Here is a 57,671-nt window from a genome sequence, read left to right on the forward strand (position 1 = left end):
CTCCCCGCCAACACCGGGGTGTTCATCGGCGTCACCGGCAACGACTACGCGACGCTGCTCACCACCGGCGGGGTGCAGCCGGACGCCTTCACCGCGACCGGCAACACCCACTCGATCCTGGCCAACCGGATCTCCTACCTGCTCGACGTGCGCGGCCCGAGCGAGCCCATCGACACCGCCTGCTCCAGCTCGCTGGTGGCGGTGCACCGCGCCATGGAGGCCATCAGGTCCGGCGCGTGCGACCTGGCGATCGCGGGCGGGGTGAACGTCCTGCTCGACGCCGGCACCTTCGTCAGCGCCCACCGCGCCGGGATGCTCAGCCCGGACGGCCTGTGCCGCACCTTCGACGCCGACGCCGACGGCTACGTGCGCGGCGAGGGCGTCGGGGCCGTGATCCTCAAGCCGCTGGCGGCGGCCGAGCGGGACGGCGACGCGATCCTCGGCGTGCTCCGGGGCAGCGCCTACAACCACGGCGGCCGGGCCAACTCGCTCACCGCGCCGAACGCCGACGCCCAGGCCGAGCTGGTGACCGCCGCGGTCGGCGGCCTCGACCCGGACACCATCGGCTACATCGAGACCCACGGCACCGGCACCGCCCTCGGCGACCCGGTCGAGGTCCGCGCGCTGCGCACGGCGTTCCGCCGGCTCGGCCGCAGCGACGACGGCGCCTGCGGGCTCGGCTCGGTCAAGACCAACATCGGGCACCTGGAGTCCGCGGCGGGCATCGCGGGGCTGCTGAAGGTGCTGCTCGCGCTCCGGCACGGGGTGCTGCCCGCCAACCGGCACCTGCGGCGGGTCAACCCGTTCGTGGAGCTCGCCGACGGGCCCTTCCACCTCGTCAGGGAGAACGAGCCGTGGCCGCGCCCGCGCGACCGCGACGGCCGTGAGGCGCCGAGGCGCGCCGGGGTGAGCAGCTTCGGCTTCGGCGGCGTCAACGCCCACGTCGTGGTCGAGGAGTACGTCCGGGACGGTGCGGAGCGGGGCGGGCCCTCCGGGGACGTCGCGGTGCCGCTGTCGGCCCGTACGGCCCGGCAGCTGACCGACCGGGCCCGGGACCTGCTGGCCTTCCTGGAGTCCCCGGACGGGGACGGGGTGTCGCTGCGCTCCGTCGCCCGGACCCTCACGGCCGGCCGCGAGGAGATGGCCGAGCGGATCGGCTGGACGGTGTCCTCCCCGGCCGAACTCGCCGACCGCCTGCGGGCGTTCGTGACCACCGGCGAGCGCGGCGAGGCCTCCGGCGCGCTGGCGCGCTGGATCGCCGGTGAGGCCGTCGACCCGTCGGTCCCGGCCGACGGCCCCCCGCCCGGGCGGGTGCACCTGCCCGGGTACCCCTTCGCCCGGGACCGGTTCTGGTTTCCCCGGACCGGGCCGGTCCCGGGACCGGCCGGCCGGCCCGTGGCCCGGCCCCTCGCCGAGCCCGCCGCTGATCCGACCGCCGAGCCGGTCACCGAGCGCGCCGAGGCACCCGTCACCACCCTGTCGGTCCCGCAGTGGGCCCCGGCTCCCGCCGCGCCCGGGCGCCGCCACGACCGCCGCGCGGTCGTGCTGTGCGGCATCGCCGGGGACGTCCCCGGGGCGATCCGGCTGGAGACCGCCAAGCGGCGGCCCGAGAGCCGGTTCCGCGACCTGTCCTGGAAGCTGCTGGAGACCGTCCGGGGCCTGACGGCCGAGGACGGCACGGTGCTGGTCCAGGTGGTCACCGACACCCCCGCCCTGGCCGGACTGCTGCGCTCGGTGGCCAAGGAGGACCCGCGGGTCCTCGGTCAGGTGATCGTCGTGGACGGCGCCGCGGCCGCCGACCCGGCCGCGGTGGTCGCGGAGAACGCCGACGGGGCGGACGACCTCGTCCGCTACCACGACGGCGTCCGGCAGACCCGCATCTGGACCCAGGCCGGCCCCGCCGCCGGCCACCCCGCCCCGCCGTGGCGGGACGGCGGCGTCTACCTCGTCACCGGCGGGGCCGGGGGCATCGGCGCCGCGACGGCCCGCCGGATCGCCGCCGACGTCCGGCGGCCCACCCTCGTCCTCGCGGGCCGGTCCCCGGCCGACGAGCGGGTGACGGCGCTGCTCGCCGAGCTGCGCCTGGCCGGCGCGCTGGCCCGCTACGTCCGGGCCGACGTCTCGCGCTGGGAGGAGGTCCGCCACCTGGTCGCCGAGGCGGGCGAGGTCACCGGAGTGGTGCACGCCGCGGGCGTGGTCCGCGACGCGCCGCTCGCGGACAAGACCCCGGAACAGTGGGAGGAGGTCCTCGGGGCGAAGGCGGACGGGCTCGTCCACCTCGACCGGGCCACCGAGCACTGCCCGCTGGAGTTCCTGCTCGCCTACTCCTCCGGCGCCGGGATCACCGGCAACCCGGGGCAGTGCGACTACGCGGCCGCCAACGCCTTCCTGGACGAGTTCGCCGCCGCGCGGAACGCCTCGGTCGCCCGTGGACAGCGGCGCGGCCGGACGCTCTCCGTCGCCTGGCCGCTGTGGCAGGACGGCGGCATGGCCGTCGACGAGCGCACCCTGGCCTACCTGCGGGAGGACCGCGGGCTGGTGCCGATGCCGACCGGCACCGGCCTCACCGCCCTGGTCGACTCCTGGCACACCGGGGCGGACCAGGTGTGGGTGCACCACGGCGTGCCGGCCGTCCCGGTGGCACCGCCCGTGGCCACGCCCGCGACCGCGCCGTCCGAGCGCGCCGTGCTGGACCACCTGCGGGAGGTCCTCGCGGAGGTCAGCGGGCTCGCCCCCGCCGAGGTGGACCCGGACCGGTCGTTCGTCGAGACGGGCCTGAACTCGGTGATGGTGCTCCAGCTCAACCGCGCCCTCACCCCGTTCTACCCGGAGGTCTCCTCGACCCTGTTCTACGAGCACCCGACCCTGCGGGCGGTGGCCGCCAGGCTCGCCGCCGGCCGGCGGCCGGAGCCCGCGCCTCAGCGGCCGGCCGGCGTTCCCGCCTCCGTCTCCACCGCCGTCTCCACCGCACAGCCCGTCGGGGGCCGACCCGTCGCCCCCGACGAGCCCATCGCCGTCATCGGGCTGAGCGGCCGCTACCCGGGCGCCGCCGACCTGGACGGCTTCTGGGAGAACCTCAGGGCCGGCCGCGACAGCATCCGCGAACTGGACCGCTGGCCGCTGGACGGCTTCTTCGAGGCCGACCGCGGCACCGCGGCCGCCACCGGGCGCAGCTACAGCAAGTGGGGCGGCTTCCTGGACGGCTTCGCGGACTTCGACCCGCGGTTCTTCGGCATCGCCCCGCGCGACGCGTACGCGATGGACCCGCAGGAGCGGCTGTTCGTCCAGGCCTCCTGGGAGGTGCTGGAGGACGCCGGGTACACCAGGGCGCGCCTCGCCGAGCAGCACGACCACCGGGTCGGGGTGTTCGCCGGCGTCACCAAGGTCGGGCACGCCCGGCACCAGGCAGGTCTGCTGCCCTCGGGCGAACTCGTCGTCCCCGGGCTGTCGTTCGCCTCGCTGAGTGCCAGGGTCTCCTACCTGCTGGACCTGCGCGGACCGAGCCTGACCGTGGACACCATGTGCTCGGCTTCGCTGACCGCGATCCACGAGGCCTGCGAGCAGCTGCGCAGCGGCGCCTGCGAGGTCGCCATCGCCGGTGGGGCGAACGTCTACTCCCACCCGCTGGACTACGTCGAGCTGTGCCGCTCCGGCATGCTCTCCTCCGACCGGCACTGCCGCAGCTTCGGCTCCGGCGGCCACGGGTTCGTCCCCGGCGAGGGCGTCGGCTGCGTGCTGCTCAAGCCGCTGTCCCGGGCGCTCGCCGACGGGGACCGGGTGCTGGGGCTGATCCGCGCCACCGGCGTCAACCACGGCGGGCGCAGCACCGGTTACACCGTGCCGAGCCCGACCGCCCAGGGCGCGCTGATCCGCCGGGTGCTCGACCGCGCCGGCGTCTCCGCCCGGCAGGTCGGGTACGTGGAGGCGCACGGCACCGGCACCGAGCTGGGCGACCCGATCGAGGTCGCCGGGCTGGCCGGGGCGTTCCGGCAGGACACCGACGACCGGCAGTACTGCGCGCTCGGCTCGGTGAAGTCCGGCATCGGGCACCTGGAGGCCGCGGCCGGCGTGGCCGGCCTCACCAAGGTGCTGCTCCAGCTCAGGCACCGGGAGCTGGTGCCCACCCTGCACGCCGAACAGCCCAACCCGAACATCGACTTCGCATCGTCCCCCTTCCGGCTCCAGCGCGAACTGGCGCCCTGGCACAGCGAGGGCCCGCGGATCGCCGCGGTGTCCTCCTTCGGTGCCGGCGGCTCCAACGCGCACGTGATCGTCGAGGAGTATCCCGTGCAACCCGCAGACGGCACCGAGGACGGCGCCGAGCAGGTCGTCGTCCTGTCCGCCCGGACACCCGAACAACTCACCGCCTCCGTCGACCGGTTGGCCGCGTTCCTCGACCGGGAGCCGCGGACGCCGCTGGCCGGGGTCGCGTACACGCTCCAGGTCGGGCGGGAGGCGCTGGCCGAGCGGTACGCGGTCGTGGTCTCCTCCACCGGGGAACTGCGGGACGCGCTGCGTTCCGGCCGGGGACACCGGGGCACCGCGGGGGCCTCCGGCGGGCTGCTCGCCGAACTCACCGCGGACGGCGAGCTCCAGGAGCTGCTCGTGCGGCGGTGGAGCGCCGCCGGGGAGCTGACCAAGATCGCGGCCCTGTGGGCGTCCGGCGTCGCGGTCGACTGGCGGCGGCTGCACCCGGGGGCGCGGCGGACGGTCTCGCTGCCCACCTACCCGTTCGCGGCGGACCGGTTCTGGGTCGGCGACCTGGCCCCGGCCGGGGCGGCGCCCGCACCTACGGCCGTACCCGCTCCGGTGGCCGCTCCGGTGGCCGTCGCGGCGCCGGAGCCGGTGCAGGCCGTCGAACCGGTCAGCGAACCGGCCGACCTGGACGAGCTGGTGCCCGTGCTGGTGCGGCAGAAGGTCGCCGCGGCCCTCGCGCTGGACCCGGGCGAGGTCCTCGGCGGGCTCGCCTTCGCCGACCTGGGCCTGGACTCCATCCTCGGGGTCAGGGTGGTCCACGAGCTCAACACCGCGCTCGCGCTGGACCTTTCGACCACGGTGGTGTTCGACCACAGCACGGTCGACCGGCTGGCCGCGCACCTGCTCGCCGAGTACCGGGACGTCATCGCGCCCGCCCGCGCCGAGGCCCCCGTCCCCGAGCCCGCTCCGGCTCCTGCCCCTCAGGCCCCTGTCGCTCCGGCCCCCGTCCGTCAGGAGCCCCGCCCCGTACGGGCGGAACGCGCCCCGGAGAGCACCGACCGCGGGCCGATCGCGGTGGTCGGCATGAGCGGCCGGTTCGCCGGCACCGGCTCGCTCGACGAGCTGTGGACCCGGCTGGAGCACGGGGACGACCTGGTCACCGGCACCACCCGGTTCCGCCTCGACGGCGTGAGCCCGTGCACCCGGGGCGGCTTCCTCGACCGGATCGACGAGTTCGACGCGCTCTTCTTCAACATCTCCGGCACCGAGGCCGCCGCGATGGACCCCCAGCAGCGGCTGCTGCTGGAGGAGTCGTGGAAGGCCCTGGAGGACGCCGGGTACGCCGGCCGGATGGAGCACCGCCCCTGCGGGGTGTACGTCGGCGCCTGGGCCGGGGACTACCTGGAACTGCTCGACGAGGACGCCCCGGCCCAGGCCCTGTGGGGCAACATGGCCTCGGTGATCCCGAGCCGGGTCAGCTACGCCCTCGATCTCAAGGGCCCGGCGATCGCCGTCGACACCTCCTGCTCCAGCTCGCTGGTGGCGATCGACCTGGCCTGCAAGGACCTCTGGTCCGGCGAGACCTCGATGGCCCTGGCCGGCGGGGTGTTCGTCCAGTCCACGCCGCGGCTGTACGGGCTGGCGGGCCGCGCCGGGATGCTGTCCCCGACCGGCCGCTGCCACAGCTTCGACCACCGCGCGGACGGCTTCGTCCCCGGTGAGGGCGTCGGGGTCGTGGTACTCAAGCGGCTCTCCGACGCGCTGGCGGACGGCGACCACGTGCACGGCGTGATCACGGCCGTCGGGGTCAACCAGGACGGCGCCACCAACGGGATCACCGCCCCGAGTTCGGTCTCCCAGGAGAACCTGATCGGCTCGCTGTACGAGCGGTCCGGCGTCGACGTGGAGCGGATCGGACTGGTCGAGGCGCACGGCACCGGCACTCCGCTGGGCGACCCGATCGAGTTCCGCGCCCTGGACCGGGTCTTCCGCGCCCGCACCGACCGCACCGAGTTCTGCGCGCTGGGTTCGGTGAAGACGAACATCGGGCACGCCCAGTTCGCCGCCGGCATCGCGGGCGTGCTGAAGGTCCTGCTGGCGCTGCGGCACCGGCGGATCCCCGGCTCGCTGAACTTCGAGACCGCGAACGAGGCGGTCCCGCTGGCCGGCAGCCCGTTCTACGTCAACTCCCTGGCCCGGGAGTGGGCCGCGCCCGAGGGCGGCCCGCGCTGCGGGGTGGTGAGCTCCTTCGGCGCCAGCGGCACCAACGCCCACGTCGTCATCGAGGAGGCGCCGCCGGTCGTCCGGCCCCCGGCGCCGCGCACGGACCACCCGGTGGTGCTGTCGGCGCAGACCGAACCGCAGCTCGCCGAGCAGCGGCGCCGGCTCGCGGCGCACCTGCGGGCCCACCCCTCGGTGGACCTGGGCGACCTCGCCCACACCCTGTGGGCCGGCCGCAGGCGCTTCGAGCACCGCTTCGCGTGCCTGGTGAGCGACACCGCCGAACTGCTCGCGGTGCTCGACGGCGACGCGCCCGCCCGTCCGGCGGGCGACGCCCCGGCGCCGTCGCGCGGCCGGATCGTCCCGCTGCCGACCTACCCGTTCGCCCCGGACCGGCACGGGCCCTCGGCGGGCCGCGACCGCGTCACGCTCGCCCGGACGGACGGCCTGCTGCGCGACCACGTCGTGCAGGGGCGGCACATCCTGCCCGCCGTCGCCCATCTGGAGCTGGCCCGCCGGGCCCTCGGCGGCACCCGGCTGCGGATGACCAACGTGACGTGGGTGCAGCCGCTGGAGGTCGGGGCGGAGCCCGTCGAGGTGCTGGTCGGCCTGCGGGCAGCCGCCCGTGGCGGCCACCGCTTCGAGATCTCCACCGGCGGGACGGTCCGCTGCGAGGGCACGGTGGCGCACTCCGACGCCCCGCGCCCGGCCAGGGTGGACCTCGCCGCCCTGCGCGCCGACTGCCGGGAGACGGTGACCGGCGAACGGATCCACCAGGCGCTGCGGTCGAAGGGCATCGAGCACGGCCCGAGCCTGCGGGCGATCCGGCAGGCGCACATGGGCTCCGACACGGTGCTCGCCGAACTGGTCCTGCCCGGCTCGGCCGAGCCCGGGGCACTCGCCCCCGCCCTGCTCGACTCGGCGATCCAGGCCACCGTCGCGGCGCACCTGACGCGACTGCACGACACCGCGGTGCCGTTCGCGCTGGAGCGGCTCGACCTGTTCGCCCCCTGCACCCCGGCGATGACGGCCGTGGTGCGGGGCATCGGGGCCGGGCCGCTCGGCCGGCTCGACATCGACCTGGTGGACGGGGACGGCGAGGTCCGGGTCCGGCTGACCGGCTACAGCTCCCGCCGGACGGCGCCGTCGGCCGTCGCGCCGTCGGCCACCGCACCGTCGTCCGTCGTGCCGTCGGCCACCGCACCGTCGTCCGTCGTGCCGTCGGTCACCGCGCCGCGCACCGGAGCACCCGTCACGACCGGCGCACCCGCGGAACCGCACACCGGCGCGCCCGTCGAACCGGCCCTCTACGCCCCGGTCTGGGACCCGATCGCCGCGACCGACCCCCGGGTGCCCGCCGCCGCGGACCGGGTCCTGGTCGTCGGCGGTCCGTCCCCGCTCGAAGGCGCGCTCGGCTGGCCGCTGCCCGCCACCGCGACCGTCGAGGAGGCCACCGCCGCGCTGCGCGGCCTCGGCCCGATCGACCACCTGGTGTGGACGGCGCCCGAGACCAAGCTCGCGCCCACCGACGCCGCCGGGTACACCGGCGCGCAGAACGACGGCGTGGTGGCGGCGTTCCGGCTGGTGAAGGCGCTGATCGCGGCCGGCTACGACGCCAGGCCGCTCGGCATCACCCTGGTGACGACCCGGGCCCTGGCCACCCACCCGGACGACGCGGTCCAGCCCGCCCACGCCGGGCTGCACGGCCTGTTCGGCTCGCTGGGCCGGGAGTACCGCAACTGGACCGTCCGCCGGGTCGACCTGGACGGCTCCGGCTGGCCCGCCGACCTCACCGCACTGCCCGCCCACTCCCCCGACGACTCCTGGGTCCGGCGGACCGGTCAGTGGCTGGCCCGCCGCTGGGCCCCGTGCGAGGCCCCCGAGCGGCCGGTGTACCGCGACGGCGGCGTGTACGTCGTCATCGGCGGCGCCGGCGGGCTGGGCGCGGCGTGGACCGGCCACGTGGTCGGGAACCACGGCGCCCACGTCACCTGGATCGGCCGCCGGGCGCAGGACGCCGCGATCACCGAGCGGATCCACGCCGCCGGAGGCCCCGGGCACGTCCGCTACCTCCAGGCCGACGCCGGGGACCCGGCCGCGCTGCGCCGGGCGCTGGCGGAGGTCCGACGCGAGCACCCCCGGGTGCACGGCGTCGTCCAGGCCACCCTGGTGCTGCGGGACGCCACCTTCGCCCGGATGGACGAGGCCGACCTGCGGGCCGCCCTGGCCGCCAAGGTCGACGTGACGGCCGCGATGGCCGAGGTGTTCGACGGCGAACCGCTGGACTTCGCCGTCCTGATGTCCTCGATGCAGTCCTTCACGACCGCCGCCGGCCAGGGCAACTACGCGGCCGGCTGCACCTTCAGCGACGCCTACGCCCACGCCCTGGGGCAGCACTGGGACACCCCGGTGCGGGTGATGAACTGGGGCTGGTGGGGCGGACTCGGGAGCGTGACCTCCGAGTTCTACCGGGAGCGGATGACCAGGGTCGGCCTGGTGTCGATCGAACCGCCGGAGGGGCTCGCCGCCCTGGACGCCCTGCTCGGCGGCGCGCAGCGGCAGCTCGCCTACGTGCGGACCGACCGGCGCAACACCCTGGCCAACTTCGACCGCGCCACCAGGGTCTCCGCGCCCGCCCCGGCCGGCCCTCCGCACACCGGCGCGCTGCCGGCCGGCCCCGGCTCCGGCTCCGGACTCGACTCCGGCCTCGGTTCCGGCCTCCACGAGGCGACGGCGGAGGCGGACCCCGACCTGGACGAGGTCGTCCGCTGGCGGCGGGCCGAACGGGACCCGTGGCTGGCCAAGGTCCTCGCCGCGCAGCTGGCCGACGTCGACCGCACGGCGGTGCTGCCGCAGTACGCCCAGTGGTGGGAGCACGCCCAGCGGGTCCTGGTGCCCGCCGAGCCCGCCGACCTCGTGCTGGCCCGCTGGGAGCGGCAGTGCGAGCGGTGGTCCACGGACCCCGACCGGGCGGCGGAGCTGCGGCTGGCCTCGGCCATGCTCGGCGCCCTGCCCGAGATCCTGACCGGCCGCACCCGCCCGACCGACGTGATGTTCCCGCGCGGCTCGATGGAGCTGGTGGAGGGCTGCTACCGCGACAACCACGTCGCCGACCTGTTCAACCGCACCATGGCCGGGAGCGCCGCCGCGCTGGTCGCCGACCGGCTGCGCCGGGAGCCGGGCGCCCGGCTGCGGATCCTGGAGATCGGCGCCGGCACCGGCGGCACCAGCGTGGGGATGTTCGCGGCCCTCCAGCCGTACCGGGAGAGCATCGAGCGCTATGTCTACACGGACGTGTCCAAGGCCTTCCTGAACCACGCCCGGGCCTCCTACGGCCCCGAAGTGCCGTACCTGGACTGCCGGTTGCTGAACATCGAGCAGCCGCTGTCCGGACAGGAGGTGCCCGAGGGCGTCTTCGACCTGGTCATCGCCGCGAACGTGCTGCACGCGACCAGGGACACCCGCAACACCCTGCGCAACGCCAAGGCGGCCCTGCGGCCGGGCGGGTGGCTGCTGCTGAACGAGCTCTCCGCGTTCGACCTGTTCAGCCATGTGACCTTCGGTCTGCTCGAAGGCTGGTGGCTGTTCGACGACCGGTCGCTGCGGATTCCCGGCTCGCCGGCGCTGTCGCCCGAGAGCTGGCGGGACGTGCTGGCCGGTGAGGGCTTCCGCACCGTGGTGTTCCCGCTGTCCCGGGCGCTGCCGCTCGGACAGCAGGTCATCGCGGCGGAGAGCGACGGGGTGTCCCGGCAGCTGGTGCCGGAGGGAAGCCGGCCGCAGGCCGCCCCGGCCCCGACCCCGACCCGGCCCGTCAAGGCCCGTACCGCCGAGGCACCGCCCGCACCTGCGCCGGCACCCGCCCCCGCCCCTGCCCCTGCCCCTGCACCCGCCGCGCAGGCCGCCCCCGTCGCCGCACCGGTCCTGGTGGCGCCGGCCGATCCTGCCGCGCTGATCCTGGCGAAGGCCGCGACCGTCCTCGGCATCCCCGCCGAGCGGATCGACACCTCCGCCCCGCTCACCGACTACGGGCTGGACTCGATCCTCGTCCTCCAGCTCACCAACGCCCTGCGCGAGCACTTCGGCGAGGACGTCTCCCCGACCCTGCTGTTCGAGGCCGAGAGCGTCGACGCGCTCTGCGCCCACCTGGCCGGTGCCCCCGGGCGGCGCTGGGCCCTGTCCAGCGGGCAGCTGACCATGTACCGGGACCAGCTGCGCTGCCCGGACTCCGTCGCCTACCACCTGCCGCTCCTCTTCGAGGTCCACGGCGACCCGGACGAGGCGGCGCTGGAGCGCGCGGTCCTGGAGCAGTCCGCGATCCACCCGCTGCTGGGCGCGGTGATCGCCGAACGGGACGGCGTGCCGTACCTGGAGGTCGATCCGGCCCGGGGCCCGTCCTTCGAGCGGGTCGCTCTCACGGCCACCACCAGGGCCGGCCGGCAGGCCGCGCTGCGCGAACTGGTCGGCGCTCCCTTCGACCTGGCCGCGGGGCCGCTGGTCCGGGCGCACCTGGTCGCGCTCCCCGACGGCCGCCGCCTGCTGCTGGTCACCGCCCACCACATCCTGCTGGACGGCACCTCCACGGCCCTGCTGGTCCGCACGCTGGGCGACGCCTACCGGGGTCGGGCGCGGCTGCGCGGCGCCGAGTTCGGCGAGTTCACCGCCTGGGAGGAGGAGCTGCTGGCCGGCCCGCGAGGGCGGCGCCACCGGGACCACTGGCTGACGGAACTGGCCGGCGCCGACCGGCGGCTCGCCCTGCCGTACGACCGTCCGCCGGTGCCGGGGCGGCTGCCCGACGCCGACGTGGTGGTGGCCCGGGTGCCGGGTGAGCTGGCCGCCGAGGTCGCCGGTACGGCGCGCCGGCACCGGGTCAGCGTCTCGACCGTGCTGTTCGCGGCCTACGCCCGGTGCCTGCACCGGTGGACAGGACAGGACGACCTGATCGCCGGGGTCACCACGGTGGCGCGCTACGAAGAGCGGTTCCAGGACGTGGTCGGCCAGTTCGCGAACTGCCTGCCGATCCGGTCCACGGCCACTGCCCCGGCCGGCGCCCCGGAGGACGTCGCCGGGCAGCTCAGGTCGCTCCACCGCCGGGTGGTGGCCGGGATCGAGCACGGCGCCTACCCGCTGGCGGAGATCGGCCGGGCCCTGGGCGGCGGTGACGAGCCGCTGGTGCGGGCCAACTTCCTGTTCCAGAACTTCGACGGCGCCGAGCTGCTCACCGGCGGCTCGCCCGCCGGGCCCGGCGAGTTGGACCTCGGGACCTTCGAGGACCTGCCCTACCCGGGCGAGTACCCGCTCGCCCTGGAGGTCTACCGGGAGGGCGACGGCTACAAGGCCTTCCTCAAGTACGACACCAGGGCCTTCGAGCAGGCCACGGCCCGGCGGATGGCGGACGAGTGGCTGGCGGCCGTCCGCGCGGTGTCGGCCGCCGGGTAGCGCCGGACGCGCGAGGAGGCCGGGCCCGCAGCGAGTGCTGCGGGCCCGGCCTCGTCGGTACCTGCGGTCAGTTGAGGGCCGCCAGCACCGACGGGTCGTACGGCACCGCCCCGTCCAGCCCGCCGTTCAGCGCCCGCTCCGCCCAGTCGGGGTTGGCCAGCAGCGCCCGGCCGACGGCGACCAGGTCGAACTCGTCGCGCTCCAACCGGTCGAGCAGGCCCTCCACGCCGGTCAGCCCGGACGGCTTGGTGAAGCCCTCGCTGAACACGCCCTCGCCGTACTGGCGGTCGAGCCCGACCGAGCCGACCGTCACCGCCGGACGGCCGGTGAGCTTGCGCGCCCAGCCCGCCAGGTTGAGCTCACAGCCCTCGAACTCGGGCTGCCAGTAGCGCCGGGTGGAGGCGTGGAAGACGTCCACACCCGCCTCGGCCAGCGGGGTCAGCAGCTGCTCCAGCTCCTCCGGGCTCTCCGCGGTCCGCGCGTCGTAGTGGTCGACCTTCCACTGGGAGAGCCGGAAGAAGACCGGGAACCGCGGGCCGACCGCCGCGCGGACGGCCCGCACGATCTCGGCCGCGAACCGGGCCCTGGAGGCCGGGTCGCCACCGTAGCCGTCGGTGCGGCGGTTGGTGCCGCTCCACAGGAAGTCGTCGATCAGGTAGCCGTGCGCGCCGTGCACCTCGACGCCGTCGAAGCCGAGCCGCTGGGCGTCCGCGGCGGCGCGGGCGAAGGAGGCCACCGTCTCGTCGATGTCCCGACAGGTCATGGCCCGCCCCGTCGGGCTGCCGTCCAGTCCGATCCCGGACGGCCCCTCGGCGGGCGGCTCGGTGCCCGGCCGCTGGACGCCGGTGTGCCACAGCTGCGGGATGATCCGGCCGCCGGCCGCGTGCACCCCGGCCACCACCCGGGACCAGCCCGCCAGCGCCTGCTCGCCGTGGAAGTCCGGCACCCCGTCGTAGGCCCGCGCGGCGGGGCGGTCGACGTAGGTGCCCTCGGTGACGATCAGCCCCACCTGGTGCGCGGCCCGGCGGGCGTAGTACTCCGCGACGTCCGGGCCGGGCACCCCTCCGGGGGACTTCATCCTGGTCATCGGCGCCATCACGATCCGGTTCCGGACCGTCAGGCCACCCACGGTGAACGGCTCTCCCAAACCCGCCATTGTTCCTCCCACTTTCGTTTGAATTCAGGATTCCCCCGTCGATTTCCTGCGAACCACGCCGCCAGTTCCTTCGGACGAATATTCCGCGCCCGTACCGTCGACAATCGGGGATTATATCGGCGCCGCCGATCCGGGAGTCCAGTGGGACGCGCACGCGAACCCGCACCGCCTGGTGCACCGCTCAAGGCGATGCACTGCATCGACACAATCGTCTTGACCATGTCCGAGGTGGTCGCGGATAGTGGTCCGCAGTGGTTCCGCGCCGCCCTTTCGAATCGACACCGGACCATGCACCCCCGTTGCCGGAAAGCGTCGCGGACAGGATTTCCGACCAGGGGAAGGCGACGCACCGGAATGGACCGCGAATTGACGGGGAAGCGCGCGGTGGTCACCGGCGGAAGCCGCGGCATCGGCGCCGCCATCGCACGGAAGCTGCTGGCGGACGGCGCCACCGTCGTCACCACCGCCCGCAAGCCGACCGAGGACACCCCGTCCGGCTCCACCTTCGTGCCGTCCGACCTGAGCACCGCGGACGGCGTCCGCGAATTCGCCGGCACCGCGCTGGAAATCCTCGGCGGCGTGGACATCGTGGTCAACAACGCCGGCGGCTGCCGGACGTTCCAGAGCGCGCTGGACATCGAGCACGACTGGCAGTTCACCATGGACATCAATTTCCTCGCCGCGGTCCGGCTCAATTCCGCGCTGGTGCCCGCGATGCGTTCCGGCGGGAGCGGCGGCGTCATCGTCCACATGTCCTCGATCGCCACCACCTCGTCCTATCCGGTGATCCTGCACTACGCCGCCGCGAAAGCCGCCCTGGAGGTCTACCACAAGGGGCTGTCGGCCGAACTGGCGGCGGACGGCATCCGGGTCGTCGCGCTCTCCCCGGGGAACGTCATGACGCCGGGCGCGGACGAGGCCAGGGACGGGATCGCCGACTACCTCGGGACGACCGGGGAGGCGGACTGGGCCGAGGGCATCCCGCTCGGCCGGATCGGGCGGACCGAGGACATCGCCGAGGCGGTGGGGTTCCTGGTGTCCCCGCGCGCCTCCTGGATCACCGGCAGCAACCTCGTCATCGACGGCGGGCGGCTCGCGGCACTGTGAGCGCCCCCGGGACCGGAAGGACAGACAACATGAGCGCGACGGACGACGGGCCCCGCGCCTATCCGTTCGGCCCGACCCACCGGCTCGACATCGACCCGGAGCTGGCGGAGGTCTGCGACGAACAGCCCGTGCTGAGGGTGCGTCTGCCGTTCGGCGGCGACGGCTGGCTGGTCAGCCGCTACGCCGACGTCCGCACCGTGCTGGCCGACCCGAGGTTCAGCCGGGCCGAGGCGGTGGGCGACCACGTGCCCCGCACCGTCTCGGCCGGCCTCCCCCGCACGTCGATGCTGAGCATGGACCCGCCCGAGCACACCAGGCTCCGGCGCCGGGTGGCCAACCCGTTCACCCTCCGCCGGGTCGAGACGATGCGCCCGCGCGCCCAGGAGATCGTCGACGAGCTGCTGGACGCCATGATCGCCTCGGGCTCGCCGGCCGACCTGACCACGGCGCTGACCTGGCCGCTCCCGGTCACCATGATCTGCGAACTGCTCGGCGTGCCGGTCGCCGACCGCGTCCGGTTCAACTCCTGGGTCGACGGCCTGCTGACGCTCTCCGACCCCGAGCTGTCCAACCGCGACCGCGGGCACCTCAACGACTACCTGGGCGCCCTGGTCGCCGAGCGCAGGACCGAGCCCACCCCCGACCTGCTCGGCGAACTCGCCGCCGTCGAGGGCGAGGAGAGCCGGCTCACCGAGGAGGAGCTGGTCGGCCTCGGGGTCAGCCTGCTCTCCGCCGGCCAGGAGGCCACCGCCAACCAGATCGGCAACTTCGTCTACACCCTGCTGAGCCGCCCCGAGTTGTGGCGCTCCCTGGTGGCCGACCCCGGCCTGATCCCCGCCGCCGTGGAGGAGCTCTCCCGCGTCGTCCCGATCAGCGCCACCGCCGGCTTCACCCGGATCGCCCTGGAGGACCTGGAGCTGAGCGGGCAGAAGATCCGCGCCGGCGACGCGGTGGTCGCCGAACTCGGCCTGGCCAACCGGGATCCCGAGGTCTTCGAGGAGCCGGACCGGATCGACTTCCACCGCGCCCCGGCCCCGCACGTCACCTTCGGGCACGGCGTGCACCACTGCCTCGGGGCCCAGCTCGCCAGGATGGAGCTGCGCACCGCGATCGAATCGCTGGTCCGCCGGCTGCCCGGCCTGCACCTGGCGGTGCCGGCGGAGGAGATCAGCTGGCGGACCGAGCGTCTGATCCGCGGGGCGGAAACCCTGCCGGTCGCCTGGTGAGCCCGGCCACGACCGGTCCCGACACGACGGGCCAGGACGCGGTGGGCGGTACCGGCCAGTCGGAGGCCGTCCGGGCCGCGCTCGCCGATCCGGCCACCAGCCCGGCCGAGATCATGGCGACCGTCATGGCCGCCTACGGCGACCGGCCCGCCCTCGGCGAACGCGCCCGCGACACGGCGACCGGGCGGCTCCTCCCGCGCTACGACACCATCAGCTACCGGGAGTTGTGGGCACGTGTGCGGGCCCTCGCCGGGGCCTGGGCCCACGAGCCCGGGTACCGGCTGCCCCCCGGCGAGCGGATCTGCGTGCTCGGCTTCAGCAGCACCGACTACGCCACCGTCGACCTCGCCTGCGTCCACCTGGGCCTGGTCGCGGTGCCGCTGCACGCCAGCGCGCCGCTCTCGCAGCTGGCCCCGATCGTCGCGGAGACCGAGCCGGTGGTCCTCGCCAGCAGCGTCGAACGGCTGGACACCGCCGTGGCCGCGCTGCTCGGGCAGCCGTCCGTCCGCCGCCTCGTCGTCTTCGACCGCCACCCCGAACTGCCCGCCCACCGCGAGGCCCTGGAGGCCGCGGGCCGCCGGCTGGCCGAGGCCGGCAGCGCCGCCGTCCTGGACCTGCTCACCGAGCTGACCGGGCGCGGCGCGCTGCTGCCGGACCCCCCGCTGCGCGTCCCCGACCCCGGCGAGGACACGCTGGCCCTGCTCCTCTACACCTCCGGCAGCACCGGTGCCCCGAAGGGCGCGATGTACCCGCAGCGGCTGACCCGCAACGCCTGGTGGGGGTTCGTCTACGGGCCCGCCGACGTGCCGTCGGTCGTCGTCCACTACATGCCGCAGAGCCACCAGGCCGGCCGGATGTCGGTGCTGGGCACCCTCGCCAGGGGCGGCCTGGGCTGCTTCACCGCCAGGAGCGACCTGTCCTGCCTGTTCGAGGACATCGCGCTGGTCCGGCCCACCGAGCTGACCATGGTGCCGCGGGTGTGCGACATGCTCTTCCAGCAGTACCGCGGCGAACTCGACCGGCGGGCCCACGAGTCGGGCGAGCCGGGTGAGCCCGGCGCCCTCGACGCGGCCGGTGACCTGGACGCGGCCGTGAAGCAGCACCTGCGGGAGACCGTCCTGGGCGGGCGGGTGGCGAAGGCCTTCTGCGGGACGGCGCCGCTGTCCGCCGAGGTCGCGGAGTTCGTCGAGTCCTGTCTGGGCCTGCACCTGTACACCGGCTACGGCTCCACCGAGGCCGGCGGCGTGCTGCTCGACACCGTGGTGCAGCACCCGCCCGTCCTCGACTACAAGCTGGTCGACGTCCCCGAACTGGGCTGCTACCGCACCGACCTGCCGCACCCGCGCGGCGAACTGCTGCTCAGGACGAGCGCCGCCATCCCCGGCTACTACCGCCGCCCCGAGCTCACCGCCGGCGTCTTCGACCAGGACGGCTACTACCACACCGGCGACATCTTCGCCGAACCCGCCCCCGACCGGCTGGTCTACGTCGGCCGCACCAAGGACGTACTCAAGCTGTCCCAGGGCGAGTTCGTCACCGTCTCCCGGCTGGAGGGCGTCTTCCTGGGCAGCCCGCTGGTCCGGCAGGTCTTCGTGTACGGCAACAGCGAGCGCTCCCACCTGCTCGCCGTGGTCGTGCCCACCCCGGAGGCGGTCGCCCACAGCCAGGGCGACCAGGGCGCGCTCAAGCGGCTGCTCGACGGCGAACTGCGGCGCACGGCCAGGGAGAGCCGGCTCCACCCGTACGAGGTGCCCCGGGACTTCCTGGTCGAGACCGAACCCTTCGGCACGGCGAACGGCCTGCTCTCCGACAGCCACAAGCTGATGCGCCCCAAGCTCGTGGAGCGCTACGGCGAGGCCCTGGAGCGCCGCTACGCCGAACTCGCCGAGGAGCAGGCCCGGCAGCTGCGCGAACTGCGCCGCACCGGCGGCGCGTTGCCGGTCCGGGAGACCGTCGCCCTGGCGGTGCGCGCCGTCCTCGGCCGGGCCGACGCCGGCACCGACCCGGGCGCCCGGTTCACCGACCTGGGCGGCGACTCGCTGTCCGCGCTGTCCTTCAGCACGCTGCTCCGGGAGGTGCTGGACGTCGAGGTGCCGGTCGGCGTCGTCATCGGCCCGGCCACCGACCTGGCCGGGGTGGCGGCCTACGTCGAGGCCCGGCGCGCCGACGCCGCTCCGGCCCGGCCCACCGCCGCCTCCGTGCACGGCGCGGGCGCGACGGAGGTCCGGGCCCGCGACCTCACCCCGGACCGGTTCATCGACGCCCCGGCCCTGGCCGCCGTACCGGGGCCGCCCACTCCGGCGGCGTCGCCCGGGACCGTGCTGCTCACCGGCGCCAACGGGTTCCTCGGGCGCTTCCTCTGCCTGGAGTGGCTGCGCCGGCTCGGGCCCTCAGGGGGTCGGCTGGTCTGCCTCGTCCGGGGCCGCACCGACTCGGACGCGGCCGACCGGCTCGCCCGCGCCTTCGGCGACGACGGGGGCGAGGCGTCGAAGGCGTACCGGGAGGCGGCCGACGGGACGCTGACCGTCCTCGCCGGGGACCTCGCCGAACCGCGTCTGGGCCTGGAGCCCGCGGTGTGGGGCGAGTTGGCCGAGTCGGTGGACCTGATCGTCCACCCGGCCGCCCTGGTCAACCACGTGCTGCCGTACGCCGAGCTGTTCGGCCCCAACGTCGCGGGCACCGCCGAACTGATCCGGCTGGCTCTCACCGGACGGATCAAGCCGGTCGACTACCTGTCCACGGTGGCGGTGCGCGGCACGGCCGGGCCGTCCGCCCTGGACGAGGACGCCGACGTGCGGGAAGCCATCCCGCGCTGGGGCCTCGACGGCAACTACGCCGACGGGTACGCGGCCGGCAAGTGGGCGGGCGAGGTGCTGCTGCGGGAGGCGCACGAGCGGTACGGCCTGCCGGTCACCACGTTCCGGTCGGGCATGATCCTCCCGCACAGCACCTACCCGGGGCAGCTGAACGTGCCCGACGTGCTCACCCGGCTGCTGCTGAGCATCGTGGCCACCGGGATCGCGCCGCGCTCGTTCCACGGCGGCACTCCTGTGCACCTCGACGGGCTGCCGGTCGACTTCCTCGCCGAGGCGGTCGCTTCGCTCGGTGCCGGGAACGGCTACCGGACGTACAACGCGTCGAACCCGCACCAGGACGGCGCCTCGCTGGACACCTTCGTGGACTGGCTGATCGAGGCGGGCCACCCGATCCGGCGCGTGGACAACTACCGCGACTGGTTCGCCCGCTTCACCACGGCGGTGCGCGGCCTGCCGGAACGGCAGCGCGCCCACTCGGTGCTGCCACTGCTGCACGCCTTCGAGCGTCCGGGCCGGGACCGGCCCGTGCCGGCCCCGAGGTTTCGGGAGGCCGTACGGGCGGCAGAAATCGGGCCGGACAAGGACGTACCGAGGCTGACGGCCGAGGTGGCCGACAAGTACATCACCGACCTGCGCGGCCTCGGCCTGCTCTGAACCCCCTATCGGACGGAGACACCCATGGGACACGACCTCGGCGCGACGGTGGACGCCAGCCTGCGGCTCCTGGAGACACGCGACCTGGAGAGCTTCCGGAAGCTCTGCACGCCGGACGCCACGGTGTGGCAGAACGACGGAATCGGCGTGCGGACGATAGACGCCCGGGTGGAGCACATCGCGACGTTCCTGGCCGCCCTCGACTCGCTGCGCTTCGAGGTCGTGCGCCGGTTCGACAAGCCGGGAGAGGTGCTCCAGCAGCACATCCTGCACCTGGTCGCCAAGGACGGCACCGAGAGCCGGGTCCACGCCAGCGTGTACTTCCGCTTCGAAGACGGCCTGATCGCCGAGGTCGAGGAGTACCTCTACGAGGTGTGACGGTCGCTCAAATTGCCGCTGTCAAGGCTCTCCGAGTACACCAAGCGAAGAGCACACGTCGGCCCCGGGAGGTCGATGACGGCCTGTGGGAGCACATTGGTCCGCTGTTGCCGCAGGGGTAGGGGTACGCTCGCCCGCAGCAGTGATTCCGGCGTCAGACGCGCACTTTCCGAACACTGGAGGTTCTCATGGCCAAGGGCTACTGGGTCAGCGCCTACCGCACCATATCCGACCCCGAGAAGCTGGCCGCCTACAACGAGCTGGCCGCTACGGCCGTCAAGGCGGGAGGCGGACGGGTGTTTGTCCGCGGCGGGCAGACCGTCGCCCACGACGACGGCGTCGCCGAGCGCGTCGTCCTGATCGAGTTCGACAGCTTCGAGCAGGCCGTCGCAACCCACGCGAGCGAGGCCTACCAGCAGGCGCTGCTCGTCCTGTCCGACGGCGTCGAGCGCGACTTCCGCATCGTCGAAGGCGTTTAGGGATCACCGTCCGGTCGAGGTCGAGCAGCCTGTCCCAGTCCTCCTGTGGGTAGCCCGCCCCCTCCCGCGCGGCCCCGATCCTCCGCCCCACCGTGCGCCGGCCGAGGGATCGGGGCCGCGAGCCGATAGCCCCTGCCAACCCGCCCAACGTCGCGTTGATGCTGACGTCCTGCACCTGTCGTTCCTTCTTCTCCCCTGCCTTCGATGGGCTGCGGTCACCGTCACACGGCATGCCATCGTGCCGTCGTCCGATTCCCCCACACCGGAAGTCGACCCCGCCGACTTCCCGCGCACCACCCGCTCATCGCCCACGCCTTCGCCGGCCGTCACGCCCGAACCACTCACCTCCCGGCCCGCCCCGGAGCGCTCCCCCAACGGCACGGCCGGCCTGTCGGCGGCGACCGTGACCCGGCCTGACGGTTCTCCCGGACCTCGGGCACGGTGACCCCGCAGGGCCCACGGGGACGTCAATCGGGTGGCATCCGGTTGTCGGCACCCGCCATCCTGGCCGGATGGCCGATCGTGCGAACTTCGTCGTTGTCCGCGAAAGCGGGGAGTACGAGCTGTACCTCTCCCGCTGGGGTGCGGTGGGCCTCGACCTCGACCTGCTGGCGGGGCCTGTCGACACGCTCTCGATGGTCCAAGGCCTGGGGGTGGACGACTGGTGGCTGGACGACGTGCACTGCCAGGGGGCGGCGCTGCTCGACCTCGGCCGGAAGGTGCTGCTGCTGTTCGCCTGGGAGGGGCCGAGCACCGTGATGCGGTACCGGGCCGCGACCCTGGACCTGCTGCGGGAGGCGTGGCCGGGGTGGGACGTGCGGTGGGCCTACGACGGCCCCGCCGAACTGCGGACCTACCTGGGACTGGACCCGGAGTACGTGCGTGACCGCGTGCGCGGCACCTGCCGCGGACCGTTGCTGGAACCGGAGGACGAGGAACTGGCCGACCCCGAGCCGATGGCTGCGGTGGTGACCGTCGGATCGGACCACTGCCACGTGGTGGCGAACGTCGCCGACCACCCGGTCCGGGAGGGCGCCGCACTGCTCGACCGGCTGTCGGGCGGCCCCGACCACGGCATGTGCCGGGTGTCCGCCGATGCCGGCATGCACATCGATCCGCTGCGGCGCCGGGTCGGCTGGTGGGTGCTCGGGGCGGTGGCCGAAGCGTACGAAATGCCGGAGCGATGGCCCGGCTGGACCGTGGAGTTCTGGCAGGACTCCTGGCAGGAGCACGTCCGGCTGGCCCCGGTCCGGTTCCGACCCCCACCGGTCGACCGTGAGCGCGCCCGGGCGGAAGTCCGGACGGCTGCCGGCCGACACCGGTCGTCGACTACGCGGTGAGGTCCTGGCCGATCGCCCGCAGGACGTCGGCGAGCCACACCAGGTGGTATCCCAGGGCGCGGTCCTCGTCGGCGAGCAGGTCCTGGAGATGCTGCCAGGACTCGGTGAGCCGCCCGATCGTCAGCTCGCCCGGCGCCTTCAGGACGTCGTACTGCTCGTCGGACGGGATCGACCAGAAGTAGTCCTTGTCCAGGGGCACGGCACCGCCCGCCGTGGCGCCTTCGACGTGCCGGATCAGCACGTCGAAGGCTCTGCGCAGCTCATCGAGGGACACCTGCAAGGGTTCACCGGTCATGGGCACCATCCTGACGCCTGACGCCATCGAGATCCACAGCCGGAGCACCGTGGAGCCGTCCCGCCCACTTACCCGAAAGCCTCCGGAGCGGACCACCTAGGGGGCAACCCCGACAACACCCTTGCCAGGAGGCATGGTTGACCAGAGGTGCCGCCAGGGTCGGCGCCCTCCCGGGCGGTGATCCGGGGCGTCCGCGCGGTCGGCAGGACGGGCTCCGCAAGAACAAGCCCGCCCCTACCGACGGAGTGCCCGTGAAGATCCGCCGACGTACCGCCCTGGCCGCCGTCCTCGCGCTGGGCCTCGGTGCCGGCCCGCCGGCCGCATCGCCCGCCCTGGCCGCGACGCCCGGTGCGCAGACGACGGCGGGCCAGTTACCCGCCCCGGACGTGAAGGCACTGGAGGCGGCTCTCCGCGGGCTGCCCGACGCGGACGCGACGGCGGCCCTCGTCCGGGTCGGCGGCCACGGGATCTGGCACGCGAGCGCGGGGGTGCACGACCTGGGCAGCGGCCGCCAGGCCCTGGAAGAGGCCCGGTTCCGGGCGGGGTCCACCACCGAGGTGGTCACCTCGGCCATCGTGCTGCAACTCGCCGCGGAGGGCCGGGTGGATCTGGACGGCACCGTCCAGAGGTACCTGCCGGGCCTGCTGAGCGACGCCTTCGAGCCGGTCACCGTACGGCAGTTGCTGACGTTCACCAGCGGTCTCCAGCCGGGCTCCTCCCTCGGCCCGGAGAACGCCGAGGGGTACGAGAACCGCTTCAGGACCCTGACTCCCGGGGAGGTCGTCGCGGCCTCGGTCGCCCAGGGCCCCTACCGGGGGCCGGGGGAAGGCCCGGGCCGGAAGCAGCGGTACGCCAACATCGACTACACCGTCCTCGGCATGCTGATCGAGAGGATCACCGGCGACTCCTACGCCCACCAGGCGCAGGCACGCGTCTTCCGCCCGGCCGGCATGCGGCACACCTCGTTCCCCGAGGGGCCCGACCCGCGCATCCACGGCGCCCACAACCGGGGCTACCAGAAGCTGGCGGACGGCACGGTCGTGGACGCGACCGAGTGGAACATGTCGGACCGGTGGGCGGCGGGTGACATGATCTCCACCACCGCCGACCTGGAGAAGTTCCTCTTCGCGCTGTTCCGGGGCGAACTCGTGCCCCAACCCCTCCTGGAGAAGGAGATGTTCACCGCTCCGGACGTCGAGGGCGCGGTGATGAGTGCGGGGCTGCAACGCTTCGACACGGGTGGCGGCCGGGTCCTCTGGCTCAAGACCGGAGAACGGCCCGGGTACAGCACGCTCATCGCGGCGACCAGGGACCTGTCCCGCACCCTCGTCTACTCGGTCAACGCGACCGACGCCAAGGCCGCGACCATGAACCCGGTCTGCGAGCGCATCGTGCGGGCCGCCTTCGCCCCCTCGACCGCCGGGAGCGGGAAGAACCTCCCGGCCGGATCAGCCCGCTGAACCCGGCCGGTCAAGCCGGGAGGCGGCCGGCCGCCCCACCTCGGCGTACGCCTCCGGCGGCACCGGGAAGTGCCTCAGCAACTCCTCCATCCAGGCCATCGGATGGGTGGCCGTCGCCGCCCCGCCGGGGAGAGCGCGGGCCTTGCGGATGCCCTCGATCAGTGCCTGGACGGCGGCCTCGGCGGTGTACCGCTCGGCGACCCACCGGCGGCCCGCCCGCCGTACCTCCTCGTGGCCGGGCAGGTCGAGCAGGTCGAGGGCCCGGTCCGCCAGCCGGTCCGTCTCCAGTTCCGGGATCCGCCACGCGGACGGCGAGTCGAACAACTCCGCTCCGCCGCCACCGGCGTATCCGGTCACCAGGCAGCCGCTGGCCATCGCCTCGGCCGGCGGCAGCCCGAAGCCCTCGCCCTCGGGCGCTCCCAGCGCGATGAACACCGACGTCTCCGACAGGACGCGCGCGACCTCCTCGTGGGGAACCGAGTGGATGTCGTACAGGTCGACGTCCCTGGACCGCGGGTCGGCGTGCAGCAGGCGGCGCAGCAGCGTGCTCTCGATCGGACGCTTGCGGGACATCCACGCGATGCGCCGGACCCGCCCGGTCGTGGCCGGCCGGAACGAATCGGTGTCGATGACGTTCGGTACCAGGTGCGGTTCGTACCCGGGCAGGGCCCGGCGGAGCATGTCGACGCCCGCCTTCGAGACCGTCCACAGCGCCGGCTCGGACGACCAGCCCGGGTACGGTCCGGGCTCGGGGCAGGTCAGGAAGTGGACGTAGTGGCCCTGCGAGTAGACGACCTTGCGGCCGCCCGGCGCCGGGTCGTGCCCCGGGAGCACGCTGACCTCGTGCAGCACGAGCACGTCATCGGGCCCCAGGTCCAGCGTCATCCCGGACAGCGTCGGCACGTCGTCGTCGAACCACGTGTAGCGGAACCCCGGCGTCGGCGTCCAGCGGAACGCCTCGACGCCGGCCGCCCGCAGCAGCGAGACCTGCTGGTTCAGCACGCGCACACCGCCCAGCGGGAACTGGAACTCGAACGACGCGTAGACCACTCGGCCGGTCATCGGACCTCCCTGGGGACACGACCCGCCTCCTACCCGCTCCGCTCGGGCGCAAGCTCCGCGCCCGTACCTTGGACAATCCGGCACACGCGGGCCCCGGGCCACGAACGGGGCCCGGCCCCCGCAGGTACCGTGCACCGGACGTCGGACCGGCCGACTTCCCCCGTGCTCCCCCGTCCTCACCGCCGGCGCGTCAGCGCCCGCCATCGCCACGGCGTCAGCCACCAGGCCGGCCACCCGCACCCTCGGCTCCACGCCGCACCCCTCCCCCTGGTCACCGGACGGACTGATGGACCAAAAGTCCTTCGGTCAACCCCAGTTGACCATTGTCGAGCACTCGGCAACGAAGATCCACCCGGGCGCCCCACCACGACGGTGGCAAGGGGGCCCTACGTCACGGTGCCGGACCTGCCCCGTGGGTTTCGCCCGGGGCGACGAATCCCGACGGAGGCGGTTCACCCACCCGACTCCCCGCGTTTCCCCCCTCCTCTCCGCCCTCCTCCTCGGGATCTCCCCGTGCCGGGCAGGGAAATCCGCCCGGCGACAACCGGGCGATGTCCAGAGTTTTGACATTTTGCTTAACGTCATACAGTCTTCTCGGCATGTCTGACCGTCACCCGATCGAGTGCGCCGCCATCGAGCTGGCGCTGATCGGCGTGGCCGCGCACTGCGTTTCCGACAATCTCTGTCGCTGAATCCGCCTGTCCCGAAGCGTTGCGGTGATCGCCGCCTCGGGGCGTCGCCCCTTCCGCGGGCGCGGTGCCGCTCACTCCCCTCAAAGCCTCACTGCCGCCCGCCTTCCTCCGTACACCATCGGTAGCGAAAGGCTCCCTTTCCGATGTCTCGAACCACCACCCTCACCCCTCGCCGCCTCGCCCTGGCGACCGTCACCGTCGCACTCGTCGTCGGACTGGCGGCGTGCGGGCCGAAGGCCGACGGCGGTGGTGGCACCGGCAAGGACGCCGCACCGCAGCAGGGCGGCACCCTCACCGTCCTCAACCAGCTCCCGCAGGAGCAGTTCGACCCCGCACGGCTCTACACCTCCGGCGGCGGCAACGTGCCCTCCCTGGTCTTCCGCACCCTCACCACCCGCAACCGGGTCGACGGCGCGGCCGGCACCAAGGTCGTCCCGGACCTCGCCACCGACACCGGCACCCCCTCCGAGGGCGCCACCGTGTGGACGTACCGCCTCAAGGACGGCCTGAAGTTCGAGGACGGCTCGCCGATCACCACCGCCGATATCAAGTACGGCATCGAAAGGTCATTCGCCCCCGAACTCTCCGGCGGAGCGCCGTTCCTGAGGGACTGGCTGGTCGGCGCCGCCGACTACCAGGGCCCGTACAAGGAAGGCCGCACCCTGGACGCCATCGAGACGCCGGACGAGAAGACCATCGTCTTCCGCCTCAACAAGCCCGAGGGTGACTTCCCGTACCTCGCGACCCAGACCCAGTTCGCACCCGTCCCGAAGGCCAAGGACACCGGGGCGAAGTACCAGGACCACCCCGTCTCCTCCGGCCCGTACCAGGTGGAGAAGAACGAGAACGACGGCGCCCACATCGTCCTCAAGCGCAATCCCAACTGGTCCTCGGCGACGGACGACCAGCGCAAGGCGTACCCCGACACCGTCGACGTGCAGTCCGGTCTCGACCCGGCCGTGATCAACCAGCGGCTGACCACCGGCACCGGGGCCGACGCCGCCGCCGTCACCACCGACACCAACCTCGGCCCCTCCGAACTCGCCCAGGTGAAGGACGACAAGGCGCTCGCCGCCCGCGTCGGCACCGGCCACTTCGGCTTCACCAACTACCTGGCGTTCAACCCCAAGGTGAAGCCCTTCGACAACCCCAAGGTGCGCCAGGCCGTCTCCTACGCGATCAACCGCACCTCGGTCGTCAACGCCGCCGGCGGCTCCTCGCTCGCCGAGGCCGCCACCACCTACCTGCCCAGCCAGGAGACCTTCGGGTACACGCCGTACGACCCGTTCCCGGCCGGCGCCACCGGCAACCCGGACAAGGCCAGGGAGCTGCTGAAGGAGGCCGGCTACCCGGACGGCCTGACCATCACGCTCACCCACTCCACCGCCGCGGGCAAGGGCTACGGCCCGGACCTGGCCACCGCCGTCCAGGACGGCCTGAAGGCGGCCGGGATCACCGTCCAGCTGGAGGCCCTGGACTCCACCCGGTACTCCAAGACCGTCCACGAGGTCGCCACCGAGCCCGGCCTCTTCCTCAGCGGCTGGGGCGCCGACTGGCCGTCCGGCGGTCCGTTCCTCGCGCCGATCTTCGACGGCCGGCAGATCGTCACCGACGGCTACAACTTCAACTCCGCACAGCTGAACGACCCTTCGGTGAACGACGAGATCGACCAGATCAACAAGATCACCGACCACGCCGAGGCCGCCAAGCGCTGGGGCGCCCTGGACAAGCGCATCGGTGAGCAGGCCCTCACCGTCCCGCTGTACCACCCCGTCTACAAGCGGCTGTCCGGCAAGGACGTCCGCAACATCGTGATCAGCGACTGGACCGGCGTGCTCGACATCTCCCAGGTCGCGGTCAAGTAGCGGACGGGACCGGACGGATCGGTCGGACAACCATGGCTCCACAGAAGCCCGGCGCCGGGGAGGCCCTCACCTCCTCCCCGGCGCCCGGGGGACGGCAGGTGTGGCGGCGGCTGCTCGCGCGGCGCGCCGCCCTCGCCGCCACCCTCGTCATCGTCCTGCTCGCCCTCGTCGCGGCGGCGGCACCGCTGCTCAGCGCGCTCGAAGGCCAGGACCCCACCAGCTACCACAACGACCTGCTCGACTCCGCGGCCGGCGGAGTGCCCACCGGCTCCTTCGGCGGCGTCAGCGCCGACCACTGGCTGGGCGTCGAACCGGGCACCGGGCGCGACGTGTTCGCCCGGCTCGTCCACGGCGCCCGGATCTCGCTGCTCGTCGCCGTCGGCGCCACCCTCGTCCAGGTCACCCTCGGCGTCCTGATCGGCCTCGCCGCCGGCCTCGGCAACCGGCTGGTCGACCAGCTGATCGGCAACACCACCGAGGTGATGCTCGCGCTGCCCTCGCTCGTCTTCGCCATCTCGCTGATGGCGGTCGTGCCGCCCGGCTTCCCCCGCCCGCTCCTGCTGACCCTGGTCATCGGACTGCTGGGCTGGGCCGGCACCTCCCGGGTGGTCCGGGCGCAGACGCTCAGCCTCCGGCAGCTCGACTACGTGTCCGCGGCCCGGCTCGCCGGCGCGAGCCGCTGGCGGATCGCCCGCCGGGAGCTGCTGCCCTCGCTGGCCGCACCGGTCATCACCTACGCGGCGGTGCTGCTGCCCTCCAACATCATCGCCGAGGCCGGGCTCTCCTTCCTCGGCGTGGGCGTCAAGCCGCCGACCTCCTCGTGGGGCCAGATGCTCTCCGGCGCGACCACCTGGTTCCGCGCCGACCCGATGTACGTCCTGCTGCCGTCCGCGCTGCTGTTCGTCACCGTGCTCGCCTTCACCGTGCTCGGCGACGCCGTCCGCACCGAACTCGACCCGCGCGCGGCCTCCCGGCTGCGGGTCGGCACCGCGCGCGGCACCGCCAAGGACGCCACGGCAGGCACCACCGCGGACGCCACCGCCGGGCAGGCCGCCACCGCGGACGGCACCGCCGGGCAGGCCGCCGCCGGGGACAGCGCCGCCAAGGGGACCGCCTCCGAGCAGACCACCGCCGAGGAGGCCACCGCATGACCCGCTTCCTGCTCCGCAAGGCCGCCGGCATGCTCGGCGTCCTGCTCGCCCTCTCCCTGATCGTCTACGCGGTCTTCTACATCGCCCCCGGCGACCCCGCCCAGCTGGCCTGCGGCGAGAAGTGCAGCCCCGCCCAGGTCGCCCAGGTCCGCGAACGGCTGGGCCTCGACGCGCCGGTCTACCTCCAGTACGCCCACTTCCTCCAGGGCATCGTCGCCGGCCGCGACTTCAGCGCCGGGACGGGCCTGCTGCACTGCCCAGCGCCCTGCCTGGGCGTCTCCTACCGCAGCGGCGAGCAGGTCACCGACATGATCACCGCCCGCCTCCCGGTGACGGCCTCACTGGCGCTCGGCGCGATGGTGCTCTGGCTGATCCTCGGCGTCGGCACCGGGCTGCTCTCCGCACTGCGCCGGGGCCGGCTCAGCGAGCGCCTGCTGACCGCGCTGACGCTGGCCGGCGGCTCCGTCCCGGTCTTCGTCATCGGCCTGGTGCTGCTCATCGTCCTCTGCGCCCAGCTCCAGTGGCTGCCGTTCCCGAGCTACGTGCCGCTCACCGAGGACCCCCAGCAGTGGTTCTGGGGCCTGCTGCTGCCCTGGGTCTCGCTCGCCCTGATCGAGTCCGCCAAGTACGCCCGGCTGACCCGCTCCTCCATGCTGGAGACCCTCGCCGACGACCACATCCGGACCTTCCGGGCGTACGGCGTCAGCGAGCGGCACCTGGTGACCAGGCACGCGCTGCGCGGCGCGCTCACCCCGGTGATCGCGCTCACCGCCATCGACCTGGGGACGATGTTCGGGTCCGCGGTGCTGACCGAGTCGCTCTTCGGCCTCCCGGGGCTCGGCAAGCTGCTGGTCACCTCGGTCGGCCTGATCGACCTGCCGACGGTCGTCGGCCTCACCCTCGTCACCGGGTTCTGCGTGGTCCTCGCCAACGTCATCGCGGACGTGCTCTACGCGGTGACCGACCGAAGGGTGGTCCTGACATGAGCCCCGCGTCCCCGGTCGAGGCCGGGAGTCTCGTCGACGTCCGGGACCTGGTCGTCGACTTCCCGGTCGGCGACGGCCACGTCCGCGCCGTCGACGGCGTCGGCTTCACCCTGGAGGCCGGACAGGCCCACGGCATCGTCGGCGAGTCCGGCTCCGGCAAGAGCACCGTCGCCTACGGACTGCTCGGCCTGCACCGCGGCACCGGCGCCCGGATCGGCGGCACCGTCCGGGTCGCCGGCGTCGACGCCGTCACCGCCGAGGGCGCCGAACTCCGGCGCCTGCGCGGCGGACTGGCCGCCATGGTGTTCCAGGACCCGCTCTCCGCGCTCGACCCGTACTACGCGGTGGGCGACCAGATCGCCGAGGTCGTCCGGGTCCACCGGGACGCCTCCCGCCGGGCCGCCAGGGCGCGGGCCGTCGAGGTGCTCGACCGCGTCGGCATCCCCGACGCGGCGCGGCGCTCGCGCTCGCGTCCGCACGAGTTCAGCGGCGGCATGCGCCAACGGGTGCTGATCGCGATGGCCCTGGCCTGCGAGCCGCGGCTGATCGTCGCCGACGAGCCGACGACCGCGCTGGACGTCACCGTCCAGGCCCAGATCCTCGACCTGCTGCACGAGTTGCGCGCCGAGACCGGGGCCGGGCTGGTCCTGGTCACCCACGACCTGGGCGTGGTGGCCGGAAGCGTCGACCGGGTGCTGGTGATGAAGGACGGCCGGGCGGTGGAGCACGGCCCCGTCGCCGAGGTGCTGGGCGCGCCGCGCGAGCCGTACACCCGCGCGCTGCTGTCGGCGGTGCCCCGGGTCGACGCGCCCGGCGCTCCGCGCGAGCCGGCCAAGCCCACCGGGCCGACCGGGCCGACCGGGGACGTCCTGCTCGAAGCCACCGACCTGCGCCGGGAGTTCGCCTCCCGCGGCGGACTCGGCCGGCGCGCCGCCCCCGTCACCGCGGTGGACGGCGTCTCGCTCACCGTGCGGGCCGGCGAGACGCTGGGCGTCGTCGGCGAGTCCGGCTCCGGCAAGACCACGCTCGGGCGGATGCTGGTCCGCCTGCTGGAGCCGACCGGCGGCCGGCTGCACTACCGCGGTCGGGACATCGGGGCGCTCGGGGACAAGGAACTGCGCCCGCTCCGGCGGGAGTTGCAGATGGTCTTCCAGGACCCGGTGTCCTCGCTCAACCCGCGCCGCAGCATCGGGGAGTCCGTCGCCGACCCGCTGCGCATCAACGGCGAGACCGACGAGCGCCGGATCCGCGCCCGGGTCGGCGAACTGCTCGAACGCGTGGGGCTCGACCCCGACTGGTACCACCGCTACCCGCACGAGTTCTCCGGCGGGCAGCGGCAGCGGGTCGGCATCGCCCGGGCGCTCGCACCGGAGCCGCGGCTGATCGTCTGCGACGAACCGGTCTCCGCGCTGGACGTCACCACCCAGGCCCAGGTGGTCGATCTGCTGGGCGAGTTGCAGCGCGACCTCGGCCTCGCGCTGGTCTTCATCGCCCACGACCTCGCCGTGGTCCGGCAGGTCAGCGACCGGGTCGCCGTGATGCGGGCCGGACGGATCGTGGAACAGGGCGACGCCGCCACGGTGTACGACTCCCCCCAGCACGCCTACACCAAGGGCCTGCTGGCCGCCGTACCGGTGCTGGACCCCGCCGAGGCGGCCGCCCGCCGCCACGCCCGGCTGGCCTCCGCCGGCGCCTGACCCGCCTCCGGCCGGCCGGGCCGGGGGGCTCGGCCGCCCGGAGGCCCCGCGTGGGAAGTCGGCCCGCCGACTTCCCACGCAGCCCGCTGTCGGTGCACGTGGCAGGCCCGGTCGGCTCCGTCCAAGGGGACTGCTCAGTTTCTGCGGAGCTGGTCGATGATGGCGAAGAGCATCCCCAGCGCCACCGGATAGCTACAGGCCGCCCAGACCGCCGCCTTGCGGCGGTCCTCGCCGGACCACCGCGCCACCCCATATGCTCCGACGCTCACGAAACCCGCGAGGCACAGGGCCAGCAGGGTGCGGAGCACAACCACGGTGGACAACAAGCCGGCCTCCGGAAAAGTAACCTGAGCATGCGACACCACCTCGCAGCGTGTTGCGTGTTGCGAGGCAAACCGAGAGTAGGGGTGCCGGATGGTCCATGTCGAGCCGGGGGAACGAGAGTTGGAGCAGCGGCAGGCCGGCGACACCGAACCGAACCCGCTCGCGCTGTTCGCCGAGGAACTCCGCACCCTCCAGCGGGCCTCGCCCCTCACCCCGACCGAGACCCACAGGAGCACCGGCGTTCCCCTCTCGACCGTCTACGCGGCACTCGCCGGCACCCGACTGCCCTCGGAGCCCGTACTCGCCGCCCTGGTGGAGGCTTGGCACGGGGACCGCCGGAACTGGATCACCCTGCGCCGGGAGACGGCGGCCGAACTCAGGACCGGCGATGCCGCGGGTCCAGGACCGGACACCGGCGGACGACTGCCGACCGACCTGTCCGGCCACCTCGCGGCACTGGCCGGGAAATCCGGCGTGTCGATCCGCGAGCTGGCGCGGCGGGCCGGCGTCAACGCCTCGACGGTCAGCCGGGCGCTCTCCGGCGAGACGCTGCCGGGGTGGGAGGTCCTCCGCTCGCTCGCCACCGCACTGGACCTGGACGAACCCGGGCGGGAAGCGCTCAGGCGGCTCTGGCTCTCGGCGACGCGGACGGCCGAACGACCGGAGCCGGTGGCCGGTGGAATGCGGGACGCCGGGCAGGCGGCACGGCACCCGAAGACCGCACCCTCCGGTTCCGACCCGGCCCCGCAGTCCCCTGACGTTCCGGCAGGCAGTCCGACCGCGGCGGCCCTCGCCCTCGCGAACCGCCTCCGCAGAACACGCCACTCCCTCGGCCTGGCACTGGCCACGGCATCCAGTGAACTCGCCCTGTCCGCATCCCGGTTGAGCCGATTCGAGAGGGGGGTCGGCCTCCCGAGCCCGAAACTCCTCGAACTCCTGGCGGACCTGTACCGCGTTCCGGCGGTCGAGCGCGATGAACTGCGTCGGCTGCGCACCGAGGCGGAGGCCCGGGAATGGTGGAGCGAGTACGACGGCAGACCGACCGGCGCGCTGTCCCGGCTGCTCTCCCTCGAACCCGTGGCGGAGTGGATGCACGTCTACGAGGCCACCGTCATCCCGGGGCTGCTCCAGACGGAGCGGTACGGCACGGCACTCGCGGAGAGAACGGCCCTTCACCACGACGAGAGCGGCATCGCCTCCCAGGCCGCGCTCCAGTCGCGCGTGGCGCTCCGCATGGAGCGGCAACGCAGATTCCTCGCCTCCGACACCAGCTCGGTGTTCCTGCTCGACGAGAGCACGCTGCACCGGAGGGTCGGGGACGCCGCGCAGATGGTGGAGCAGATAGAGCATCTGCTCCGGATGGCCGAGAAGCCCGGCATCCGCATCCGCGTCGTTCCCCTGGAGCAGTCCCTGCCCATCGCCGTCGGCTCGCTCACCCGCCTGGAGTTCCGATCCCCCGACGTCCCCGAGGTGCTGTACCACGAGGGGATCAGGACCACGGAACACGTCTTCGAGGGGGACCCGGACTACGGGGATTTCACTCCCTACCGAGAGGCGCTGTTCAGGATCACCACGGCGGCGGCGAACAGGGCGGCGAGCATGGACATCCTCAGGTCGGCCCGGGACCGCTTCGCCCGCACCTGACCGGAGCGCGGGGCTCAGGCCCTGCTCGGGGCTCCGCCCCGGAGGCGGAAGGTGGTGCGGTAGGCCTGCGGGGTCACACCGATCGCGGCGTGCAGGTGCTGGCGCAGGGACGCTCCGGTCGCGAAGCCGATCTCCGTCGCGATCCGGTCGACCGGGAGGTCGCTGGTCTCCAGCAGGTGGCGGGCACGGTGCACCCGCTGCTGGATCAGCCAGCGGCCGGGGCTCGTCCCGGTCTCCTCGTGGAAGCGGCGGGCGAAGGTGCGCGGGCTCATCCGGGCGTGCGCGGCCAGCTCCCGCAGGGCGAGCGGCCGGTCGAGGTGTTCCAGCGCCCAGGCCTGGGTGGCGGCGGTGCCGTTGGCGCCCTCCGGGGGCATCGGCTGTTCGATGTACTGGGCCTGGCCGCCCTCGCGCCAGGGCGGCACCACGCAGTGCCGGGCGATCCGGTTGGCGACGGCGCTGCCGTGGTCCGAGCGCACCACGTGCAGGCACACGTCAAGCCCGGAGGCGGCGCCGGCCGAGGTGAGCACGTCGCCGTCGTCGACGAACAACACGTCGGGGTCCAGGGCGACTTGGGGGTACATCCGACGGAAGACCTGTGCCACGGACCAGTGGGTGGTGGCGGGGCGCCCGTCCAGCAGACCGGCGGCGGCCAGCGCGAACGCGCCGGTGCAGATGGAGACCAGGCGGGTGCCGGGGCGGATCCGGGCGAGGGCCGCGCGCACCGGCTCCGGCAGCTCGGCGGTGACGTGGCGCAGGTCGTACGGCGGGAGGATCACCGTGTCGGCGCTCTCCAGCGCCTCGGGCCCGTGCCCGACGGTGATCGTGAAGTCGGCGTCGGTCCCGACCGTCCGGTCGTCCGTCGCCGCGCACGTCACCACCTCGTACGCCCCCGGCACTCCGGGGAAGACCCGGTTGGGGATGCCCAGCTCGAAGGGGTAGACGCCGTCGAGGGCGAGGACGACGACCCGGTGCGGCGGCCGGTCACCGGGGTCACGGGGTTCGATCGCAGCCATGGCATGATTCTATCGTTCTTTGGCAATCTTGCCATTTCCCAGGTCAGGGCCGTGCCGCAGGCTGGATCCATGACCAGGAACACCATGCGCACCATCACCCAGACCACCCTCGGCGACCCGGACGTCCTCCACCAGGCCGAGGCCGAGCGCCCCGAACCCGGCGTCGGCCAGGTCCTCGTGGCCGTCCACGCCGCCGGGGTCAACCCCACCGACTGGAAGCACCGCCGGCACGGCTACTTCCTCGGCCAACCCCCGTTCACCCTCGGCTGGGACGTCTCCGGCACCGTCGAGGCGGTCGGCCCCGGCGTCTCGCTCCTCGCCCCGGGCGACGAGGTGTTCGGCATGCTGCCCTACCCGCACGGCGCCGGCGCGCACGCCGAATACGTCACCGGCCCCGCCAGGGCCTTCGTGCCCAAGCCCGCCGCACTGAGCCACGTCGAGGCGGCCGCGCTGCCGCTCGTGTCGCTCACCGCCTGGCAGGCCCTCGTCGACACCGCACGGGTCCGGCCCGGGCAGCGGGTCCTGGTGCACGCGGCGGCCGGCGGCGTGGGGCACGTCGCCGTACAGATCGCCAAGGCGCGCGGCGCGTACGTCATCGGCACGGCGTCCGCCGCCAAGCACGACGTCGTCCGGGGCCTGGGCGCGGACGAGGTGATCGACTACCGCACCGCGGACTTCGTGAAGGAGGCCCGCGACATCGACGTGGTGCTCGACCCGCTGGGCGGGGAGGACCGGCTGCGCTCGCTGGAGACGCTCAGGCCCGGCGGCGTCCTGGTGTCGATCCTGCCCCAGGGCCTGGAGGGCCTGGCCGAACGCGCCGCCGAGCTGGGCGTGACGGCGAAGACCATGATCGTCGAGCACGACCAGGCAGGCATGGCGGCGATCGCCGCCCTCGCCGAGTCCGGGCAGCTGCGCGCGCACGTCTCCGGCACGTACCCGCTCGCCGAGGCCGCCGGTGCCCACGCCGAGGGTGAGACGGGCCGGGTCGTGGGGAAGCTGGTGCTCACCGTCCGCCCGTAGCGGCCGCCCTCCGCACCGCACGGCCCCGTCTGGCGCCGCGCGGTGCGGGCAGGAGGGCGGGTCAGACGTTGCGCAGCGCGTCGGTCAGGTGCTCGGCCGCCTCCAGGACGGCCCGGGAGAGCTGGGCGCCGGGGTGCCGGGTGAGCCGCTCGATGGGGCCGGAGACGGAGACGGCGGCCACCACGCGGTTGGAGGGCCCGCGCACCGGGGCGGACACCGAGGCGACGCCGGGCTCGCGCTCGCCGATGGACTGGGCCCAGCCCCGGCGCCGTACGCCGCTCAGCGCGGTGGCGGTGAAGCGGGCGCCCTGGAGGCCCCGGTGGAGGCGCTCGGGCTCCTCCCAGGCGAGCAGGATCTGGGCGGCGGAGCCGACCTTCATGGGCAGGGTGACGCCGACCGGGACGGTGTCGCGCAGGCCGGAGAGCCGCTCGGCGGCGGCCACGCAGATCCGGATCTCGCCCTGTCTGCGGTAGAGCTGGGCGCTCTCGCCGGTCAGGTCGCGCAGCTGGGTGAGGACCGAGCCGGCCGCGGCCAGCAGGCGGTCCTCGCCGGCGGCCGCCGAGAGCTCGCCGAGCCGGGGGCCGAGGGTGAACCGGCCCTGCAGGTCACGGCTGACCAGGCGGTGGTGCTCCATCGCGACGGCCAGCCGGTGCGCGGTGGGCCTGGCCAGGCCGGTCGCGCTCACCAGGCCGCCCAGGGTGGTGGGCCCGGCCTCCAGGATGCCGAGGATCGAGGTGACCTTGTCGAGCACGCCGACGCCGCTCGTGTTGTCCATGGGTGGGTACTCCAGTCTCAATGCCCGTGAGCGGCGGGTGGGTTCCGCTCACGGACGGCTCCTGGCGGGGAGCAGGGGGGGATCAGCGAGGACGGGCCGGGGAAGTCGGCCGATAGCCTGCGCCGGGCACGAGACGGGTACGCGGAAGGGCCGGGGCGGGAAGCGCCCGGGCGAAGGACAGCACAGAGAGCACCGTGTCTCCTCATCTTTTCCCGCGCCACATTGGCGGCAGGCCGGAGTTGGCACTGACCCCGGACGGCACCGGCGCGTACTTCGGACGCCGGGTCGAACGGGGAGTTGCCGGGGCTTCGTAGGGCCGGTCCCTCCACCCCTCTGGATGATTCGTTGGGAACCATACAAGATTCCCCGGGCTGGTCGCCAAATGGTTTCCGCTCCCGGCCGCGGGGGCGGCGTTGCGCCGACGGCCCGCGGCCCGGTGCGGGAAGAATCCGGCGGGGCGCGTCCGGCTCGGCGAATCCGTCGGGGCGAATCCATCGGGCCGCCCCGAGGAGGTCCGATGAACATCCCCGGTCCCGCGCCCCGCCCGGACGGCGGGACGGGCGCCGTCGCACGGGCCGGCGGCCTGCACGCCTACCAGCTGTGGCTGCACGCCGAGTACGGACCGGTCGTACGGTTCCAGCTGCCCGGCGCCGAGACCGCCGTGTCGATCGCCGATCCGGTGCTGCTGGAGGCCACCGCCCACCTCGACGAGCGGCCGCGGCGGCTGTTCTCGTTCCTGGACCCGCTGTTCGAGACGGGCAACCTCCAGACGCTCCCGGCCGAGGAGCACACCCCGTGGCGTCGGCTGCTGCTCACCACCCTGGCCGGACGGCCCTCGCACGAACGGCACTTGGCCCGTTTCACCTCCCTGGCCACCGGGCTCGCCGACCGCTGGGCCGCCCTGCCCGCCGACCACGCCGTCCGGCTCCAGCGGGAACTCACCGGTGTCTCGCTGCGGATGATCCGCGCCTTCGCCCTGGGCGGCGGGTCCGAGGACCCGACCGGCGGGGTCGACGACCCAACCGGCGTGGCCGAGGACCCGGACGGCGTGGTCGAGGCCTTCGAGGTGGTGCTCACCGACTACCTGGAACGCCTCTACCACGTCCCGTCAGGGCAGGCCCCGGAGCGGCGCGCCGAACGGACCGCCCAAGCGCTCGCCCACCTGCGGAGCACGGTCGACCGGGTGATCGCGGCGCACCGCCCCGGCCTCCCCGGCGACCGCAGCGACCTGATCGGCGCCCTCGTCGAGGCCGGCGAGAGCCCCGCGCGGATCCGCGACACCGTCCTCGCGACGCTGCTGGCCGCCCACCACACCACCGGCGTCGCCGTCTCCTGGACCCTGCACCTGCTCGCCGGGCACCCGGCGGCGGCCGAGCGCGTCACCGCGGAACTCGACCGCGTCCTCGGCGACCGCCCCGCGCCGGAGTACGCCGACCTGCACCGCCTGCGCTACCTGGACATGGCCCTGCGGGAGTCGCTGCGCCGCTACCCGCCCGGCCCCTACGGCGCCCGGCTGACCACCGACCCGCTGACCGTCGGCCGGTACACGGTCCCCGCCGGGGCGGTGGTCTTCTACCCGTTCTGGGCGGTCCACCTGAACCCCGCCTACTGGCCGGAGCCGGAGCGGTTCCGGCCCGAGCGGTTCACCCCGGAGGAGTCGGCCGGGCGTCCGCGGCTGGCCTGGATCCCGTTCGGCCTGGGGCCGCGCAGCTGCGAGGGGGCCGCGCTTGCCAGGGTGGAGGCCCTGGTGCTGCTGGCCGTCCTGCTCAGGCGCTTCCGCTTCCGGCCGGAGCCGGGCCACCGGGTGGTCCCGGTCGAACGGTTCGTCCTGTGGGCCGCCGACGACATCCGGATGCTGGTGACGCCCCGGAGCGGCTCCGGACCCCACAGCCCGGAGCCGACGGCCAGGCAGCCGTAGAACCTGGGCGACTCCCGCCCTTCGCGGCGCCGATGCGAGCGTGCGGACCGCCTGAACCACCGCGCGGACCCACCGGGTGAGCCCGACGGACCAGGTGACGCCGGATCAGGCCTCCTTCCCGGCCCCTCCGACACTCCCGGCCCGTCCGACGCTCCCGACCCCTCCGGCGTTCTCGACCTTGCCGACGCACAGCGCCCAGATGACCAGGGCGTCGATCGCGATCAGGACGACGGCCCACAGCGGGTAGTACGGCAGCCAGAGGAAGTTGGCGAGCATTCCCAGCCCCGCCACGACGACCCCGACGACGCGCGCCCAGAAGGAACCGCTGAAGACCGCCACCCCGGCCACGATCACGACGACCCCGAGGATGAGGTGGATCCATCCCCAGCCCTCGGTGTTCATCGCGTACACGTAGCTGCGGGTGACGATGAGCAGACCGTCCTTGCGAATGGCGGCGGTCCCCTGGAAGACCGCCATCATGCCGGCGGTGATCAGCATGACCCCGGCGAAGATGGTCCACCCGCTCGCGTGCGGGTAGCGCTCGGGGCCCCGGGTGGTGGGGCCGACTCCGGTAGCACTGCTGGCCATGACTCGGGCTCCTTCGGGTGGCAACCGCCTCGCGGGCACGGTGAGACGGGAGGGACAAGCCCCGTATTTCACCGTAAGACCGGACTTTCGGTTCCGCTTGACCTTGACACCGTGACAAGCCCTTCACTGGGTCCGAGGAGGTGGTCCCGATGACCAGCACGAACGAGGACACGGACACGGTGCGGGCGGCGCTCCGCGGGCTGGGACACGGCGATCCGTCGGTCCGGCTCCGGGCGGCACTCGCCGTCGGCACGAGCCCGGACGAGGGGTCCGTCGGCACGCTCGTCGAGCGGTGCGCGGTCGAACCGGAGTTCTCCGTGCGCGAGCTGCTCACCTGGGCGCTCACCCGGCACCCGGCGGCGCTGACGGTGCCGGCGCTGCTCGACGAGGTCCGCTCGGAGCGTGCCCGGGCACGGAGCCAGGCGCTGCACACGCTGTCCAAGATCGGGGACCGGCGGGCCTGGCCGGTGATCACCCCGGCGCTGCTGGCCGACGCCGACGAGGAGGTGGCCAGGTGCGCCTGGCGGGCGGCGGTCGTGCTGGTGCCCGAGGGTGCGGAGCACGGGTTGGCCGTATCGTTGGCGGCCCAGCTCGGGCGCGGCGGACACGAGACCCGGCTGAGCCTCAGCCGGGCGCTGGTCGCGCTCGGGGAGGTGATGCTGCCGGTGCTGGACGCCGCGGCGACGGACCCCGACCCCCGGGTGCGCGCCCACGCGCTCGCCACGGAAGAGCTGTGGCGCGACCCGGACGCGGGGTCCGGGTTCGCGGTCGAGGAGGCGAAGCGCACGGTGGCCCTCGGCGGGGGCGGCCGGGAGGGACGGTAGGCAGTGCTGATCGGCGAGGTCGCGCGGCGGTCCGGGGTCAGCGCCCGGATGCTCAGGCACTACGAGTCGCTCGGCCTGGTGCGGCCGACGGGGCGCACCGACTCCGGCTACCGCCAGTACGCGGAGGAGGACATCCGGCGGATCTTCCACGTCGAGAGCCTGCGGTCGCTGGGCCTGTCGCTGCGCGACGTCGGCCGGGCGCTCGACGAGCCCGGTTTCGCGCCGGCGGAGCTGGTCGACGGCCTCGTCCGCCGCACCCGGGAGCGCATCGCGGCGGAGACGGAGCTGCTCACCCGGCTCCGCCGGATCGGGGCCGCGGAACCGGCGGGCTGGGAGGAGGTCCTGCGGATCGTCGCGCTGCTCCAGGCCCTGGAGTCGAAGAGCCCCAGGGCCAGGCAGCGCGCGGCCCTGTCCGCCGGCGAGGACGTCCCCGTGCCGGTGGAGGCACTGGTCGAGGCCGTGCTGGGCGAGTCGGACCCGAACGTCGCCGGGGCCCTGCGCTGGGCGCTGGCGCAGTCGGGCGGGGACGGGCCGCGCCTGCTGGCGGCGGGTCTCGACTCGCCCTCGGCCGAGGTGCGCGGGCGTGCCGTCCGGTCCATCGCCGAGTTCCCCGACGGGACGGCGACCGCGCTGCTGCGGGAGGCCCTCACCCACCGGGACGTGGCGGTCCGCAGGTGCGCGGCGCTGGCGCTCGGGGCCCGCGGGGTGGCCGAGGCCGTCCCGACGCTCATCGACATGATCGTCGAGGAGGCGAACGACGTCGACGCCGCCGACGCGCTGAGCGCGCTCGCGGGGGACCCGGCGCTGGCGGACCGGATCGCCGACGGGCTCGTCGGCCGGCTCACCGGCGACGGCGCCGGGCCGTCCGCACGCCGGCGGCTGGCCCAGGCGCTGGCGGACATCCCGGGCGCCACCACGTCGCGCGCCCTCGAAGGGCTGTCCCGGGACGAGGACCGTGCGGTCGCGCTGACCGCGGCGTACATTCTCAAGCTGCGCGACGCGCGGTAGGGTCCGTCTTCAAACTCCCGTCGTCCGCCCGGAGGGTGGGCGGGGCGGCGTTGGGGTGCGTGCATCGCAAGGCGGAGGTGGGGGCACCTCCCGGCCGAAGGCTGGGGGCGGAGCCACTGCGGTGGGGGCGCCTCCCGGCCGCCAGGCTGGGGGCCATTGGCGACCGACGACAACGCGGCGAGGTGCGTGCCCTGGGGGTACCTCCCGGCCGAAGGCCGGGGGAGCGTCGTCCCGCAGGCGCGAGTCTGAAGACGGACCCTCCGGAGGCGGCTTCGAGGGGTGGGGGTGGCGTGACGGGGGGCAGGCGGTTCCGTCGGCAGCGGAGGCTCTTCCTCTCGGTGGCGATCGACACCGTCGGCGCCGGTGTCTTCCTGCCGCTGTCGCTGCTGTACTTCGTCACCGTCCGGCACTTCCCTGCGGCCGCCGCGGGCACCGCCGTGACGGTCGGCTCGCTCGCCTCCTTCGCCGTCGTGCCGCTCTGCGGACGGGCCGTCCAGGCGGTGGGGCCCAAGTCCTGCCTGCTCGTCAGCAACGTCCTGACCGCGCTCGGGTACGGCCTCTTCTTCCTGGCGGGGAACCTGTTCACGGTGGCCGCCGCCACCTTCCTGGTGACCGCCTCCGACCGCCTGTACGGGGCCGCCTGGCCCACACTGGTAGCCCGGTTCGCGAAGCCGGAGGAGCTCACCGGGTGGTTCTCCGCGGTCACCGTGCTCAAGACGACGTCGCTGGGCGTCGGCACCCTCGCGGCGACCGCCCTGCTGGCCCTCGCCGGCGGACACGGCCTGGAGATCGCGCTCGCCCTGAACAGCGCGAGCTCCCTGCTCGCGGCCGTCCTGCTGCTGGGGGTCGCGGTGCCGGCCGTCGGGCGGCCCGCGCACCGGGCGGCGAGGTCCGACACCCGGGCGGCGCTCGGGGACCGGCCCTTCGTCTCCCTCGTCGTGTCGCAGACGCTGCTGTCGGCGGCCTGGCTGATCCCGACCGTCGCCTTCCCGGTCTACCTCGTGGAGACCCTCCACCAGGACGCGTACTGGCCCACGGTCGTGGTCGCCGTCCGTTACGCCACCGCCACCTGCCTCCAGATGCCGATCAGCCGGCGGCTCTCCGGCTGGAGCCGGTCGCGGATCCTCCGGCCGGCGATCGGCGCGGTCGCCGTGGCCATCGCCCTGACGGCCACGGTCTCCGCCGTCCCGCCCGCGTTCCAGGGCCCGCTCGCCGTCCTCGTGGCCGCCGTCCTGTCACTGGCCGAGCTGGCCTCGAAGCCCACCGCGGCCGCGCAGGCGGTGGCGATGGCGCCCAAGGGGGACGAGGGGCCGTACATGTCCCTGTTCCAGCTGACCTGGACGGTGTCCTACGCGGTCGGGCCCGCCGTCATCGGTGTGGGCCTGGAGAACCCCCCGCTGCTGTGGGCCGGGCTGGGCCTCTGCGTGGCGGCGAGCGGCCTGGCCCACCGCCTCCGCTCCCCGTGGCGCCGGGCGGCCGGCGGCACCACGGCGGGGCGACTCCCCCGCCCCGCCGGGGAACCGCGGGAGGAGGCCGACGTCCCGTGACCGGCGCCGCACCGCACGGCTGCCGGGTGCCCCGGGAGATCAGCGTCGTATCGGCGGCTGCTCGGCCGGCCCGTGGGCGCGCAGCTGATACCGCAGGCCCGAGGGCCGACGCCACTTGAGATCGAGACCGCAGGCACCGAGGACCGCCCCGAAGGCGTGCCGCATCGCGTCCCGGGCGGCGGTGCGGGCCCGCGCGGCCCGCTCGGCGTCGGGGGTGTCGCCGTCGGCGACGGCGGACAGCCGCCGGGACGGGTTCCAGTCGAGGTCGGCGAGGCCGATGGGGTCGTCGTCGGCGGCGACGGACCGGCACGAGTCGAGGACGATGCCGGGGGCCCGCAGGTGGTCGGCGACGGGCAGGCCGGCGAGCGCGGCGGCGCGGCGGACCGCCTCGACCAGGTCGGTGCCGATGCCGAGGTCCTGCGGTCGGGCGCCGGCCGGCGCCGGGGCGGCGGTGTCCTGCTCCCCCGCCGGAGGCGGGCCGTCGGCGCGGCCGAACCTGGTCTCGCCACCGGGGCGGCCCGGGGCGGTCTCCAGGCCGAAGGCCGGGAGGAACTCCGCCAGCGCGTTGTTCATGCTGTCGATGACGAGCGTGCGGGCGGAGGTGGCCGGCTTGACGGCCTGTTCCATGGCCGCGGCGGCCATCAGCCGGGGGCCCGGTTCCCAGTGCACGGCGATCAGGCCGGCGCAGTCGTCCCGCTCGTCGAGCGGCCTGGCCGGGCGCACGTGGACGCCCGCCCCGTGCCCGCCGTACGCGACGGGGAGGCCGGCCAGCAGGACCGCCTCGGTGATGCGGTCGGCGAGCAGCGGGTCCGCGCCGGGGCGGCCGGTGAACGTCACCGGAGGCCCGCCTTCTCCGGCCGAGAGACCGCCGCTTGACGGTCCGTCGGTGGTGCCAGCCGTGCGGTGACCGTGTCCACGCCGTCCTCCTCCGGGTCCAGGACGACGCCCGTCCGTCCGCGCCCGAGAGTAGTGGCGCACACGGACGGATCGTCGGTGAATCCGGAAATGTGACCGATGCCGTCCGCCCGGACACCCGGCGCGAGGACGTCCGGTGCGATGCCGTCCGCCCGCGTCGTCCGGTCAGCTCCAGGGGTTGGCCGGCTGGTCGTTGATGGCCGTCCAGAAGCGGGTGTTGCCGGGGATGTTGCCGTAAGCCCGGAACGTCCAGCCACCGGTCTGCGACATGTCGGCCCCGTAGTGGCCGTCGTGGAACTCGGCCTCGCGCCAGCCGGCGCCGAAGGTGGCCTGGCAGACGCTGTCCACCGCGGCCCGGCTGTTGAGGCGCGCCCCCTTGACCGGCTGGCTGAGGGCGACGGTGCCCTGCGCGGCCCCCACCTCGACGCCTGGGCCGAGGTCGACCGCCTGGCCGCCGGCACGGCCGGAGCCGCTTCCGCCTCCGCTGCCGGGACGGAACCGGCGAAGGCGGGGAGGAAGGAGGGCGGAAGGATCTACGATGCGGTTACCGGCGACGAGCCGACCGGGCCCAGGCCCATCCGTACCCCCCGTTCCCTTCGGGCAGAAAGGAATCCCCAGAGTGGGTAGCAGTGTCGAGACGCTGGAATTCCAGGCCGAGACCCGTCAGTTGCTCCGGTTGGTGATCCACTCGATCTACTCGAACAAGGACATCTTCCTGCGCGAGCTGATCTCGAACTCCTCCGACGCCCTGGACAAACTCCGCCTGGAGTCGCTCACCGACTCCGACGTCGGGGCCGACACCTCGGACCTGCACATCGCGCTGGACGTCGACCGGGACGCCCGCACGCTGACCGTCCGCGACAACGGGATCGGCATGAGCCGGGACGAGATCGTGGACCTGATCGGCACGATCGCCAAGTCCGGCACCGCCGGCCTGCTGGAGAAGCTCAAGGGCGCCCAGGACGCCGCGGCGGCGCAGAGCCTGATCGGCCAGTTCGGCGTCGGCTTCTACTCCGCGTTCATGGTGGCCGACAAGGTCACCCTGCGCACCCGGCGGGCCGGTGCCGAGTCCGGCACCCAGTGGGAGTCCGACGGCGAGGGCACCTACGAGCTCCGGGAGGTCGAGGGGCTGCCGACGGGCACCTCCGTCACCCTGCACCTCAAGCCCGCCGACGGCGAGGACGGCCTGGCCGACTACCTCGCCGGGTGGAAGATCCGCCAGATCGTCAAGCAGTACTCGGACTTCATCCGCTGGCCGATCCGGATGGCCACCGAGAACACCGGCGCCGGAAGCATCGGCGCCGGCGACACCGACGCCGGAAGCACCGACCCCGAGAACGCCGACGCCGCCGAGGACGCCCCCGCCCCCGAGGTGGAGACGATCAACTCGATGAAGGCGCTCTGGGCCCGCCCCCGCGCCGAGGTGACCGAGGCCGAGTACCACGAGTTCTACCGGCAGATCAGCCACGACTGGCAGCCCCCGGCCAAGACCGTCCACATGCGCGCCGAGGGCACCTTCGAGTACGAGGCGCTGCTGTTCGTCCCCGCGCAGGCGCCGTTCGACCTGTTCTCCCGCGAGACGAAGCGCGGCGTGCAGCTGTACGTCAAGCGGGTGTTCATCATGGACGACTGCGAAGCGCTGATGCCCGACTACCTGCGCTTCGTCAAGGGCGTGGTGGACACCCACGACCTGTCGCTGAACATCTCCCGCGAGATCCTCCAGCACGACCGGCAGATCCGCGCGGTGCGCCGGCGCCTGGTCAAGAAGGTCCTCGGCGCGGTCAAGGAGATGCAGCGCGACGACGCCGAGGCCTACACGACGTTCTGGTCCCAGTTCGGCCGCGCGCTGAAGGAGGGCCTGATCGAGGACACCGACAACACCGAGGCCCTGCTGGAGCTGGTGTCGGCCGACTCCACCCACGACCCGGAGCGGACCACCACCCTCCGCGGGTACGTCGAGCGGATGAAGGACGGCCAGGACGCGATCTACTACCTGACCGGCGAGACCCGGGCCACCGTGGAGAACTCCCCGCACCTGGAGGCCTTCCGCGCCAAGGGGTACGAGGTGCTGATCCTCACCGACCCCGTCGACGAGGTCTGGGTCGAGCGGGTCCCCGGCTTCGACGGCCACCGCCTCCAGTCCATCGCCAAGGGCCAGGTCGACCTGGACGAGCCGGCCGAGGGGGACGAGCAGGCCGACGCCGAACGGGCGCAGCGCGAACAGGACTTCGCGGCCCTGCTGACCTGGCTGACGACGGCCCTGTCCGAGCAGGTCAAGCAGGTCCGGCTGTCCTCGCGGCTGACCACCTCGGCGGCCTGCGTGGTCGGCGACGCCCAGGACATGACCCCGACCCTGGAGAAGATGTACCGGGCGATGGGTCAGCAGGTGCCGCCGGTCAGGCGGATCCTGGAGCTCAACCCGGCGCACCCGCTGGTCGTCTCGCTGCGCACGGCGCACGAGGCCGACCCGGCCGATCCGGCGCTGGCGGAGATCGCCGAGCTGGTCCACGGCGGCGCGCTGCTCGCCGAGGGCGGCGAGCTGCCCGATCCGGCCCGCTTCACCCGGCTGCTCACCGAGCGGCTGGCCAGGGCGCTGTGACCGACGGGGTGCGGCCGGCCTCCCGCCGGCCGCACCCCGCCACGGCGTCGGGGGCCCGGGCCGGACGCCACGTCCGTGGCGGTGATCATCCGGGCGTAGGCTCTCGGCTGATCACCGGGGCAGGAGAGGGAAGACATGGGCCAGAAGATCATCCGGTTCTCGGACCTGACCGGCGAGCACGTGGAGAGCGACCGGGATCTGGTGCGGGTGGTGGTGCTCCAGCACCCCGACCTGGCCGAGGGGCCGGTCGAGATCGACGCGCTCGCCGGGGAGTTGGGCGAGGTCCGGGAGCTGGCGCTCGACCTGGTCACGATCGAGCTGCACCACCCGGGCCGGGAGCGGCCGCAGACGGTGGTGATGGAGGCCGGGGCGTTCGACCGGCTGGCCTCGGCCGCGCCGATGGCCGAGGTGCTGCGCGGCGCCCGCCCGGCCGAGCGCGCCGCCGTGCCGGGGACGGCGGGCTCCGGCGGCCGGGAGCGGGTCGACTACGCCAGCCTGGAACACGCCGGACGGCCGCACAAGGGCCGTACCACCGAGGCGGAGAAGCAGGTCGTCCAGCGCCATCTGGACGAGATCAACGAGCGGCTCGCCTCCGAGGGCGTCCGCACCATCGACCTGGAGAACGTCGAGCACGTGACCAGGTACGGCCTGGACGCCCTGGCCAGGGAGACCGGCGTGATGCTCGGCTGACCGCCGGCGGCGGAGGCGGGGGTGCCGCCGGGCGGGCGACCGCCGGGCAGGTGAATCACCGTCACCCGCCCCGTGTCGCCGATCGGCCCGGCTGGGCGATCGGCTGGACTGCGCACCATGCGTATTCCATACCGGACCGGACGGATCGCCTCCGTCCTGGCACTGGTGGCGGGCTCGCTGCTGAGCAGCAGCGTGCTCGCACCACCGGCCCAGGCCGCGATCTCCTTCACCAAGAGCGTCGACAAGGCAACCGTCTCCCCGGGGGAGATCGTCACCTATACCCTGCGCTACACGTGTTCCGTCACCGAGTGCACGGGTGGCGAGATCCTGGACACCCTGCCGTCGAACATGCAGTTCCTCGGCTGGACGCCGGACCCGTCCTCGGTGGACGAGGCCGCCTCCACCGTGCCCGCCGCGGGTGCGATGGGCGGCACCATGGACATCAAGCTGAAGAGCCTGAGTCCTGGCACCACCGCCACCATCGCGGTGTCGATGAAGTACCCGAACTTCTCCACCCCGAACGGCGCCGCCTCCACCAACTCGGCGACCATGTCGGCCACCGGCGAGACCACCCAGACCGCCACCGCGAACACCACGGCCCAGGTGCAGCCGCAGTACACGGTGACCAAGGGCATCCAGACCTCCAGCAGCGACGGACGCACCGTCACCTACCAGTTCAGCGCCTGCGCCACCGACAACGTGCCCAACGTCGACCTGGACACCAGCCGCCTGTTCGACACCCTGCCGCCCGGCGCGGTGGTGGACACCGGCCGCTCGCCCGGCTGGACACAGGTGGCGCCCGGCCCGAACACCTGGGGCTACGACATCGGCCCGTTCGTCTCCGGCAACGGGCGCGGCGGCTGCCGCAACCCCGGCGCCCTCGTCGTCTTCTATCCGGAGGCCTCCTTCCCGGACGGGACCACCTCCGACAACACGGTGAACCTGCTCGGCGCCCCGCTCACCGAGGCCGAGCGGCAGTTGGACACCTCCAGCACCACCACCGGCCAGTTCCAGCCGCCGGTCACCGGCGTGCAGGTGACCGCCAGCAAGACCTGGCGCGACACCACCACGTCCGGCGACCTCAACTCCTTCAGCCTGTCGGCCACCAACACCGCGGGACCGGCCACCAGCCTGACCATCACCGACCCGGGCGCCGGCTCCACCGACGGCATCTACAACTGGATCTTCCCGCAGTCCCTCCAGCTGGAGCCGTGGAACCCGACCAGCATCCAGCTGACCCTCCAGTACCGCCTGAACGGTGACCCGACCTGGCTCACCTTCACCCCCGGCACCCCGTTCAACGGCTCCGGCGCCCGCCGGCTCACCTTCGAACAGGGCGCGGGCGACCCGGCGAACGACGTGCTCGGCTTCCCGGCCGGGCGCTGGCTGGACGGCCTGAAGTTCACCTGGAACGGCCCGATCCCCACCGGCTGGAGCCCGGGCAACTCGGTGCAGCTGGTCACCCAGGTCGCCACCCCGGGCCACGACGGACGCCAGGCCCCGGCCCCGCTGACCAACTGCGTGGACACCACCGCCACCGACGGCACCAACAACGCCTCCGCCAACGCCTGCGCCCAGACCACCATCACCCAGGCCACCAACCTCGGCGCGGCCAAGACCACCGTCGCCGGCGAGCTGTCCGCCCCCGGCGGCAAGGCCACCTTCCAGGTCATCCCGTACAACCGCAGCGCCCACGACCTGGACCGCCCGCTCGTCCTGTACGACATGCTGCCCGCCGGCGTGGTCTACATCGACGGCTCGGCCCGGCCCGACCCCAACTACCCGGACGCCAAGGCCCCTTCGTCGATCACCGTGACCCCGGGCCCGGACGGCCGGCAGATCCTCCGGATGGAGTGGCCGGCCGGCGCACCCGACTCGACGTACCTGCACGACGCACTGGCCTACCGGATGCTCTTCGACGTCCAGGTCGCCAGCAGCATCCGCTCCGGCGAGCTGACCAACGACGTCTACGTCACCGTGGACCAGCCCACCCACCCGGTCTCCTGCATGTTCTCCGGCTCCGACAGCGGCAGCACCCCGGACATCCTCGACCTCAACGGCAACGGCGACACCACCGAGCTGCTCTGCCACGCCTCGTCCACGATCAACGTGGACGTACCCGCGGTGCTCCGCTCCTACAAGGAGGTCAAGGGCGACCTCGACGCCGACTACGTCAGCATCGGCACCACCACCCCCGGCGGCGGCATCTCCTACCGGATGACCGTGCGCAACGACTCCCCCGACCCGGTCACCGACTTCCTCGCGTACGACAGGCTCCCCACCCCGGGCGACGACTACGTGCTCACCCAGGACGCCCCGCGCGGCAGCGCCTGGACCCCTTCGCTGACCCAGCCGATCACCAGCAGCGACCCGACCGTGGTGATCGAGTACACCACCGACCCCGACCCCTGCGTGGACCCGCTCCTGGTCGACCGCACCGGCTGCAACAGCGCGGCGGTCTGGAGCAGCACCTTCCCCGGCCCGGGGACGGCCACCTGGTTCCGCATCCGCCGCCCCGGCGCCATGGCCTCCGGTGAGTCCTTCACCCTGACCTGGCCGATGGTCGCCTCCTACGACGCGCCGGAGGGGGACTACGCCTGGAACAGCTTCGCGTTCACCGCCGTCGACAACGAGGGCCGCCGGCTGCTGCCGGCCGAGCCCGCCAAGGTCGGCGTCGCGGTCAAGCGCGTCGCACCCTCGAACAACGCCCTGGGCGACTTCGTCTGGATCGACAAGGACGGCTCCGGTGTCCAGAAGCCCGGTGACACCGGCATCGCCGGGGTCAAGGTGACGCTGCTGGACGGCGCCGGCCAGGCCGTACGGGACAAGGACGGCAAGCCGGTCACCACGGTGACGGACGCCAACGGCCACTACCTGTTCGACAACCTGCCCGACGGCAGCTACGCGGTGCAGTTCGACCTGACCACGCTGCCCCCGGGTGCCAAGGTCACCACGCGGCACGCCGGCACCGACCCGGCCAAGGACTCGGACGCCGACCCGGCCACCGGCATCACCCAGACCGTCACCCTGAGCGGCGGACAGCGCGACCTCGACCTCGACATGGGGGTGGTCCTCCAGACCACCTCGCCGTCCCCGTCCCCCTCGCCGTCCCCGTCCCCCTCGCCGTCCCCGTCCCCCTCGCCGTCCCCGTCCCCGTCGCCGAGCCCGAGTTCGTCGCCGTCGCCGTCCCCGTCGCCGACCGTCTCCCCCAGCCCCACGGCCACCCCGACCCACACCCACACCCACCCGCACACCCCGAGGCCGTCGGAGAGCGGCGAGCTGCCGCACACCGGCAGCTCCTCCCCCGACACCCTGATCGCCGCGCTCGGGGCCATCGCCCTCCTCGGCGGCGGCACCCTCTGCTTCGTCGCCTACCGCAGGCCGGGCCGGCACAGCTGACGCCCGACCGCACACCCGCAGGACACCAGTGGCGCCGCCCCACCGAGGGCGGCGCCACCGGCGCGTCCGGGGGCAGGCCCCGGGGGTGTGAAGTCGGGCGGCTCAGTCCTGGTCCAGCTTGGACAGGGCCTCGGTGACCAGCTTGGTGGCGAAGTCGTTGCCGTTGCCGGAGATCCGGTTGATGTACTCCGCCAGCAGGACGACCATGGCCTCCAGCGGATTCATCTCCGCCTCGGTCCACTGCCCGTACTGGGCGCGCCACAGGGTGGGGCTCAGCCCGGTGCCGGCGGCGACCAGCAGGCCGGCCATCATCGGGATCACCTCGGGGCGGAAGGTCCTCGGCATCATCCGCATGGTGGCCACCAGGCTGGGCAGCACGTGCTCGACCACGTCCTCCTCGTGCTGCTCGAAGGCCGAGCGCAGCCAGTTCATGTACATGTAGACGAGCGTGCAGGCGCCGTCCAGCAGCGCCTTGGCCTGCGCGGGGCCGAAGGACGCGGTGAGCTGGTCGACCATCCGCTGGTGCTCGGGGTCCGTCCCGCTCTTGCCGTCGTAGACGGCCTTGAGCCGGGAGTCGATCACCATGAGCGCGGCGCTCACGTCGCCGACGGGAGCGTGCTGGGGGTCGCAGGACGACACGGGACTCCTCCTAGAGCGGCCACGGCCGGTGCGGCCGGCCCGTTCGTAGGGTAGGCGACCGATCGCACAGGGTCAGGCCGTTCCGCCCGGCAGGGTCCCGGGGTGGGGGTGCGGAAGGGCCGCCCCGGGCGGGCCGGGGCGGCCCTTGGTAGCGGCGGGCCGGGTCCTGGGGCCCGGCCCGCCGGCCGACAGCGGCTTCACGCGAAGGAGTTGCCCACGGAAAGCCAGGTTGACGGCGGCGACGCGCGGAGGGTGGCCGGCGCCTCGTCCGGCCCGTCGCCAGGCCCGCCGTCCGGCCCGTCGCCAGGCCAGGCCCGGGGGCCGGCCACCCTCCCGCCGTCAGGCGCCCGTCGTGGCGGTCCTGGCGTTGCGGCGGCGGACGTAGACGGTGGCCAGGATGCCGGCGACCACCGCGCCGCCGCCCGCCCCCGCGACGGACGCGTTGATCATCGGGACCGCCGCCGCGGGCTCGGCCCCGCCGCACTCGGCGTGGCCGATGACCAGGTTGGCGCCGTTCAGCGCCGGCAGCAGGGTGATGTGGACGGCGTTGACGGTCAGCGCGCCGTTGGCGTCGGTGGTCTGCTCGTTGAGGACGATCGAGCCGACGAGCGGGATGTCGATCCTGGTGTTGGCGGGGGCGTTGGCCTGGAGGTTGGTCGGGATGATGCCGACGGTGATCGACCCGCCCGCGATCAGTCCGCTGCCGGTGGCCCCGGCGGGGGTGGCGGTGCAGGTCGAGTTGATGCCGGTCAGCGAGACCGAGGCGACCCCGAGGTCGAGCCCGAGCTTGTCGACCGTCGCCGAGGCCGACGCGGTGCCGTCGGCGGGGTTGCCCGCGGTGGTCGCGGTGAGCACCGAAGTGGTGGCGACCGGACCGACGTTGAGGCCGACCAGGGTCTGGGTGCCGCCGGACGGGTAGGCCGAGTGGGGCGAGGGTGCGACGGCGACCATCCCGCCCAGCGCCTGCGTGGAGACCACGTAGGCGTCGGCCACGGGGGCGGGAAGTGCGGCGTACGCCGGGGAGGCCACGGTCAGGGCTCCGACGGCGAGCGCGGTGCCGGCGAGGACGCGGTTGCGGGTACGAGTTCTCACGGGTTGGCCTTTCGGACGTGTCGCACGGCGGAACGGATCGTCCGCCGTGGGGCGGGAAGGGGTGGTGCGTCGACTCCGCCGGCCGGCCTCGGCGTTGGCTCCGGGCGCGGCCTCACCGGCCGGGGAGAAGTCTCGGTGCCTCAGGCGATGGGCCTCAGGCGGTGGTGCCTCAGGCGGTGGTGCCTCAGGCGGTGGCGATCTCCTGGGCGGGGGCGGGCTCCTGGGCCGCGGGCGCCGGCAGCGGCGCGGCGGTGCGGGCCGTCTTCTGCCAGGAGCCCTTGCCCCGCACGATCCGCCAGAAGGCGCGGACCGCGACGAGGTAGGTGGTCGCGGCGTACACCGCGAGGGCGAGGCCGTAGCCGAGCGCGGCCCGGCGGCTGATCCCCGGTTCGCTGCGGCGCCGGTACAGCGGCCCCCAGAGGGCGAACTCGGCGACCCCGAGGAGCAGGTAGAGCGCGATCAGCACCGCGCCGCCCTGGCCCAGGAAGGCGAGCACGAACCGCGGGTAGAAGACCGCGTTGTACGCGAAGGCGGCGATCGGCACGGTGTAGACCACCAGGCCGACGACCTGGAGCCAGGGCTGGACCATGAAGTAGAGGACTTCCAGGAAGCCCATCGTGCTGAACTCGCGGGACCGCCAGACCCGGCGCAGGTACGGCGCGCACTGCATCGAGCCCTGCGCCCAGCGGACCCGCTGGGTGATCAACTGCCGGACGTTCCACAGGGCTTCCTGGTCCACCCAGGCGGTCGTGGTGTAGCCGTTGCGCCAGCCGGCCAGCATCATCCGCAGCCCGAGCTCGAAGTCCTCCAGCAGCGCCCGGCCCCACGGCTCGCCGCCGCCCGGGTCGATCGAGCGCAGCGCGCTGAGCCGGTTGGCCTGGCCGTTGCCGCCCACGTTGACGGTCCCGGTGAGCCGGCGGGTGATCTGGATCGCGGAGATCGGCCCGCGGAACTCGATGTCCTGGAGCCTGGCCAGCAGCCGGGCGAACCGGTTGGCGAGGCGCCCGCGGTGGGGCAGCGGCACGGCCACGTCGCGGTTGGACATCCGGACCTCGGCCTGGACGGCGCCGATGGCCGGGTCGCCGAAGAAGGACGCTCCGGCGAAGCAGTCCAGCATCCCCGGCGAGGGCCGCCCGTCGGCGTCCAGGACGATCAGGACGACCCGGTCGGCGTCGGTGTCCTCCGGCAGCCGGGCTTCGAGGGCCCGGTAGGCGGAGTTCAGGGCGTCGCCCTTGCCGGTACGGGCCCGCGGCAGCCGCCGGGTGACCAGGTGGACGGGCCGTCCCTCGTCCGCCCTGGCCCGCACCACCTCGGCGGTGCGGTCCTCGGAGTGGTCGTCGACGACCCAGACGTGGGCCAGGGGGAAGTGCCGGGCGAGGTAGTCCAGGGTGGTGCCGATCACGGCCTCCTCGTCCCGGCAGGGTATGAGGAAGTGCCAGTCGAACCGGCTCGGGTCGCCGGGGGCGTCCGGGCGGGCCCGCAGGAAGTTGCGCACGATCACCGCGACGTAGGCGAGGAAGCCGACCCCCAGCACGAAGGAGAGGGAGACGGACAGGTCGAGCAGGGTCACGGCGCATCGGCCTCCGCGTCGCGGGTGGACGTTCGGGTGATCAGGAAGAGGAAGAGCAGCAGGGCGATCAGGCCGGCGGCCATCATCAGCACCGAGCCGAACAGCACGTGCGTCCAGCCGAACCCCTCGTCGCCGTAGCGGTGCTGCATGGCGACGATCAGCGTCAGCCGGCCCAGGTTGGCGGCGACGACCAGGGCGGCCGCCAGGACGAAGCCCAGCAGCACCCTGCCCGGCCCGCGGGTGCCGAACAGCAGCAGGACGCCGGCCACCAGGGCCAGCGGGGCGATCAGCAGGGCGCTGCTGCATCCGGTGGTCAGCGCGATCCCGCGCCCGAGCCCGCCCTCGCCGCCGGCGTACAGCACCGGCGCGTCGGGGGCCTCCAGCAGCAGGGTCCGCAGGCCGAGCCCGTGCTCGACCAGCCACCGGGCCCCGGCCATCTCGCGGAAGCGGTAGGCGCGCTCGCCGACGACCAGGAACCCGCCCAGCCCCAGCAGCAGCGGCCCGGCCACCCCGGCGAGCAGCCGGCCGGAGAGCGGGCCGCGGCCGTGCTGCGACAGCCGCGACCGGGCCGGCCCCGGCGGGCGGGCGGGTTGCGGGTGGACGTCTGCGGTCACGAGGAAACTCCCTGGGGGAAGGGCGAGTTGGCGGAGGACGGACTGGTGCGGCGGCGCGCGACTACGCGTCGTCGCGGTGACGGCCGCCCGGCTCGTCCCGGTCGGCGGCCAGGCGGCTGCGCCGCAGCAGGGCGACTCCCACCAGCACCAGGGCGGTGCCGGCCGCGGCCGCGATGCCGAGACCGGGAGAGCCGGTCGAGGCCAGGACGCCGCCGCCCGCCGCGGCCGGGGGGATGCCGCCGCCCATGGGTCCGTACATGGCTGGTTCCTCTCGTTGTGACCGGGTTGTCCCGATCTTTGCGATCTGGAGCCGTATGGTGCTGGGCCGATCGGATGATCGGATAGGTCCGGCGCGCCCATTCGGGTGGAAATCACCCGTTTGCCGTAACGGACCGCGCGGCGACGTCGGTGAGCCGGCATCCCGCACTCGACGAACGGCGGCCAAGTGGACGCCCGACGAGCGGCCTTGACGGTCCGGCACATCGATCCGTACATGACCGGAGGCGCGAGCCGCCCCCTGCGCGGCTGCCCGCACGGACGCCTCGATCAAGGCCGGATGGGTCGACATTGCGCCACACGGGTGACATTTGTCCGATGTGCGGATATTTCTCCCCAAGTAATCCCTATCGTCTGCTGATACTTCCGCAGCACCCCACCCCTCGCCCCTTCGGAGCGCCATGTCCTCGACCGATGTCGCCCTGGTCCTCGGAACCCGGCCGGAGATCGTCAAACTCGCCGGAGTGGCCCGCCTGCTGGGCCCGCAGGCCCGCATCGTCTGGAGCGGCCAGCACTGGGACCCGGCCCTCACCACCACCTTCTTCGCCCAGTACGGCCTGCCCCGCCCGCACCACCTGCTGAAGGGCGTCGGCGGCGAGCCGCGCGGCCGGCAGATCGGCCACATGGTCAGCAGGCTGAGCGACCACCTCGCGGCCCGCCCGCCGGCCGCCGTCGTCGTCCAGGGCGACACCAACACCGCCGCCGCCGGCGCGCTCGCGGCACACTGCGCCGGCATACCCGTCGTCCACGTCGAGGCCGGCCTGCGCTCCTTCGACCCCGACATGCCCGAGGAGGCCAACCGCCGCCTCATCGCCCCGCTCGCCGACCTGCACTGCGCGCCCACCGCCACCGCGGCGGCCCACCTCCTGCGCGAGGGAATCCCCCCGGAACGGGTGGTGATCACCGGCAACACCGTCGTCGAGGCGACCCTGGAGACCCTGCCCGCCGAGGCCGAGGCCCACCGCATCGTGACCGGACACGGCGTCACCCCGGGCGGCTACGTGCTCGCCACCATCCACCGCCCGGAGAACACCGACGACGCCGCGCGGCTCGCCCAGATCCTCGACCAGCTCGCCGCCCTCGACCTGCCGGTGCTGCTGCCGCTGCACCCCAGGACCAGGGCCGCCGTCGAGGCGCACGGCCTGCGCGGCCCGATCGCACGGCTGCGCCGGATCGACCCGCTGGACCACGCCGGCTTCCTCGCGCTGGCCCGGCACTGCCGCCTGCTGGTGTCGGACTCCGGCGGGGTGCAGGAGGAGTGCACGGTGCTCAAGCGCCCGCTCGTGGTGGTGCGCAACTCCACCGAACGCCCCGAGGCCGTCCAGGCCGGCTTCGCCCGCCTCGCCCGTCCTGGCCACGAACTCGCCCGCGCCCTGAGGGACTTGCTCGCCGACGAGGCCGCCGCCGAACGGCTGGCCCAGCTCCCCTCCCCGTACGGCACCGGGCAGGCCAGCGCCGAGATCGTCGCCGCGGTGCGCGGCCGCTACCTCGCCCCCGGGCCGCCGGCCGAACGGTTCACCGGGCCGCCGGCCGAGCGGTTCCCCGAGCCGGCCGCCGCCCCACTGCCCGACCCCGGACGCACGCCGGTCACGGCCGTGGCGGCCCGCCCCCGGCGCTGAACGCACCACCTGCCGGGCCTCGCCCGCCCCGGCAGGAAGCTGACGGATCGGATCCGCCCGCGAGCCGCCCTGGCAGGAAGGTGGCGGATCGGATCCGTCGACCCCGGGCGGAGCTGCTGGCAGGGTCGGACGCAGCCCGCGTCCGGCGGGATCCACTGCACCCGGGGGGCTCCCATGACGACGACAACCGGCACCCGTCCGGCCACCGCACCGGGCCCGGACGGGCGCCGCACGCGGACCGCGGGCTGAGGCGGGCGGCATGGACGACCTCTACGAGCGCCACTGCCTCGCCGACCCGCTGTTCTACGACGAGCCGGTCCGCGCCGAGCGCCCCGACGACCGCTTCGCCGCCGCCACCGCCCCGCTCCCGCCGGGCTGGCGGCGCCAGGAGCACGGCGGCTGGGTCAACCTGAGGCCGCCCGGGGCGCGACTGCCCGAGCAGGGCTGGAAGGTGCACGTCTCGGCGACGACGGACGAGGCCGGGCGGGTGATCGACCAGGTCCTGGCGTACTGCCTGGAACACGAGCTGACCTGGAAGTTCCTGCGCAGCCCCGCCACCGTGCTCGCGGCGAACAGCAAGTACGCCGACCGCCGCTCCAGCGGCAAGCTGATCACGCTCTACCCGGAGGACGAGGCCCGGCTGGTCCGGGTGCTCGACGACCTGTCCACCCTGCTCAAGGGCGTCCAGGGACCGTACGTGCTGAGCGACCTGCGCTACGGGGAGGGCCCGCTCTACCTGCGCTACGGCTCGTTCGTCGAGCGCTACTGCACCGACGGGCACGGCGAGCGGGTGCCGGCCATGCTCGGACCCGACGGCGAGCCCGTCCCCGACACCCGCGGCACGGTCTTCGCGGTGCCCGACTGGGTGCCGGTGCCCGAGGTCGTCGCGGCCCAGCAGGCCGCCGACGCCGAGCGCGAGGCGGCCGGTTCCGACACCGAGTTCCCGTTCGAGGTCAGCAAGGCGCTGCACTTCTCCAACGGCGGCGGGATCTACCTGGCCACCGACCGGCGCGACGGCCGCAAGGTGGTGCTGCGCGAGGCCCGCCCGCACGCCGGGCTCGACGCCGCCCGCCGGGACGCGGTGCAGCGGCTGCACAGCGAGCGCCGGGTGCTGGAGGCGCTGGACGGGCTGGACTTCGTGCCCGCGCTGTACGAGTACCGGCAGGTCTGGGAGCACCACTACCTGGTCGAGGAGTACATCGAGGGCGAGCGGCTGGAGGAGGTCTTCACCCGCACCTGCCCGCTCGCCCGCCCCGAGCCGGACGAGGCCGAACTGGCCGAGTACACCGCCTGGGCCCTCGACGTGGTCGACCAGGTCTCCGGCATGCTGGCGACGCTGCACCGGCGCGGGCTGGTCTTCGGCGACCTCCAGCCCAACAACATTCTGGTCAGGCCGGACGGACGCTGCGCGCTGGTCGACTTCGAGATCACCTTCCCGGCCGAGGACGGCACCGCGCCCCCGCTGGGCACGCCCGGCTTCGTCTCTCCCCGGGCCCGGCGCGGCACCGCGGTGGACGCGTACGCGCTCGCCGCGCTGCGGCTCTACCTCTTCCTGCCGGTGAACCAGCTGCTCGGACTGGACTCCGGCAAGGCCGAGCTGGCCGACCGGGAGATCGAGCGGCGCTACCCCGTACCGCCCGGTTTCGGGGCCGAGACCGCCGCGGCGCTGCACCGGGCGGCCGGCGGGACGCTGCCGCCGGGCGCCACCGAGCGCCACCGGGCCGACGACGGGCACGGCCAGGCACCGGCCTGGCCGCAGGAGCCGGCCACCGACACCGCGGCCTGGCGCCCGGTGCTGGACTCGCTCGCCGAGGGCATCCTGGCGATGGCCACCCCGGAGCGGACGGACCGTCTCTTCCCCGGCGACATCGCCCAGTTCGGTCCGGGCCACGGCGGCCTGGGCCTCGCCCACGGGGCGGCCGGCGTGCTGTACGCGCTGCGGGCCTGCGGCCGTCCCGTCCCGCCCGAGCACACCGAGTGGCTGCTGACCAGGACGAACGCGGCGCCCGACCTGCCGGCCGGGCTGTACGACGGGCTGACCGGCATCGCCTGGACACTGGCCCGCCTCGGCGCCCTGGAGGAGGCCGGCGCCCTGGTCGACCGGCTGCTCGCCACCGCACCGCCGGCCGATCCGGGGCTCGGCTCCGGCCGCGCCGGCATCGCCCTCGGGCTGCTCGACCTGGCCGGCGCACTCGGCCGGGACCAGCTCGCCGAACAGGCCCTGGCCCTCGGGCACCAGCTGGCCGCGGAGGAGCGCGCGCCGCGGCTGCGCGGCCTGCTGGACGGCTGGACCGGCCAGGCCTCACTGTTCCTGCGGCTGCACGAGCACACCGGCGAGCCGCGCTGGCTGGCGGCGGCCGAGGCGGCGCTGGGCCGCGAACTGGACGGCGCGGACATCTCCGACGGGATGCTCTTCCTGCTGGAGGACCGCCACCACCGCAAGCTGCCGTACCTGGCCGCGGGCGGCGTGGGCACCGCCGGCGTGATCGCCGAACTGGCCCGGCGCACCGGCGAGGACCGGCTGCCCGCCCGGTTCGCCGAGGCGACGGCCGCCGCCGGGCGCGGCTGCCTCCCCGAGCTGGTCGCGGCCTCCGGCCTCTTCGAGGGCCGGGCCGGGCTGATGCTGCACCAGCTCAGGACCGGCCGCCGGGCCCAGGCCGAACGCCACCTGCGGCTGCTGGAGTGGCAGGTGATGGCCCACCGGGGCCACCTGGTGTTCCCCGGCCGCCGCACGATGCGGCTCTCGGCGGACCTGGCCACCGGCGCGGCCGGGATCCTGGCCGTCCTGCACGAGGCGGTGCTCGGCCCGGTGCCGCTGCCCGGCATCACGGACCTCCCCCGGCCCTGACCGCGGGGGACGCACGACGGTCACCATCCGGTGACCGCTACCGACACCGAAAGGACGGCACCACCATGTCGCAGATCCTCGCCCTCCAGGCCCTGGAGACCGAGCACGGCCCGGGGACCGACGCCGCCGTGGTCGGCAGCCACCTGAGCAGCTTCGCGCACTTCCGCTTCGAGGTCGCCGTCACGGACCAGGACGCCCGCTGATGTCCCGGATCCTGGCCCTCCAGGGGCTGCGGGCAGAGACCGGCACCGAGGCCGCCGTCGCCGGGAACAGCTACAACTTCAGCTTCCACAGCGGCTTCAGCCACCAGTACACCCAGACCCACATCACCGAGGAGGAGATCCACTGATGTCGCAGATCCTCGCCCTCCAGGCCCTGGAGACCGAGCACGGCTCCGAGCTGGGCGTCGCCAGGAGCTACAGCTACCTCAGCAGCTTCATCCACCAGTACACCCACACCCACGTCACCGCCGAGGAGACCTCCTGATGTCCGAGATCCTTGCCCTCCAGGGCCTCCAGCCCGAGACCGGCTC

At 74.0% G+C, this 57,671-nt stretch carries 42 protein-coding genes and 1 riboswitch (2 of these 43 running past the window's edge); of the genes, 28 read left to right on the forward strand and 14 right to left on the reverse strand.

Going from position 1 to position 57,671, the window contains the following annotated elements:
* Positions 1 to 11,853, forward strand: the 3' portion of a protein-coding gene (locus tag ACZ7C5_RS30155) for an SDR family NAD(P)-dependent oxidoreductase (RefSeq protein WP_470323849.1). Its footprint begins 7,596 nt before the window's first position; the window shows 11,853 of its 19,449 coding nt (coding positions 7,597-19,449); its start codon lies off the left edge, out of view; its stop codon occupies positions 11,851 to 11,853.
* 67 nt (positions 11,854 to 11,920) lie between these two features.
* Here ACZ7C5_RS30155 and ACZ7C5_RS30160 read toward each other — a convergent pair whose 3' ends face one another.
* A complete protein-coding gene (locus ACZ7C5_RS30160) occupies positions 11,921 to 13,009 on the reverse strand; it encodes an NADH:flavin oxidoreductase (RefSeq protein ID WP_401088318.1) in 1,089 nt (362 codons plus the stop codon).
* A gap of 354 nt (positions 13,010 to 13,363) precedes the next feature.
* On the opposite strand from ACZ7C5_RS30160, the gene ACZ7C5_RS30165 reads away from it, so the two are divergent.
* The 6 genes from ACZ7C5_RS30165 to ACZ7C5_RS30190 all read left to right on the forward strand — a co-directional run bounded on the left by ACZ7C5_RS30165 (position 13,364) and on the right by ACZ7C5_RS30190 (position 21,009).
* On the forward strand, positions 13,364 to 14,116 hold the full coding sequence (locus ACZ7C5_RS30165; RefSeq protein ID WP_401088320.1) for an oxidoreductase: 753 nt from the start codon (positions 13,364 to 13,366) through the stop codon (positions 14,114 to 14,116).
* Between the two features lie 29 nt (positions 14,117 to 14,145).
* Positions 14,146 to 15,342, forward strand: coding sequence for a cytochrome P450 (locus ACZ7C5_RS30170; protein ID WP_470323850.1), 1,197 nt, complete (start codon positions 14,146 to 14,148; stop codon positions 15,340 to 15,342).
* On the forward strand, positions 15,339 to 18,812 hold the full coding sequence (gene car / locus ACZ7C5_RS30175) for a carboxylic acid reductase (protein ID WP_470323851.1): 3,474 nt from the start codon (positions 15,339 to 15,341) through the stop codon (positions 18,810 to 18,812). Before ACZ7C5_RS30170 ends, car begins: the two co-directional genes overlap by 4 nt.
* 24 nt (positions 18,813 to 18,836) lie before the next feature.
* The gene (locus tag ACZ7C5_RS30180; protein ID WP_470323852.1) at positions 18,837 to 19,190 is read left to right on the forward strand and encodes a nuclear transport factor 2 family protein; all 354 of its coding nucleotides are present in this window, start codon (positions 18,837 to 18,839) and stop codon (positions 19,188 to 19,190) included.
* 188 nt (positions 19,191 to 19,378) lie between these two features.
* Positions 19,379 to 19,669: a DUF1330 domain-containing protein gene (locus tag ACZ7C5_RS30185; protein WP_401088328.1), complete on the forward strand. Its 291-nt coding sequence runs from the start codon at positions 19,379 to 19,381 to the stop codon at positions 19,667 to 19,669.
* Positions 19,670 to 20,181: 512 nt separating this feature from the next.
* On the forward strand, positions 20,182 to 21,009 hold the full coding sequence (locus ACZ7C5_RS30190) for a hypothetical protein (RefSeq protein WP_470323853.1): 828 nt from the start codon (positions 20,182 to 20,184) through the stop codon (positions 21,007 to 21,009).
* Here ACZ7C5_RS30190 and ACZ7C5_RS30195 read toward each other — a convergent pair.
* Positions 20,999 to 21,304, reverse strand: a complete 306-nt coding sequence (locus ACZ7C5_RS30195) for a hypothetical protein (protein ID WP_470323854.1) — start codon at positions 21,302 to 21,304, stop codon at positions 20,999 to 21,001. The genes ACZ7C5_RS30190 and ACZ7C5_RS30195 overlap by 11 nt on opposite strands.
* Before the next feature lie 251 nt (positions 21,305 to 21,555).
* On the opposite strand from ACZ7C5_RS30195, the gene ACZ7C5_RS30200 reads away from it, so the two are divergent.
* Complete coding sequence (locus tag ACZ7C5_RS30200; RefSeq protein WP_470323855.1) at positions 21,556 to 22,764, forward strand: serine hydrolase domain-containing protein; 1,209 nt, start codon at positions 21,556 to 21,558, stop codon at positions 22,762 to 22,764.
* Here the strand turns inward: ACZ7C5_RS30200 and ACZ7C5_RS30205 are convergent.
* Positions 22,753 to 23,826 (reverse strand): glycosyltransferase, encoded by a 1,074-nt coding sequence (locus tag ACZ7C5_RS30205; RefSeq protein ID WP_401088336.1) that lies wholly within the window; start codon positions 23,824 to 23,826, stop codon positions 22,753 to 22,755. The genes ACZ7C5_RS30200 and ACZ7C5_RS30205 overlap by 12 nt on opposite strands.
* A 599-nt stretch (positions 23,827 to 24,425) precedes the next feature.
* On the opposite strand from ACZ7C5_RS30205, the gene ACZ7C5_RS30210 reads away from it, so the two are divergent.
* The 5 genes from ACZ7C5_RS30210 (at position 24,426) to ACZ7C5_RS30230 (ending at position 30,217) form a co-directional block, all read left to right on the forward strand.
* Positions 24,426 to 24,518, forward strand: coding sequence for an Ms4533A family Cys-rich leader peptide (locus ACZ7C5_RS30210; RefSeq protein WP_317620150.1), 93 nt, complete (start codon positions 24,426 to 24,428; stop codon positions 24,516 to 24,518).
* 143 nt (positions 24,519 to 24,661) lie between these two features.
* Positions 24,662 to 26,383, forward strand: a complete 1,722-nt coding sequence (locus tag ACZ7C5_RS30215) for an ABC transporter substrate-binding protein (RefSeq protein ID WP_401088338.1) — start codon at positions 24,662 to 24,664, stop codon at positions 26,381 to 26,383.
* 32 nt (positions 26,384 to 26,415) lie between these two features.
* A complete protein-coding gene (locus ACZ7C5_RS30220; RefSeq protein ID WP_401088340.1) occupies positions 26,416 to 27,534 on the forward strand; it encodes an ABC transporter permease in 1,119 nt (372 codons plus the stop codon).
* Positions 27,531 to 28,520 (forward strand): ABC transporter permease, encoded by a 990-nt coding sequence (locus ACZ7C5_RS30225; RefSeq protein ID WP_401088342.1) that lies wholly within the window; start codon positions 27,531 to 27,533, stop codon positions 28,518 to 28,520. The genes ACZ7C5_RS30220 and ACZ7C5_RS30225 overlap by 4 nt, the downstream gene beginning before the upstream one ends.
* Positions 28,517 to 30,217, forward strand: a complete 1,701-nt coding sequence (locus tag ACZ7C5_RS30230; protein ID WP_470323856.1) for an ABC transporter ATP-binding protein — start codon at positions 28,517 to 28,519, stop codon at positions 30,215 to 30,217. The genes ACZ7C5_RS30225 and ACZ7C5_RS30230 overlap by 4 nt, the downstream gene beginning before the upstream one ends.
* A gap of 134 nt (positions 30,218 to 30,351) precedes the next feature.
* Here ACZ7C5_RS30230 and ACZ7C5_RS30235 read toward each other — a convergent pair whose 3' ends face one another.
* Entirely contained in the window at positions 30,352 to 30,540 is a 189-nt protein-coding gene (locus ACZ7C5_RS30235) for a hypothetical protein (protein WP_188297556.1), read from the reverse strand.
* A gap of 91 nt (positions 30,541 to 30,631) precedes the next feature.
* Here ACZ7C5_RS30235 and ACZ7C5_RS30240 point away from each other — a divergent pair, with 91 nt between their 5' ends.
* Positions 30,632 to 32,185, forward strand: coding sequence for a Scr1 family TA system antitoxin-like transcriptional regulator (locus ACZ7C5_RS30240; RefSeq protein WP_401088346.1), 1,554 nt, complete (start codon positions 30,632 to 30,634; stop codon positions 32,183 to 32,185).
* A 14-nt stretch (positions 32,186 to 32,199) separates the two neighbouring features.
* Here ACZ7C5_RS30240 and ACZ7C5_RS30245 read toward each other — a convergent pair whose 3' ends face one another.
* The gene (locus tag ACZ7C5_RS30245) at positions 32,200 to 33,198 is read right to left on the reverse strand and encodes a GlxA family transcriptional regulator (RefSeq protein ID WP_470323857.1); all 999 of its coding nucleotides are present in this window, start codon (positions 33,196 to 33,198) and stop codon (positions 32,200 to 32,202) included.
* A 69-nt stretch (positions 33,199 to 33,267) separates the two neighbouring features.
* Here ACZ7C5_RS30245 and ACZ7C5_RS30250 point away from each other — a divergent pair, with 69 nt between their 5' ends.
* Positions 33,268 to 34,218: an NADP-dependent oxidoreductase gene (locus ACZ7C5_RS30250; protein WP_401088350.1), complete on the forward strand. Its 951-nt coding sequence runs from the start codon at positions 33,268 to 33,270 to the stop codon at positions 34,216 to 34,218.
* A 61-nt stretch (positions 34,219 to 34,279) separates the two neighbouring features.
* Here ACZ7C5_RS30250 and ACZ7C5_RS30255 read toward each other — a convergent pair whose 3' ends face one another.
* Complete coding sequence (locus ACZ7C5_RS30255) at positions 34,280 to 34,993, reverse strand: IclR family transcriptional regulator (RefSeq protein WP_188297559.1); 714 nt, start codon at positions 34,991 to 34,993, stop codon at positions 34,280 to 34,282.
* A gap of 199 nt (positions 34,994 to 35,192) precedes the next feature.
* Positions 35,193 to 35,337, reverse strand: a riboswitch (SAM riboswitch).
* Between the two features lie 173 nt (positions 35,338 to 35,510).
* Between ACZ7C5_RS30255 and ACZ7C5_RS30260 the strand changes: the two genes are divergently transcribed.
* Positions 35,511 to 36,911 carry a cytochrome P450 gene (locus ACZ7C5_RS30260; protein ID WP_401088352.1) on the forward strand — a complete coding sequence of 467 codons (1,401 nt, stop codon included), beginning with the start codon at positions 35,511 to 35,513 and terminating at the stop codon, positions 36,909 to 36,911.
* Between the two features lie 105 nt (positions 36,912 to 37,016).
* Here the strand turns inward: ACZ7C5_RS30260 and ACZ7C5_RS30265 are convergent, their stop codons facing one another.
* On the reverse strand, positions 37,017 to 37,499 hold the full coding sequence (locus ACZ7C5_RS30265; RefSeq protein ID WP_470323858.1) for a DUF7144 family membrane protein: 483 nt from the start codon (positions 37,497 to 37,499) through the stop codon (positions 37,017 to 37,019).
* 149 nt (positions 37,500 to 37,648) lie between these two features.
* Here ACZ7C5_RS30265 and ACZ7C5_RS30270 point away from each other — a divergent pair, with 149 nt between their 5' ends.
* The 3 genes from ACZ7C5_RS30270 (at position 37,649) to ACZ7C5_RS30280 (ending at position 40,878) form a co-directional block, all read left to right on the forward strand.
* Positions 37,649 to 38,323 (forward strand): HEAT repeat domain-containing protein, encoded by a 675-nt coding sequence (locus ACZ7C5_RS30270; RefSeq protein WP_470323859.1) that lies wholly within the window; start codon positions 37,649 to 37,651, stop codon positions 38,321 to 38,323.
* A gap of 3 nt (positions 38,324 to 38,326) precedes the next feature.
* Positions 38,327 to 39,331 carry a HEAT repeat domain-containing protein gene (locus ACZ7C5_RS30275; RefSeq protein WP_401088358.1) on the forward strand — a complete coding sequence of 335 codons (1,005 nt, stop codon included), beginning with the start codon at positions 38,327 to 38,329 and terminating at the stop codon, positions 39,329 to 39,331.
* Between the two features lie 338 nt (positions 39,332 to 39,669).
* The gene (locus ACZ7C5_RS30280; RefSeq protein ID WP_401088360.1) at positions 39,670 to 40,878 is read left to right on the forward strand and encodes an MFS transporter; all 1,209 of its coding nucleotides are present in this window, start codon (positions 39,670 to 39,672) and stop codon (positions 40,876 to 40,878) included.
* A 39-nt stretch (positions 40,879 to 40,917) separates the two neighbouring features.
* Here the strand turns inward: ACZ7C5_RS30280 and ACZ7C5_RS30285 are convergent, their stop codons facing one another.
* Together ACZ7C5_RS30285 and ACZ7C5_RS30290 are read right to left on the reverse strand one after the other, a co-directional pair.
* Complete coding sequence (locus tag ACZ7C5_RS30285; protein ID WP_401088362.1) at positions 40,918 to 41,715, reverse strand: hypothetical protein; 798 nt, start codon at positions 41,713 to 41,715, stop codon at positions 40,918 to 40,920.
* A gap of 243 nt (positions 41,716 to 41,958) precedes the next feature.
* Positions 41,959 to 42,213, reverse strand: coding sequence for a hypothetical protein (locus ACZ7C5_RS30290; protein WP_401088363.1), 255 nt, complete (start codon positions 42,211 to 42,213; stop codon positions 41,959 to 41,961).
* Between the two features lie 199 nt (positions 42,214 to 42,412).
* Between ACZ7C5_RS30290 and htpG the strand changes: the two genes are divergently transcribed.
* The 3 genes from htpG (at position 42,413) to ACZ7C5_RS30305 (ending at position 48,481) form a co-directional block, all read left to right on the forward strand.
* Positions 42,413 to 44,392, forward strand: coding sequence for a molecular chaperone HtpG (gene htpG, locus ACZ7C5_RS30295; RefSeq protein ID WP_470323860.1), 1,980 nt, complete (start codon positions 42,413 to 42,415; stop codon positions 44,390 to 44,392).
* Positions 44,393 to 44,527: 135 nt separating this feature from the next.
* The gene (locus ACZ7C5_RS30300; RefSeq protein WP_401088366.1) at positions 44,528 to 45,082 is read left to right on the forward strand and encodes a hypothetical protein; all 555 of its coding nucleotides are present in this window, start codon (positions 44,528 to 44,530) and stop codon (positions 45,080 to 45,082) included.
* 117 nt (positions 45,083 to 45,199) lie between these two features.
* Positions 45,200 to 48,481: an SdrD B-like domain-containing protein gene (locus tag ACZ7C5_RS30305; RefSeq protein ID WP_470323861.1), complete on the forward strand. Its 3,282-nt coding sequence runs from the start codon at positions 45,200 to 45,202 to the stop codon at positions 48,479 to 48,481.
* A 102-nt stretch (positions 48,482 to 48,583) separates the two neighbouring features.
* On the opposite strand, the gene ACZ7C5_RS30310 is transcribed toward ACZ7C5_RS30305, so the two are convergent.
* From ACZ7C5_RS30310 to ACZ7C5_RS30330, 5 genes are all read right to left on the reverse strand, one after another.
* Complete coding sequence (locus tag ACZ7C5_RS30310; RefSeq protein WP_401088528.1) at positions 48,584 to 49,066, reverse strand: hypothetical protein; 483 nt, start codon at positions 49,064 to 49,066, stop codon at positions 48,584 to 48,586.
* 393 nt (positions 49,067 to 49,459) lie between these two features.
* Positions 49,460 to 50,212: a choice-of-anchor P family protein gene (locus ACZ7C5_RS30315; protein WP_401088368.1), complete on the reverse strand. Its 753-nt coding sequence runs from the start codon at positions 50,210 to 50,212 to the stop codon at positions 49,460 to 49,462.
* A gap of 184 nt (positions 50,213 to 50,396) precedes the next feature.
* Positions 50,397 to 51,782 carry a glycosyltransferase family 2 protein gene (locus ACZ7C5_RS30320; protein WP_470323862.1) on the reverse strand — a complete coding sequence of 462 codons (1,386 nt, stop codon included), beginning with the start codon at positions 51,780 to 51,782 and terminating at the stop codon, positions 50,397 to 50,399.
* The gene (locus ACZ7C5_RS30325) at positions 51,779 to 52,396 is read right to left on the reverse strand and encodes an archaeosortase/exosortase family protein (RefSeq protein ID WP_401088372.1); all 618 of its coding nucleotides are present in this window, start codon (positions 52,394 to 52,396) and stop codon (positions 51,779 to 51,781) included. The genes ACZ7C5_RS30320 and ACZ7C5_RS30325 overlap by 4 nt, the downstream gene beginning before the upstream one ends.
* Positions 52,397 to 52,457: 61 nt before the next feature.
* Entirely contained in the window at positions 52,458 to 52,655 is a 198-nt protein-coding gene (locus ACZ7C5_RS30330) for a hypothetical protein (RefSeq protein ID WP_401088374.1), read from the reverse strand.
* A gap of 418 nt (positions 52,656 to 53,073) precedes the next feature.
* Here ACZ7C5_RS30330 and wecB point away from each other — a divergent pair, with 418 nt between their 5' ends.
* The 6 genes from wecB to ACZ7C5_RS30360 form a co-directional block, all read left to right on the forward strand.
* On the forward strand, positions 53,074 to 54,291 hold the full coding sequence (gene wecB / locus ACZ7C5_RS30335) for a non-hydrolyzing UDP-N-acetylglucosamine 2-epimerase (protein WP_470323863.1): 1,218 nt from the start codon (positions 53,074 to 53,076) through the stop codon (positions 54,289 to 54,291).
* A gap of 259 nt (positions 54,292 to 54,550) precedes the next feature.
* Complete coding sequence (gene lanKC / locus ACZ7C5_RS30340) at positions 54,551 to 57,139, forward strand: class III lanthionine synthetase LanKC (protein ID WP_470323864.1); 2,589 nt, start codon at positions 54,551 to 54,553, stop codon at positions 57,137 to 57,139.
* Between the two features lie 65 nt (positions 57,140 to 57,204).
* Positions 57,205 to 57,342: a hypothetical protein gene (locus ACZ7C5_RS30345; protein WP_401088380.1), complete on the forward strand. Its 138-nt coding sequence runs from the start codon at positions 57,205 to 57,207 to the stop codon at positions 57,340 to 57,342.
* Entirely contained in the window at positions 57,342 to 57,488 is a 147-nt protein-coding gene (locus ACZ7C5_RS30350; protein WP_401088381.1) for a hypothetical protein, read from the forward strand. The genes ACZ7C5_RS30345 and ACZ7C5_RS30350 overlap by 1 nt, the downstream gene beginning before the upstream one ends.
* A complete protein-coding gene (locus ACZ7C5_RS30355) occupies positions 57,488 to 57,625 on the forward strand; it encodes a hypothetical protein (RefSeq protein ID WP_401088383.1) in 138 nt (45 codons plus the stop codon). Before ACZ7C5_RS30350 ends, ACZ7C5_RS30355 begins: the two co-directional genes overlap by 1 nt.
* Positions 57,625 to 57,671, forward strand: the beginning of a protein-coding gene (locus tag ACZ7C5_RS30360; RefSeq protein WP_401088385.1) for a hypothetical protein. Its footprint extends 97 nt past the window's final position; the window shows 47 of its 144 coding nt (coding positions 1-47); the start codon lies at positions 57,625 to 57,627; the stop codon falls past the right edge of the window. The genes ACZ7C5_RS30355 and ACZ7C5_RS30360 overlap by 1 nt, the downstream gene beginning before the upstream one ends.

Source organism: Kitasatospora sp. NPDC036993 (assembly GCF_055607525.1).

Bases quoted from the DNA above. Each gene is read 5' to 3' on its own strand.
- ACZ7C5_RS30160 (WP_401088318.1), bottom strand. From the start codon at position 13,009: ATGGCGGGTTTGGGAGAGCCGTTCACCGTGGGTGGCCTGACGGTCCGG.
- ACZ7C5_RS30165 (WP_401088320.1), top strand. From the start codon at position 13,364: ATGGACCGCGAATTGACGGGGAAGCGCGCGGTGGTCACCGGCGGAAGC.
- ACZ7C5_RS30170 (WP_470323850.1), top strand. From the start codon at position 14,146: ATGAGCGCGACGGACGACGGGCCCCGCGCCTATCCGTTCGGCCCGACC.
- ACZ7C5_RS30180 (WP_470323852.1), top strand. From the start codon at position 18,837: ATGGGACACGACCTCGGCGCGACGGTGGACGCCAGCCTGCGGCTCCTG.
- ACZ7C5_RS30185 (WP_401088328.1), top strand. From the start codon at position 19,379: ATGGCCAAGGGCTACTGGGTCAGCGCCTACCGCACCATATCCGACCCC.
- ACZ7C5_RS30190 (WP_470323853.1), top strand. From the start codon at position 20,182: ATGGCCGATCGTGCGAACTTCGTCGTTGTCCGCGAAAGCGGGGAGTAC.
- ACZ7C5_RS30195 (WP_470323854.1), bottom strand. From the start codon at position 21,304: ATGACCGGTGAACCCTTGCAGGTGTCCCTCGATGAGCTGCGCAGAGCC.
- ACZ7C5_RS30205 (WP_401088336.1), bottom strand. From the start codon at position 23,826: ATGACCGGCCGAGTGGTCTACGCGTCGTTCGAGTTCCAGTTCCCGCTG.
- ACZ7C5_RS30210 (WP_317620150.1), top strand. From the start codon at position 24,426: ATGTCTGACCGTCACCCGATCGAGTGCGCCGCCATCGAGCTGGCGCTG.
- ACZ7C5_RS30215 (WP_401088338.1), top strand. From the start codon at position 24,662: ATGTCTCGAACCACCACCCTCACCCCTCGCCGCCTCGCCCTGGCGACC.
- ACZ7C5_RS30220 (WP_401088340.1), top strand. From the start codon at position 26,416: ATGGCTCCACAGAAGCCCGGCGCCGGGGAGGCCCTCACCTCCTCCCCG.
- ACZ7C5_RS30225 (WP_401088342.1), top strand. From the start codon at position 27,531: ATGACCCGCTTCCTGCTCCGCAAGGCCGCCGGCATGCTCGGCGTCCTG.
- ACZ7C5_RS30230 (WP_470323856.1), top strand. From the start codon at position 28,517: ATGAGCCCCGCGTCCCCGGTCGAGGCCGGGAGTCTCGTCGACGTCCGG.
- ACZ7C5_RS30240 (WP_401088346.1), top strand. From the start codon at position 30,632: ATGGTCCATGTCGAGCCGGGGGAACGAGAGTTGGAGCAGCGGCAGGCC.
- ACZ7C5_RS30245 (WP_470323857.1), bottom strand. From the start codon at position 33,198: ATGGCTGCGATCGAACCCCGTGACCCCGGTGACCGGCCGCCGCACCGG.
- ACZ7C5_RS30250 (WP_401088350.1), top strand. From the start codon at position 33,268: ATGACCAGGAACACCATGCGCACCATCACCCAGACCACCCTCGGCGAC.
- ACZ7C5_RS30255 (WP_188297559.1), bottom strand. From the start codon at position 34,993: ATGGACAACACGAGCGGCGTCGGCGTGCTCGACAAGGTCACCTCGATC.
- ACZ7C5_RS30260 (WP_401088352.1), top strand. From the start codon at position 35,511: ATGAACATCCCCGGTCCCGCGCCCCGCCCGGACGGCGGGACGGGCGCC.
- ACZ7C5_RS30265 (WP_470323858.1), bottom strand. From the start codon at position 37,499: ATGGCCAGCAGTGCTACCGGAGTCGGCCCCACCACCCGGGGCCCCGAG.
- ACZ7C5_RS30270 (WP_470323859.1), top strand. From the start codon at position 37,649: ATGACCAGCACGAACGAGGACACGGACACGGTGCGGGCGGCGCTCCGC.
- ACZ7C5_RS30300 (WP_401088366.1), top strand. From the start codon at position 44,528: ATGGGCCAGAAGATCATCCGGTTCTCGGACCTGACCGGCGAGCACGTG.
- ACZ7C5_RS30305 (WP_470323861.1), top strand. From the start codon at position 45,200: ATGCGTATTCCATACCGGACCGGACGGATCGCCTCCGTCCTGGCACTG.
- ACZ7C5_RS30310 (WP_401088528.1), bottom strand. From the start codon at position 49,066: ATGGTGATCGACTCCCGGCTCAAGGCCGTCTACGACGGCAAGAGCGGG.
- ACZ7C5_RS30330 (WP_401088374.1), bottom strand. From the start codon at position 52,655: ATGTACGGACCCATGGGCGGCGGCATCCCCCCGGCCGCGGCGGGCGGC.
- wecB (WP_470323863.1), top strand. From the start codon at position 53,074: ATGTCCTCGACCGATGTCGCCCTGGTCCTCGGAACCCGGCCGGAGATC.
- lanKC (WP_470323864.1), top strand. From the start codon at position 54,551: ATGGACGACCTCTACGAGCGCCACTGCCTCGCCGACCCGCTGTTCTAC.
- ACZ7C5_RS30345 (WP_401088380.1), top strand. From the start codon at position 57,205: ATGTCGCAGATCCTCGCCCTCCAGGCCCTGGAGACCGAGCACGGCCCG.
- ACZ7C5_RS30350 (WP_401088381.1), top strand. From the start codon at position 57,342: ATGTCCCGGATCCTGGCCCTCCAGGGGCTGCGGGCAGAGACCGGCACC.
- ACZ7C5_RS30355 (WP_401088383.1), top strand. From the start codon at position 57,488: ATGTCGCAGATCCTCGCCCTCCAGGCCCTGGAGACCGAGCACGGCTCC.